Origin of the sequence: Streptomyces sp. NRRL F-5755 (assembly GCF_001279365.1) — a bacterium.
Lineage (GTDB): Bacteria > Actinomycetota > Actinomycetes > Streptomycetales > Streptomycetaceae > Streptomyces > Streptomyces rimosus.
The window spans coordinates 57672-111483 of sequence record NZ_LGCW01000265.1; the positions used below are offsets into that span (position 1 = coordinate 57672).

Sequence of the window (53812 nt, forward strand, 5' to 3'; positions counted from 1 at the left end):
CGCCGTCTGCTCGGCGGGCAGGACCAGCCGCAGGCGGCGGGCGGTCGCGTAGGTGTCCCGCGCGGCGTCCAGGCCGCGCATGCCGGGCAGCGGGTCCGGGGCGCTCGCGTGCCCGGTCCACAGCGGCAGCTCCGCGGTACGGGCGGCGGTGCGCGCCTCGTCGGCCAGCAGGCGCGACCAGCTCCGGTACGAGGTGCCGACCGGCGCCAGCTCCGGCGTACGGTCCGCCTCGACGGCCGACCAGGCGGCGGCCAGGTCGGGCAGCAGCACTCGCCAGGACACACCGTCCACGGCCAAGTGGTGCACCATCAGCAGCAGTCGGCGGGGCTGCTCAGGACCGGCGTTCAGCAGCACGGCCTGCACCAGGTGGCCGGCGGTCGGGTCGAGGCGCCGCTGCGCGACGGCGGCCTGCTCGACGACCACCGTGTCACCGTCCGCGTCGGCGGGTACGGCGACCTCGGACACCGCGCCCGTCAGGTCGGTGCTGCCCTGCGGCCGTACCTTCAGCGTCCACAGGCCCTCCACGGGCACGTCCAGCTGCATCCGCAGCGCGTCGTGCCGGTCGGTCACCGCGTGCAGCGCGCGGGCCAGCCGCTCGCTGTCCACATGGTCCGGGACCCGTACGACGACGTACTGCGCGAACGAGCCCACCGGACCGGCGACCGGGCCGCCGTCCTCCCGCAGCTGGTGCGCGATCGGCATGATCTCCAGCTCGCCGACACCGTCGTCCGTGCCGACCACCGCCGCCGCGTCCTGCGCGGCCTGGGCGGCGGTGGCCAGGGCGGCCGGGGTCTTGCGCAGGAACACATCACGTGGCGCGAACACCAGGCCCGCCTTACGGGCGCGGCTGACGACCTGGATGGAGCTGATGCTGTCCCCGCCGAGCGCGAAGAAGTCGGCGTCGGCGGCGACCGACGGCAGGTTCAGCACCTCGGCGAAGGCGGCGCAGAGGATCTCCTCCTGCGGGGTGCGCGGGGCGCGGCCGGCGCTCGTCGAGGCGGTCGTTTCGGGAGCGGTGAGGGCCTTGCGGTCGACCTTGCCGTTCGGGGTGAGCGGCAGGGCGTCGAGAGCGACGAACTCGCCCGGGATCATGTACTCGGGCAGCACCTTCGCCAGGTCGGTGCGTACTTCGTTGGCGCCGGCAGGGCCGACCAGGTAGCCGACCAGGCGCTTGCGGCCGGAGGCAGCGTCGGTGTGGACCTGGGCCGCAGCGTCCGTGACGCCTTCGACCGCCCGCAGGGCCGCCTCGATCTCGCCCAGCTCGATCCGGCGACCGCGGATCTTGACCTGGTGGTCGCGGCGCTCCAGGAACTCCAGCTGACCGTCGGGACGGTAGACCACGCGGTCGCCCGTCCGGTACATCCGCTCGCCCGCAGGTCCGAACGGGTCGGCCATGAAGGTCGAAGCCGTACGCGCCGGGTCGGCGAGGTAGCCGCGCCCCACGCCCGTACCCGCCACATACAGCTCTCCCGCGACACCGACCGGCACCGGCCGCAGCGCGTCGTCCAGCACATACAGCCGGGTGTTGCGCACCACGCGGCCGATCGGCGTCCGCGTGCCCAGTTCGCTCGACGCGTCGAGCACCGCGTGCGTCACGTCGTCCGAGCACTCGGTCGGGCCGTACGCGTTGACCAGCGGAATCCCCGGGTAGCGCGCGAACCAGCGGCGGCACACGTCGACCGGCAGGGCCTCACCCGTCACCACGAGGTAGCGCAGCTTCGGCAGCGACGGGAAGCCGCCCGCCGTCTCCCACGCGTCCAGCGCCGCCCGCAGCAGCGACGGCACCACCTCCAGGACGGAGACGCCCTCGGACACCGTCACCTCGAACAGCGCATCCGGGTCGGCGGCGGTCACGCGATCCACGACCCGCGTCGTCCCGCCCGCCACCAACGCCGCGAGCATCTGCCACACCGAAATGTCGAACGTCACCGGCGCGTTGTGCACCAGGACATCGCCCTCGGCCATCGCCAGGTCCTCGACCTTGGCGAGCAGATGGTTGACCATGCCGCGCCGGTGCACCATCGCACCCTTCGGACGGCCCGTCGACCCGGACGTGTAGATCACGTACGCGAGATCGTCCTCACCACCGGCGAGCGGCCGCAACCCCTCCGCCCGCGCTCCCGCACCCGGGAACGGATCGTCGAGCACCAGCACCCGTACGCCGGAACCGTCCGCCGCCACGATCTCCTCGGCCCGAGCCACCTGTCCGGGACCGGCCAGCACGAACCGCGCCCCGCTGTCCGCGAGCAGCCCCGTCTGCCGGGCGATCGGCGCCTCCACGTCCAGTGGCAGCCACGCGGCTCCCGCCCCCAAAACGCCCAGCACACCGCCCACATACCGGGCCCCGGGCTCACCGAGAACCGCCACCAGCGAGCCGAGCCCGGCCCCGGCCTCCGTCAGCCGACCGGCCACCCCATCGGCCCAGACCGCCAGCGCCCCGTACGAAACCCGCACCTCACCATCAGCAACAGCCACCGCATCCGGACGGGCAGCCGCATGCTGCCGCACCCGCTCCACCACACCCGCGAAGCCCCCGCCCCGCTCCGTCGCGTTCCACTCCACCAGCAGCCGCCGCGACTCCGCCTCCGTGAGCACGCCGACGCCCGCCAGCGGGCGGTCGGGCGCCGCCTCGGACAGGGCGTCCAGGAAGGCGGTGAAGCGGTCGCGGTGGGCGTCGAGGTCGGCGGCGGAGTACAGCTCGGGGTTGGCGTTGAGGTGGATCTCGACGTCGTCGCCCGAGGAGTCGGAGACCGAGAACATGAAGTCGTTGACGATGCCGGTGGACAGGTTGGTGAGGGTCGCCGGGCAGGGGCCGAAGGCGAGTTCCGGCTCGGGCGGCAGGACGTTGACGAACGGGCCGAACGGGCGCCGGTCGTCGGCCCGCAGGCCCATGTCGCGGCGCACCCGGTCGCCCCGGTAGCGCTGGTGCCGCAGCGTGCGCAGCAGCGCGTCGGCGACCGTGCGCAGCAGGTCCCCGGGCGTGGTGCCGGGTGCGACGGCCACGCGGAGCGGCAGGTAGTTGGCGACCATGCCGGGTACGGAGCGTCCTGCGGCGCTGGTGCGCGCGTTGACCGGAAGGGTCAGCAGGATCTCGTCGGCGCCGGTCAGCCGCTGGGTGTAGGCAGCAGCGGCGGCGATGACCAGCGTCGGCCAGGTGACCTCGGCCCGGCCGGCCAGGGCACGCAGCCGCTGCACCACCGGGCGCGGCAGGGTCGTGCTGCGGCGCAGGAAGCCGCGCGCGTGCACCGGCTCGCGGCCGGCGAAGCTGACCGGGTCGGGCGCGTCGGCGTAGGTACGGGCCCAGTAGGCGCGGTCCCGCTCGGCGCGCCGCGACGACGCGTACGCGATCTCGTCGTCCACCAGCGTCTTCAGCGGCGGCAGCTGCCCCTCGCCGGTGGGGCGGCCCTCGTGCAGGGCGGTGTAGAGGTCGGCGAGGCGCCGGTAGAACAGCGGGCGGACGAAGCTGTCGCTGACGATGTGGTGCGCGCACAGGTAGAGGTACGCGTGGTCGGGGCCGAGGGTGAGCAGCGCCGCCCGCATCAGCGGGAAGGACGTGACGTCGATCGGGCGGTCCAGGTCGCGGGCCATCCAGGCGCGCGCCGCTGCCTGCGGGTCGTCGGCGCCGCTCAGGTCGACCGTGGTGTACGGCAGGGTCTCCAGGGGTTCGACGGTCTGGCGGGGCTCGCCGTCCGCCTCGGTGAGGCGGACGCGGAAGCACTGGGCCTCGTCGAGGGCCAGGCGCAGCGCCTCCTGGAGGCGGGCGTGGTCGAGCGGGCCGCGGAGGTCGAAGTGGTCGGCCATGTTGTAGGCCAGGTCGCCGTCGGCGAACTGCTCGTCGAACCAGATCTCGGTCTGGGCCGCGGTGAGCGGCAGACCCGGCTCGATACGTGCGGTCATGACAGCAACCTCCTGGAGGACCTGCGGGTGGGAAGGGTTCGGTGCGGCGGGCCTGCGGCCCCGTGCGCGCGGGTGGGCGGGCCGTGCCGCCCGGGGCGTTACGCGGTGGCCCGGGACGCCCCGGACAGCTCGTCCGGGCTCAGGCCGTAGATGTCCTGGAGCCACTTCTCCTGGTAGACGGTGTCCAGGTAGTGGTCGCCCAGGTCGGGCGAGACGGCCACGCCGACGATGTCCCGCTCCGGCCGGTTCTCCGCGATCCAGCGCCGGGCGCCGCTGAGCACGGTGCCGGTGGAGCCGCCGAGGACATAGCCGTGCCGGACCAGGTGGTGGCACATGCGGACGGTGTCGGTCTCGGGGACGTGCACCACGGCGTCCACGTACGACTCGTCGAGCATCTGCGGCCGGACGCCGGCCCCCAGGCCGGGGATCATGCGCGGCGCGGCCGGGGTGCCGAAGGTGACCGAGCCGACGCTGTCGACGGCGACGACGGTCACCGAGGGCTGGTTCTCGCGGAAGTAGCGGGCGCAGCCCATCAGGGTGCCGGTGGTGCCGGCGCCGATGAACAGCACGTCCAGGTCGGGGAACTGGGCGGCGATCTCGGGCCCGGTGGTGCGGTAGTGGCTCATCCAGTTGCCGAGGTTGGCGTACTGATTCAGCCATGCGTAGCCGTCGTCGCTCGCGCACAGTTCCTGTACGAGGCGGATACGGGCGCCGAGCAGGCCGCTTTCCGGGTCGGGCTCGGTGATGATGCGTACCTGGGCGCCGAGGTTTTCCATGCGCTGCCGGTTGGCGAGGGTGCACCGGCTGTCGGTGACGCACACGAAGCCGTAGCCCTTGCTGCGGGCCACCAGGCTCAGTGCGACACCGAGATTTCCCGAGGACGATTCGACCAGGGTCATGCCGGGCCGCAGGGTGCCGTCCCGCTCACCGCGGTCGATCATTTCCACGGCGGCCTTGAGTTTGATGGAGCCGGCGAAGTTGAAGCCTTCGCACTTGAGATAGAGGTTCTCTCCGAGGACGTTGTTCAGGTCGACGAAGAGATCCGGCACGTTGAATTCGTGCGGGGCGGATATCACGGGCACGTCAGGTCCTCCCAACCGCGGGCGTGTGGTCCGGTGGCGGGGCCGCGGCTATTTCTTCCCGTGCCGGGACAGCTCGTGGAAGAACCCGTCGACCGTGTGCAGCCCGTCGCTCCCGGCGAGTTCGTCGTAGACGTGCTTGGCGACGGTCAGATCCAGGACGCCGAGGCCGAAGGGCGAGAAGACGACGGGGCGGTCCCGCGGAATCTTCACCATGCCCGTCATCACGTTGTGCAGGGTCCCGTTGATGAAATAGCGGTTGCCGACCTCCTGCTCCACGAGGTGCACGGAGGTGTCGGCCTTCAGTACGTGCTCGACGTCGTCCACGAAGTTCGACGACGCCTTGATGACCTCCGGGCCCAGGTCGCGCAGCGACACGTGGAGCACCACCGGGTTGTGCGCGAACCACGCCGGGCTGGTGACGTGCGGGGTGCCCGCGACGGTGGCGAAGACGACCAGGTCGCTGTTGCGGATCAGGCTCTCCGCCGAGTCGTGGAGGACGGTGCGCCCCGTGCTGCCGGCGTCCTTCAGGTGGTTCTCGAAGCCCGCGGCGTATGCGTTGCTGAGGTCGTGGATGCCGATCTCGTCGAATTCCCAGCCGGTGCCCGCGAGATAGGTGTGGATATAGCGGGCGATCAGGCCGGTGCCGATGAATCCGACGCGCTTCGGGCGGCCCCGCTCGCGGGTCAGCCAGTCGGCGGCCAGCGCCGCTGAGGCCGCCGTGCGCACCGCGCTGATGATGGAGCTCTCCATGCAGGCGAACGGATAACCGGTGTCCCGGTCGTTGAGGATGAGCACGGCCGAGGCGCGCGGCAGCCCGGACTCGATGTTCTCGGGGAAACTGGAAATCCACTTGATGCCGTCGACGCCGACCTCGCCGCCCACCGAGGCGGGCAGCGCGATGATGCGCGCCGACGGCCGGTCCTCGAACTTCAGGAAGTACGACGGCGGATTGACGGTGTCGCCGACACCGTGCACGCGGTAGGCGTAGTCGACCAGCTCGACGATCTGCTTTTCCTGCCCGTGCAGAACTCGGGAGACCTGCTCGCCCGAGATGACGGAGAAGGACGGTACCTCAGTGCCAGAGGGGGGCATGGAAACTCCACCAGTGATCCGGGACTGACGTCCGCACCGCGGTGCGCGGGCGCGTCAGGGGGCATCGGTGCCGGGAAACCACACTTGCCGACGCCACTGACGTTTCGATGACCAGTTGATTACCGCTCGGGCCGGCCGCCGGGTGGCCGAATCCGTCATTCATCCGTCACCGGCCTGTCAGGGGTGAGGGGTACAGTCCGGTTCGTAGAGGCGCTGTGTGCGGTGGGCCGGCGTCACCGACCGGCTGCCGCGGGGAGGCCATGATGCGTGTCGTCCTCGGAGAAGACCTCTTCCTCCTGAGGGAAGGCATGGAACGCCTTCTGGAAGCCCATGGCTGCACCATCGTGGCGTCCGTCGACAACGCGCCGGAACTGCTGCGCGCGCTCATCGAGGAACGCCCCGACGTGGCCATCGTGGACGTACGGCTACCGCCCACCTTCACCGACGAGGGCATCCAGGTCGCGCTGGAGGCGCGCCGCCAGGTCCCCGGACTGCCCGTCCTCGTCCTCTCCCAGTACGTGGAACAGCTCTACGCCCGCGAACTGCTCGCCGACGGCACCGGATCGGTCGGCTATCTCCTCAAGGACCGGGTGCTCAACAGCGGCCAGTTCATCGAGGCGGTGCGCCGCGTCGCGGACGGCGGCACGGCCATGGACCCCAAGGTCATCGAGAAGCTGCTGCACAACGGCTCGCGCCAGGAGCCCCTGGACAGCCTGACCCAGCGCGAGCTGGAGGTGCTGGGGCTGATGGCGGAGGGCAAGTCGAACGCCGGCATCGCCGAGTCGCTGTTCGTCACCGACAAGGCCATCGGCAAGCACATCAACAACATCTTCAGCAAGCTCCAGCTGCTGCCGTCCCGGGACGACAACCGGCGCGTGCAGGCCGTTCTCACGTACCTGAACGTCGCCACCGCCTGACCTCCAGGCGTACGGGCCGCTCCCCCGGCTCCGCCGCCACGGCCAGCGCCGCCGCGTACCCGTCCCCTACCGGCACACCGGTCAGCGACCACCGCCCGGGGACCCGCCCTTCCGGGTCCCGTACGGCGTCGCCGTCCCGCGGTCCCGGACCCACCGGCAGCCGCAACCCCTGCACCATGCGCCCACCCGCAGCCTTGACCCACGCTTCCTTACGGGTCCACAGCGCTGTGAAGCGCGCTGCGGCGTCATCGGAGTCACGCGCCGCGCGCACGTACGCCGCCTCCTCAGCCGGGAACCAGCGCTCGGCCTTACGGACGGCCCGGTCGGCCGGGTGCGGCAGCCGCTCCACATCGATCCCCAGCGCGCGCTGCGACGCGACCGCCAGCAGCGCCAGGCCGCCGGAGTGGGAGAGGTTGAAGCACAGTTCGGGGTGGCCGTGCAGTGCGGGCTTGCCCCAGCGGCCGTAGGTGTAGCGCAGGCGCTCTGGCGGTGCGCCCAAGTACGCGCCCAGGATCAGCCGGGCCGCGCCGTGCGCGATGCGGGAGCGCGCGCGGCCCTCGGGCAGGGCCCGTTCGCCGCGCTCCCGCTCCATGGGATCGAGCACGGCGGTCAGCTCGCTGAGGACGTGAGGCGGCGCGGACAGCGGTATCCGCCAGACATGCACCGTGCCGTCCGGCGGACACCCCGCACCGGTCACGCCGTCGCGGCGCTGAAGTCGACCACGCAGAAGGACAGTTCGCCGGCCTTCTCCTCACCCGTACCCTGCGGTACGTAGTCGGCGAGGAACACCGGGAGCCGCTGCTCCACGAAGTGCGGCAGCCGGTCCGCCAGCAGGCCCCACACACCGCTGCACGGGAACTCGGCGGACGCGCGCTCCACCGTCACACCGGCCGGCACCGCGACCCGCTCCGGATCGAGGCCGCCGCCCAGAAGGAGCGTCGCCGCCCCGCCGGGCAGCGCCTCGCGCAGCAGGACGTGGGCGTCCTCGGGTGTCAGCCCGCCGTACTGCCGGACGCCCGTCGGCGCGCCGGGGCCCTCCGCGGACAGCAGCAGCGCCGCCGCGCCGTCCCGTGCGTCCGTGCCCTGCCGGGGCGGGCCCGGGTTGGCGGGCACCGTCGTCTGGTCGAACACCATGACCAGGACGCGGTCGGCCTGCCCGTCGGCGGCGTACTGCCCGGCGAGCCGCAGGGCCGTGTACGGGGCCGCGTCACCCTGGTCGCTGAGCGCGAAGGACTGCGGTGTGCCGGGCAGCGCGTCGGTCAGGTACGAGACCGCCGACACCCGGGGGTCGAAGTCCGGCACCGCCGACGCGGCCACGATCAGGCCGACCGGGTCCGGCACCGGCGGCAGCGCGTCGAGCAGCCCGCGCGCCATGTCGGTGAACGTGTTGCGGTGGGCGCGCTCGAAGCGCTCCTGGTCGAAGGCGGTGCCGTACAGCTGCGCCATATCGGAGTAGATCTTCACCAGGAACGGGTCGGCGGGGGCGGGCGGCCGGCCGGTGAAGGCCCGGTGCGCCGCCCCCGTGAGGCGGAGCGTCACCGCGCGGCGGCCACGTAGTCGGCCAGCGTCCGCACGGTGGCGAAGTGGCTCATCTCCAGCTCCTCGGTGTCGAACTCGACGTCGAAGACCTCCTCCAGACGCATCAGCAGGTCCAGGACGCCGGTGGAGTCCAGGCCGTAGTCGTCGAAGAGCTTGGCGTCGGGGCCGAGGTCGGGCAGCTCGCGCTGGAGCACGTCACCGAGCGCCTCGCGGACGGCGGTGATCGTCTGGTCCTGCGCGGTGCTCTCGGCGGTCTGCGGCATGTCGGGTCTCCTTGGGTGTCGGTACGGTCAGTGGGCGGCGTCGGCGGCGGGCGCGTCGTCCGTGTACAGGCGCTGGCGGCGCAGCAGGTCCTCGGGCTGCTCGGGTGCGCCGACCAGGTGGTCCCGGCCGCCGGTCACCAGCACCTCGGCCGGGTAGCCGTGGCTGAGGAAGTGCACCGGCGAGGCGGTCGGGCCGTACGCGCCGGAGCGCTCCACGCCGATCAGGTCGCCCGGACGCAGCGGCGGCAGCTGCACCTTCTTGCCGAGGGTGTCGTTGGGGGTGCACAGCGGCCCGGTGACGTGCCAGCTCTCGGTCTCGCCCGCGTCCGTGCGGTTGAGCAGCCGGATCGGGAAGTTGCGCTTGACGAAGGAGCCGATGCCGACGGCCGCCATGTGGTGGTTGGTGCCGCCGTCGACCACCGCGAAGTTCTCGTCCATCGAGGTCTTCACGTAGCGCACCCGCGAGACATAGGTGCCGTACGGGGCGGTCAGATAGCGGCCCAGCTCGTTGATCAGCCGGGTGCCGGGGTGCCGCGCGGCGAACTCCTCGATGACCGGGTTGAGCAGCGTGGTCAGCCGCTCCTGGTCGAGGTCGCGCTCCCCGTCGAAGTACGCGACGCCGAAGCCGCCGCCGAAGTCGACCAGGTCGAGGTCGAATCCCAGCTTCTCCGACAGCCGCTCGGCGAGGTCGAAGATCCGGCCGGTGTTCTCGGCCACCACCTCCTCGCTGAGGATGCGGGTGCCCATGTAGACCTGCACGCCCATCAGGCGGACGTGGGCGTGGCGCCCTGCGAGGTCGGACTGGTCGAACAGGACGGTCTCGTCGATGCCGAACTGGCGCGGCTTGCCGCCCATGGTCAGGCCCGAGCCCTTGACGGAGAAGCTGGGGTTGACGCGCAGCGCGACGGGCGCGGTCACGCCGCGTTCCCGGGCCAGTTCGTCAATGAGTTCCAGCTCGCCCAGCGACTCGCAGACGATCGCGTAGATCCCCTCGTCCAGGCAGGCGGCCAGCTCGGCGCGGCTCTTGCCGGGGCCGAGGAAGATGATGTCGCGCGGCGCGATGCCCGCCCGGCGGGCGGTGACCAGCTCCGTCATCGAGGAGATCTCGGCGCGGGCGCCCTGCGCGCCGAGCAGCGCGCAGATCGAGACGTTCGGGTTCGCCTTGAGGGAGAAGAAGATCTCCGCGCGCGGGTGAAGGCGTTCGCGCAGGCTGCGGAAGTTCGCGGCGAGCGCGTCGCCGTCGTACACGTACAGCGGTGTGCCGTGGCGTTCGGCCAGCTCGGTGATGCCGATGCCCTGGATCTCGAACTCAGCCGACATGGACGGCTCCTTCCGTCACCGCGGCCAGCCGGGCGGTGATCTCGGTGTCGATCGCGGTGACCTGCTCCGCGGTGTCGCCCACGACCAGCCCGTACAGGCGGCCGTCGGCGGTAGCGCCGGGCTCGGCGAGGGTGCTGACGGCGGCGTTGACGGTGGCGTAGTTGTTCACCAGCAGCCCGGCGCCGTCGGGCCGCTCCAGCAGCAGGCCGTCGAGCGTGTGGCGCAGCTCCTCGAAGGGCAGCGGAGCCGAGAGCTTGAGCGGGTAGTGCCGGGCGAGCGCGATGCGGCCCTCGCCGACGAAGGCTTCCTGGAGCCGCACCTGGTACGTGGACATGTTGTTGCGGGCGTTGATCTCGATGACCGGGAAGACCGAGCCGTCCGGCAGCAGCAGGGCGTCCATGCCCGCGACGCCGAAGTAGCCGTCGGCGGCGAGCCGCGCGCCGATCCGCAGACCGGCGTCGGTGATCTGCTCCAGCTGCCCGGGGGTGAGGCGGGCAGGCATCCGGTGGCCCTTGTGCGTGCCGTTCTCGGTGATCGCTTCCTTGACGAAGTCGAACCGCACCGCGCCGTCCCGGCCCACGGTGACCTGGTAGTTCAGGTCGGTCTGCTTGGTCACCCACTCTTCGAGGACCAGCCCGGCCCGGTCGCTGCCGGCCGCCTCGGCGCGGGCGAGCACCATCCGGTGCACCCGGTCGAGCCGCCGCTCGCTCTCGATGACCATGATGCCCTTGCCGGACACCCCGTAGGCGTCCTTGAGGACCAGCTTGCGGCCCTGCGCCAGCAGCTCCCGGGCCTCCTCGACGGCCCGCGACAGCTCCACGACGGTGTCGCACGCCCAGCCGCGCGCCTGGGGGATGCCCAGTTCGTCGGCGACCCGGCGGCTGTAGATCTTGCTGTTCACGGCCTTGCACACCGCGGCCGTCGGATGGGCGAGCGGCAGCCCGGTCCGCTCGGCCAGCTCCTCCTCGACGGTGGAGACACCGTGCGCGTACAGCATCAGGCCGTCACCGGCCTGCGCCAGCGCGCTCTGGAGCGCCGGGTCGGCCAGCGCGTCCTGGGAGACCGTGCGCACCGGGTCGGATTCGGCGACGACGTGCACGGTGGGCAGCGCGAGGCCCAGGCCGCGCAGGTACGCCAGGTAGCCGGCGTCCGGACGCGCCTTGAGCACGACGTGGTCGCCCTCGCCCGCCAGCAGCATGGCGAATTCGTCCATCGAGTTCACCACGGCGCCGCCGCCGGTGAATCCCATGCGCGGCAGGCCGGGTTCGCCGACCGCCCACTGTTCCTCGACCTCGAAATTGCCGAGGAAGACGAACGGCACCTGCCCGCTCCCGGCCACGGCGGCCTTCAGTCGGGCGTTGAAGCCCGGCAGCAACGATTCCATGATGTCCCCTCGCCCGGTGTGGCGGTCAGTGCTCGACGACCATCGCCGAGTACGTCGCGCCCAGTCCGACGGCGGTCAGCAGATACCGCGCGCCGGGGCGCAACCGGCCGAGCTGTCCGGCCGTCCCGTAGTTGATGAAAGGGTCCGCGGCGAAGCAGTGGCCGGTCACCGGGATGTTGTCCAGAAAAATGCGTTCCACAGGAAATCCGAAGCGGTCCGCGACCGCTTTCCAGGAAATGGTGTTGACGCTGTGCGGAATGATCAGGTCGATGTCGTCGAGCGTGACACCGGAATCCGCGCAGGCGGCCAGCAGCACCTCCCCGAGCGCTTCCGGGTAGAGCTTGTTGAACTCCGCGGACGAGGCTTCACCGGTAATGGCCTCGGCGTGGTATTCCCCGTAGGTCCGCACCGCCCGGCCGAGCACCCGGTCCCCGTCCGCCGTGCCGCCCCGGCGCACCAGTACGGCCGCCGCGGCCTCGCCGCCGACATTGCTGCGCGGGACGCACCGGGCGACGGGCGTGAAGGTCTTCTCGCCGGTCAGCACCAGCGCCAGCGCGTCCGGGTCGGCGTCCGCCGCCAGCAGCCGGCCGCAGATGTCGACCGCCTGCAGACCGCTCGCGCACGCCTGGCCCGCCACCGAGAAAGCGGTGGCGTTCGACAGCCCCAATTCCCTGCCGATGTCCCGCAGTGCGCTGGTAGGATCCGGCCTGCTGCTGACGAAGGTGCGGGCCTGCACGAGGTAGCGGACCCGCTCCTCCCGGCCCCTGAGCCCGTCGAGTTTGGCCGCCGCGGCGAGCAACAGCTCCGCCTCGGTGCGCTCCGGGTCCCGGCACACCGACGCCAGCCCGTAAAAGCGCTGGAAACGGCGGGCCATCCCCGCGTCGAGCGGGGATTCCTCCCGGAGTTCGGAAATCGGCACGCTCGGGGGGAGGTACGTTGAAACGGCGGCGAATGATGTCATCCGACCGCTCCGCAAAGTCTCGGCACGCGCGCTCCCCGTCTTATGGTCATTTCCAGCGATGCGCTTTCCGGGCCAGTCTGGCCAATTCTGCTGACAGTCCAGTGACCGGTTGATGACGGACCGGGAGTACGCGGGCGCGTACCGCCGGAATCGGGGAAGTCGGGTAGTGCTAGCACTACTTCCAAAGACGTCCTAGTACCTGTGTGCGCAGCGAGCCGCACCCCTGAGCATGGACAACGCTCCACCCGGCCCCACCTGCGGCTTCGGGAGGGGACCCGATTCCGGGTGAGGACTACAGAGAGGTGGACCGGTGGGTGTGACGGGCCTGAAGACGGCCGTGGGCAGGCCGGCGGGCTGGAGCGCGGGGCACCCGTGGCCCGCGCTCGCCCTGTGGCTGGCCGTCGTCGCGGTGTCCGCGACCGGCGGGGCCCTGGCCCTGCGCACCCCGGTCGGTGACCTCTTCGACGACGACTCGACGGGCCGCCGCGTGCTCGCGTACGCCCTCGCCGGCTGTGCCGTCGTCCTGGTGCTGCTCGTCGCGCTGCTCGCGGCGGTCCTCCCGGCCGTGGTGTCGCTGCTGGTCAGCGTGAGCGCCGTGACCGTGGCCAGCGGCTGGTGGGGCGTGGTGGCCCGGCTGTTCCCCGGCCGGGGCCCGTCGGCGTCCGTCTTCGCCCTGGTCGCCGTGCTCGGTACGGCGCTCGGCCTGACGTCCTGCGTGCTGTATCTGTGGTTCGAGCAGCGGGCCCGGCGGCACGGGGCGCTGCGCCCGCACGTGTCCCGTACGGCGGCCGACGCCACCCGGACCGTGCTGCTCTCCGGCCTGGTGACGGCCGCGGTGGTCTGCGGGCTGTTCGTCTCGGGGGACGCGATGCTCTCGGCGGTGGCCATCGGGGTGCTCCTGACGGTCGCGGCGGTGATGCTGGCCGCGCTCACCGTGCTGCCCGCGGTGACCGCCCGCTTCGGGCGGCGGCTGGGCTGGCCGCGGCTGCCGGTGCTGTGGCGGCTGACCTACCGGCTCGGCCCGCCGCGCCTGTGGCCGCTGCTGCTGCGGCCCAGCACCCGCCGCCCCGGCTGGACGCTCGCCGCCTCGGTGGTACTGCTCGCCGCACTGGCCCTGCCGCTGGCGTGGTGGCGCCCGGAACTCCCCGGCCACCCGCCCGCCTTGCTGCACACCGCGGAGGCCGCACGGGCGCACGGCATCACCGCCACGACGATCGTCGCGGTGATCGCGGCCACCGTCCTGCTGGGCTTCGCCGCGCTGACCGCCGTGTTCCGCTCCGCGCCCGCGGCCGTCGTGGTGACCGTCCCGGCCGCGCTGGGCGCCGCGGCGGCGTGCGGGACGGCCACGGTCGTCCTGCGGATGTGGAAGCCCGGCCAGGCCCCCGGCTCCTGGGGCCACAGCACGCCCGCCGCCTGGGCGCCGCTGCTCAGCTTCTCCCTGGCGCTGGCCGTCTCGGTCCTGCTGCTGCGCATGGTCGTCCTGCGCCTCATGGAACTGCGGGGCGCGGGACTGCCGCCCCGTGAGGCCACGGCCCGCGCGCTGACCTCCACCTCGGACGGCACCACCGTCACCGCCGTCATCATGGGCGCCGTCTTCCTGCTCGCCGAGCGCAGCGCCTCGGCCGAAGTGGGGCGGCTGAGCGTCGTCCTGGCCCTGTCGGTCGTGCTGACGGCCACCGTCGTACGGGCGTTGACGCTGCCCGCGCTGTCCGTCCTGCTCAGCGGGACCCGCTGGTGGGCGCGCTGCGCCGCGCGGCAGGCGGGGCATTCCCTTCCCCAGAAGTAGGTCTAGCACCACTGATTACCGCGGCCGGGCGCCCGAAGATGGATACGCACGCCGCCGGGAACGCCCTGCACCGAGCACAGACACGGAGACGAATGAGATGACCGAAGGTTCGCACAGCGACGTCCAGCCAGCGCGCCAGGGACGCAACTGGTTCACCGCCGGATGGATAGCCATGGGCCGCGGGCTGACCATGTTCTTCCTCGGGCTGCTGGCCGTCTTCCTCGCGTGGTTCGCGATCGTCGGGATGTCCCTGACGCTCCTGGGCTTCGGCCTCTTCCTCGTACCGGGGCTGGTCGCGGCGCTGCGCTGGTCCGCCAACGCCCAGCGGCGGCTGACCGGCAACACCGGGGTACGGATCGCCGAGCCGTACGCTCCCGCGCCGCGCGCCGAGGGCGGCTGGAAGGGCGCCTGGCGCAAGTGCGAGGCGATCTTCACCGACAGCGCGACGTGGCGCGACATGCTGTGGGCCCAGTGCGCCGTCACGGTCACCGGCCTGTTCGCGATCATTCCGTTCGCGTCCCTGGTCCACGGCCTGTTCGGCATCCTGCTCCCGTTCATCTGGGAGCCGGTCATCCAGGCGTGGGACGGCACCTGGTACATGTTCGTGCCGGTACGCAGCCAGGACTCCGCCTGGATCGCCGGCGGCCTGGGCCTGCTGGAGATCCCGGTCGGCCTGCTGATCGCCCCGTACGTGCTGCGCCTGCACGCCCGGATCACCCACTCCCTGCTGGCGCCCACCGCCAAGGCCCGGATGGGGCGGCGCGTCGAGCACCTGGCCCGCACCCGTACCGACGTCGTCGACTCCTCCGCCGCCGAGATCCGCCGTATCGAGCGCGATCTGCACGACGGCGCGCAGGCCCGGCTGCTCGCGATGGGCATGAAGCTGGGCGCCGCCGAATCGCTGCTGGACGAGAACCCGGAAGCCGTCCGCACCCTGCTCGCCGAGACCCGCGACGCCTCCGTACGCGCCCTGGAGGAGCTGCGCGACCTGGTGCGCGGCATCCACCCGCCGGTGCTCGCCGACCGCGGCCTGGTGGACGCCGTCCGCTCGCTCGCGCTGGAGAGCCGCCTCCAGGTCCAGGTGACCGCCAACCTTCCGGCCCGCCCGGAGCCGGCCGTGGAGTCGGCCGCCTACTTCGCCGTGTGCGAGCTGCTGGCCAACGCGACCAAGCACTCCGGGGCGCGCCGGGTGCTCGTCGACATCCAGTACCGGGCCAACGCGCTGGCGGTGAGCGTGACCGACGACGGCCACGGCGGCGCGGGCCTGGAGTCCGGCACCGGCCTCCAGGGGGTCCAGCGGCGGCTGGCCGCCTTCGACGGGACCCTCGGCATCAGCAGCCCGGTCGGCGGCCCCACCACCGTCAGCCTCCAGATCCCCTGCGCGCTGACGGTCATGCCCTGAACCATCCCCTTCCCCCCATGCCGGGCCCAGGTCGCACGACGACCTGGGCCCGGCGCATGTGGCGGGGGCTGCCGTCCGCCGTTTCCAGTGGCCTGAACGCATGGCCCGCCCCGTACGGAACCCGGCGTTCCCTCACCAGGAACTTGCCAAGCCCCAGGGCGTGTTATTACCTGAGACACGACCGCCGGGGGGTGTCGCTCCTGACACGTCCCGCACTTCCTCCGCACCGCCTCGCCAGGCCCGTACGCGGCGGCCGCACCACAGCCGTACGAGCACCCCGCTACCTGTTCCGAAGGCGTGTCCGTCCGACCGAACCGGTGTCACCCATGACCATGAGCACCCCCGCAGTCCGCCCCGCCACCCACGACGACCTCCCCCGGGCCCTGCGCACGCTCCAGCGGGCCTTCTCGGACTACCCCTTCACCCGCCACACCATCGCGGCCGACGACCACCTCGACCGGCTGCACCGCTTCAACGAGCTGTTCGTCACCCGTATCGGCCTGGAGCACGGCCGGGTGTGGGTGGCCGACGGCGGTGCCGCGGTGGCCGTGTGGACCACGCCGGAGACCGCCGAAGCGGGCAGCGTGTTCGCCGAGCTGGGACCGCTGTTCGCGGAGATCGCCGGGGACCGGGCCGAGATCTCCGCGCAGACCGAGGCCGCGCTGGGCCCGCACCGGCCCACCGGGCCTGTGTGGTTCCTCGGCTCGGTCGGCGTGGACCCGGACCGGCAGGGCCGGGGGCTGGGCGGCGCGGTGATCCGCCCCGGACTGGAGGCCGCCGACGCGGCGGGCGTGCCCGCCTTCCTGGAGACCTCCGACGAGCGCAACGTGCGCTTCTACGAACACCTCGGCTTCGAGGTGACGGCCGAGTGCGTCCTGCCCGGCGGCGGCCCGCGCACCTGGTCCATGTCCCGCAAGCCCGGTCCCTGACAAGGCGGTTCGGCGACGGCGACCGACTGACGGCGTGCGCCCGGCCTCCGTACGCGGGGACGGTCCGTGCTCCCTGGCAGAACCGAGTACCGCCTTTACGGGACACGTTGGAATGTCCACGCCGCCAAAAGCGTTCAAGGGGCATCCACTTGCACCGACCGGAGGCCGCACGTATGCCGCAGACGACGGACCAGCTCGCCGGGGAACCGGCGTCCACCGCCGCGCACCCGCTGCCCGCACCCACCGAGCCACCCCACGACGCGTCACAAGGGGACCGGCGGAGCGCGGGCGGCGCCGTCGTCCCCGTCCTCGCCTTCGCCGGCATCGTCGTCGCCGTCATGCAGACGATGCTGGTTCCCGTCATCAAGGACCTGCCGGTCCTCCTGGCCACCGCGCCGAGCAACGCCACCTGGGTGATGACCACCACCCTGCTCACCGGCGCCGTGGCCACTCCGATCATGGGCCGTCTCGGCGACCTCTACGGCAAGCGGCGGATGCTGCTGGCCAGCCTGGCCTTCATGGTCGTCGGCTCGCTGATCTGCGGCTTCACGGTTGACATGGCCACGATGCTGATAGGTCGGGCGCTCCAGGGCTTCGCCATGGGGGCCATCCCCCTCGGCATCGGCATCATGCGCGACCAGCTGCCGCGCGAACGCCTCGGCTCCGCCATGGCGCTGATGAGCTCCTCCATCGGCGTCGGCGGCGGCCTCGCGCTGCCCGCCGCCTCCCTGGTCGCCCAGCAGACCGACTGGCACGCGCTGTTCTTCGGCGCCGCGGGCCTGGGCGTCCTGGCCATGCTGCTCAGCGTCGTCTGCGTCCCCGAGTCGTCCGTACGGGCCACCGGCCGCTTCGACGTGCTCGGCGCCATCGGGCTGACCGGCGGACTCGTCTGCCTGCTGCTGCCGATCACCAAGGGCAGCGACTGGGGCTGGGGTTCGCCCACCACCCTCGGGCTGTTCGGCGGCGCGGTCGCCCTGCTGCTCCTGTGGGGCGTCTACGAACTGCGCGTCACCGCCCCGCTGGTGGACCTGCGCACCACCGCGCGCCGCGAGGTGCTGCTCACCAACCTCGCGTCCATCATGGTCGGCGTCGCCTTCTACGCGATCTCCCTCGTCCTGCCGCAGCTCCTCCAGCTCCCGAAGTCCACCGGCTACGGCCTGGGCCAGACGATGGTCGTCGCGGGCCTGTGCGTGGCACCGCTCGGCCTGACGATGATGCTCACCGCGCCCGTGTACGCGCGCATCTCGGCCCGGCGCGGCCCCAAGGCCACCCTCATGCTAGGCATGCTCGTCATCGCCATCGGCTACGGCGCGGGCCTGGGCCTGATGAGCGCCCCCTGGCAGACCGTGATCATCTCGGTCGTGGTCGGCGCGGGCATCGGTCTGGCCTACTCCTCGCTGCCCGCCCTGATCGTCGGCGCCGTCGACCCGTCCGAGACCAGCGCCGCCAACGGCCTGAACACCCTGATGCGCTCCATCGGCACCTCGGTGTCGAGCGCGGTCATCGGCATGGTCCTGGCCCATCTGTCCGCCCCGGCGGGCGCCGTGACGGTAGCGACCATGGCCGGCTTCCGCGTCTCGTTCGCCATCGCCACCGGCGCCGTGGCCATCGGCCTCGTCCTGGCGGCGTTCCTTCCGTCCCAGCCGAAGCCGGGTACGCCGCGGCTGCTGGCCCGCAGCGAGGCGGAAACCGGAGCGTTCGAACGGGTCACCCGGGACGCGGACCCCGCGGGCACCACCGACGCCACCACGCCGATGCTCCCGCCGGCCGCTCTCCGCGGCACCGTACGGGACCCGCACGGACGCCCGCTGCCGGACGCCGTCGTCACTCTCCAGGGACCGGACGGCGCACCCGCCGCCCACACCGTCACCGGACCGGACGGCTCCTTCGCCGTCACCGGTCTCGCGCCCGGCGCCTACACCCTGACCGCCGCCGGCTACCCGCCGCACGCCGACCGGGTCACGCTCGCCCCCGGTGACCGGGAACGCCGCCTCGACTTCGACCTCACCCAGGAGGCCGCCGCCACAAGGCCGCGGACGTAAGCCCGTCGAGCCGGCCTCAGGCAGGGCAGAGCTGCCGCTCGCGCTCGGGCCGGCGGGCCTGCGGCACGCTCACCGCACGGGCGGGCGGCGCGCTGACCGGACGGGCCGGCGGCGCGCCCACCGGCCCCGTGTACGGGGCGTCGGACAACTCGACCGGCACACTGCGCGAACTGGGCGCCGCACCGTGTGCCTCCGCCCGGATGCGCTGTTTCATCGTCGGCGGCAGAATCCGCCCGTACCGCATACGGGGCAGCGCGAAGGCCGGTACGTCCTCGGCCCCACGGCCCCGTGCACCCACCGGCTCCCCGGTATCGGTCTCGACCGGCAGGGCGGCCCGGCCGTCCCCGGTCTCGGCGGGAACCGGCGCCGGGGCGGCGACCGGAGCGGTGGTGGCGGCAGTGGCGGTGCCAGTGCCGGTGGCGGGCGTACGGAAGCCCAGCGCGGCAAGCACCTTGACGATGACGACGACGAAAGCGGCCCAGAGTCTCGTGACCTTGGTGGCGGCCATGATCCCTCTCTTCTCTGCTCGGTCCTGCGGTCATTCCCCGGCCCTCGGGCGGCACCGCGGGGAGGCGGTGTTCCAGCGCCGTACAGACGCTTGTCCCGATGACCGATTTGCGTACTTTCCTCATGATGTGTAGGCGGCCCGAGAACACGAGGACCCTCGCCCGCGATTCGCCGTTCTTCGGATGAACACCACTCGGTCGGCGGAGTGGGGCCGGACTTCCCGAGGCCGCGTCCGCACCGCTTCCGCTCCCGTACCGCCCCACCGCGCACCCCCCGTTGCCCCCGCGGCGGCCAAGACGCCGCACAGCCGTCACCCCCGGTTCACCGGGGGCTGGTGGGCTTCAGCGCGTCGGCACACGGCCGGCGAGCGAAGAGGAGTACTCATGCGAAGACTGCGCCTGTCCCGTCGCAGCGTCATCACCGGTGCCGCCGTGGCGCTCGCCGCCGCCGCGGCCGTGCCCGCGGGGGCCGCCGCCTTCGGGTCCGAGCACCAGGCGGAGCGGGCGATCCGGGGCGGGTCGGCGAAGAACGTCATTCTGCTGATCGGTGACGGGATGGGGGACAGCGAGATCACCCTGGCCCGGGACTACACCGTGGGGGCCGCCGGACGGCTGAACATGGACAAGTTCCCGCTGACCGGCGCCTACACGACGTACGCCGTGGACAAGAACAAGAAGCCGGACTACGTCACGGACTCCGCGGCCAGCGGCAGCGGCTGGGCCACCGGCCACAAGACCGTCAACGGGCGGATATCCAAGACGCCGGACACCGACAAGGCGCTGCCGACGATCCTTGAGCTGGCGCAGAAGAACGGTTACGCCACCGGGTCCGTCACCACCGCCGAGCTGACCGACGCCACCCCGGCCGTGCTCGCCTCGCACGCCACCGACCGCAGCTGCCAGGGCCCCGCCGACATGGCCAAGTGCCCCACCGACAAGATCAGCAAGGGCGGCCCCGGCTCGATCGCCGAGCAGAGCGTGAACCACAAGGTGGACGTGCTCCTCGGCGGCGGCAGGCAGCGCTTCGACCAGAAGATCACCGAGGGCCCGTACAAGGGTCTGACGGTGGCCGAGCAGGCGCGCAAGCTGGGCTACCAGGTCGTCACGGACCGGGACGGCCTCCAGCGCGTCAAGAGCGTCGCGGGCGGCAAGCCGGTGCTCGGGCTGTTCGCTCCGGGCAACGTGCCCGTGGAGTGGACCGGCAAGCCCGCCGCCGTCGGCGGCACCGACCCGCAGCGCTGCACCACCAGCAACCCGAACCGGCCCAAGGGCACACCCGCGCTGGACGAGCAGGCCGCCAAGGCCATCCAGCTGCTGGAGAAGAAGCAGCAGTCGCAGCGCGGCCACGGCCGGGACAAGGGCTTCTTCCTCCAGGTCGAGGGTGCCTCGATCGACAAGCAGGACCACGCGGCCGACCCCTGCGGGCAGATCGGCGAGACCGCCGCATTCGACCGCGCGGTGAAGGTGGCGCGGGACTACGCCGCCAAGCACCCGGACACGCTCGTCGTCACCACCGCGGACCACGGCCACTCCAGCCAGATCGTGCCGCTGGAGGCCAACCCGCCCGGCCTCTCCTCGACGCTCGTCACGGACGAGGGCGGCAAGCTGAAGGTCAACTACTCGACCAACACGCCGGGCCAGTCGCAGGAGCACACCGGTACGCAGGTACGGATCGCCGCGCAGGGCCCGCAGGCGTACCGCGTGCTCGGTGTCACCGACCAGACGCAGCTGTTCACCACGATCCGCACCGCGCTGCGGCTGCGGTGAGGGGGCGGGCGGCGAGCCTGACCACCACCTGAACCCGAGGGGGGCTTTCGGGGGAACGGGGGACGGGGGGTGCGGAGGGCCGGGGCCGATGCCCCGGCCCTCCGCATGTGTGCGTCCGCGCGGTGGGCCGTGTCCCGCGAGAATCTACAAGGCTGTAGATTTTGCTTGCGCATTACTCGATGGCGAGCGGTGCGCGGCACCCCGCGGGAACGACAAGGAGATCCACATGGCTCTGTGGGACCGGATCAAGGATTCCGCCCAGACGATGCAGAACCAGCTCGTCGCCAAGAAGAACGAACTGAAGAGCGGCGCCTTCCGGGACGCGAGCATGGCGATGTGCGCGCTCGTCGCCGCCGCCGACGGACACGTCGACCCCTCCGAGCGGCAGCGGGTGGCCCAGCTCATCGCCACCAACGAGGTGCTGCAGAACTTCTCCGCCGATGACCTGCGCCGCCGCTTCGACGACTACCTGGACAAGCTGACCGCCGACTTCGACTTCGGCAAGGTCGGCCTCATGCAGGAGATCGGCAAGGTGAAGAAGAAGCCGGTCGAGGCGCGTGCCGTCATCCAGATCGGCATCGTCATCGGCGGCGCCGACGGTGACTTCGACAAGACCGAGCAGGCCGTGGTGCGCGAGGTCTGCTACGCGCTGGACATTCCGCCGGCCGAGTTCGACCTCTGAGCCGAGCCCGGTCCGGGCACCAGACCCGGGTACGAGGCCCGGGTACGAGGCTCCGGCATACGGCGGCGGGCCCCCGGCCCACACCCCCCGGGGCCCCCCTTGTACCCGGTCCCGCCCGTAGGGGCGGCTCCGGCCCGGCGGGGGGCGCTGCCGCGCCGTGCCGGTACAGCTCGCCGAAGACCATGGCGGTCTCGGTCGAGGCGTCCTCGGTGAGGTCGTAGCGGGCCAGCTCGGTGCCGTCGGCCTGGTTGACGACGCGGATGAACGCGTTGCGGACCTGGCCGAAGCTCTGGCCGCGGTTCTGCGCGTCGTGGATGGAGACCGGGAAGACGATCTTGGCGACCTCGGCGGGCACGCCCGCCAGGTTCACGTTGATCGACTCGTCGTCGCCCTCGCCCTCACCGGTGAGGTTGTCGCCGGTGTGCTGCACCGAGCCGTCCGGGCTGGTGAGGTTGTTGTAGAAGACGAAGTGCCGGTCCGAGACGACCTTGCCCGACTCGTTGCACAGCAGGGCGCTGGCGTCGAGGTCGTAGTCGGTGCCGGTGGTGGTCCGCACGTCCCAGCCGAGGCCCACCGTCACGGCGGTCAGGCCGGGCGCCTCCTTCGACAGCGAGACGTTGCCGCCCTTGGCCAGCGAGACTCCCATGGATGTTCCTCCCGGGTCGGGGTGTGTGGCCTCCTTGTGCGGCGGGCCACAATCTCTACAGTGCTGTAGAGGATGACGAACGAAGGGCGGGACACGTTCCCGGCCTGCTCAGTAGGATTCGGCGACGCCCCGCCGCCGCGGGGCGTCCGGCACGGAACGGGAGGCTACGGCATGAACGGGGACCCCTTCGGCGGCCATCCGGGCGGGCGCGACCGCGCGCGCCGCCGGGGCCAGGGCGAGCTGGAGGCACAGGTACTGGCCGCCCTGCACCACTCCCCCGGGCCCGCCACCGCCGCCTGGGTACAGGACCACCTCGGCGGCGACCTCGCGTACACGACGGTGATGACGATCCTCTCCCGCCTGCACGCCAAGAAGGCTGTCACCCGCGAACGCGTCGGCCGGTCCTATGTGTGGACCCCGGCCGCCGACGAGGCGGGGCTCGCCGCGCTGCGGATGCGCCGCGTACTGGACAGCGAGACCGACCGGGACGCCGTACTGGCCAGCTTCGTGTCCGCCCTGTCCGCCCAGGACGAGCAGCTGCTGCGCACTCTGCTGGAGCGCGCCACCGGTGGCCCCGGAGCGGCCGAGAGCTCCGGAGACTGACTGACCCATGGGCGTCTTCGTCTTCCTCCCGCTCGTGCTGCCGCTGACCGCCCTGCCGATCGCCCGCCTCGCCGGCCAGCACCTGCACCCGCGCAGCACCACCCGCCTGCTGACCGCGCTGGCCGTGGTCCTCGGTGTGTGCAGCACGCTGTGCCTGGCGCTGCTGATGGTGGTGGGCACCGCCCAGCTGCCGGGCAACCCGCTGCCGGACGGCTGGTCCGATCCGGAGGTGCGCGCCGCGGTGCCGCTCGCGGAGGTCGCGGGCAGCGCCGCGATCGCGGCGCTCGCCGCCGTCCTCGCCGCCTGCGGCACCGAGCTGCGCCGCCACTACCGCGTCCGCTCCCGTACGCACCAGGCGCTGGACGGGCTGCCGTCCGGTACGGAACTGGCGGTGCTGCCCGACGACAGCCCGTACGCCTACGCCGTACCCGGCCTGCCCGCCCGCCCCGGCAGGCCCGCGCGCCCCGGCCGGATCGCGGTCTCCCGCGGCATGCTGCACAGCCTGGACAGCGACGAGCGCCGGGCGCTGCTCGCCCATGAACGCGCCCACCTGGCGGAACGCCACCACCGCTACCAGCTCGCCGTACGGCTGGCCGGCTGCGCCAACCCGCTCCTGCTGCCGCTGCGTACGGCGGTCGCCTTCAGCGCCGAGCGCTGGGCCGACGAGGAGGCGGCGCGGACCGTCGGCGACCGGCGGCTGACCGCCCGGGCCGTGGGCAAGGCCGCACTGGTCTCCCGGCCCGCGCCCAGCCCCCTGCTGGCAGGCTTCGCCGCCCCGGAGCCGGGCCCCGTACCGCGCCGGGTGGCGGCCCTCCTCGGCCCGGCCCCCACGGCCCGCAGCTGGCCCCCCGCCCTCACCCCCGCCGGCCTGGCCGCCCTGGTGGCCGCCGCAGGCACCGCCGCCTCGGCCCTCTCCTCCCTCAACGCGGCGGTGGCCCTCTTCCTCGTCCTCAAGGCGGCCACCCCGCTCTGAGTACGCACACGTCGGGACACGGGGCGATCCCGAGGTGCGAGCAGCGCACCTGCGTACGGCCCCGGCCGGAAGGAAGATGACGGCCCGCCAGGCGGCCCGGCGGCGGCCCCGGCCGTCTTCCCCGCTCCGCACCCCCGCGCGTGCCGCCCCGGACACCTCCCCTACGATGTGATCCGCCCCACACCATCATACTTCTACAGTGCTGTAGAAGTTGGCTGTAGAGTGCGCCAGAACGTGCGCAACCGGCCCGGCGGGAGGGGGAGATGACGACGAGGTGCGGGCCCCCGCGGCAGGGCGGGCCTCCCCCCGAGGCGGAGGTGCGATGGGTTTACCAGCCGGTGGAGCTGCAACATCCCGGCGGCGGATGGGAATTGGGCCGCATCAGCGCCTGGTGGCGGGACGGGGCAGGCGAACTGTGGTGCAGGTTGCGTACGATGCGCGGCAGCAGCGGCAGTTGCCCGCAGTGGTTTCCGTACGACCCCGACCGCATGCTCGTCCTGCCGAGCGCGGGCATCTGACGCACCAGAAGGACCAATAGGCGTGCAAGACAGGAACCGGCCCCGGCGGGGCGCGACCTCCGGCCAGAACGGCACCTCCGGCCCCACCGGCCGCACCGGCCCCGCCGCGGACACCCGCGGCCCCGAGGTGCCGGGTCCCCGCTCCCGCCGTGCCGACCGCTCCGGCCCGGGCCCCGGCCGCTCGCGCCGCGCCGCGGGCTCCGGCTCCGGCCGCGGCCGCCGCCCCGGCAAGGCCCGGATGACCCGGCGCGGCCGCATCCTCGCCTGGACCGGCGGCATCCTCGGCCTGCTGCTGCTGATCACGGCCGGCGTCGGCGGCTGGATCTACTTCAAGCTGGACGGCAACATCCACGGCGCGGACGTCGGCAGCCGCCTCGGCGGCGACCGCCCCGCCAACCTCAGCCCCGGCTCCAAGAACATCCTCGTCGTCGGCTCGGACAGCCGCGCGGGCGCCAACGCCAAGTACGGCAAGAACCTGGACACCATGCAGTCGGACACGCTGATGGTGCTGCACATCGCCGCCAACCGCGAGTGGGCCACCGCGGTCTCCTTCCCGCGCGACTCCTGGGTGTCCATCCCGTCCTGCGACAGCGGCAACGGCCGCAAGTCCAAGCCCCACCACTTCAAGATCAACGAAGCGTTCACCATCGGCGGCGAGAGCGGCGACGTGGGCAACGCGGCGGCCTGCACGATCAAGACGGTCGAGAAGAACACCGGGCTGCGCATCGACCACTTCGTCTCGGTCGACTTCCAGGGCTTCAAGGGCATGGTCAACGCCCTGGGCGGCATAAAGGTGTGCCCGAAGACCGCGATCCACGACAAGAAGGCGCACCTCGACATGGAGGCGGGCTGCCAGGAGGTCAGCGACGAGAAGGCGCTCGGCTACGTCCGTACCCGCTACAGCGTCGGCGACGGCTCCGACCTCGGCCGCATCGGCCGCCAGCAGGAGTTCATGAAGGCGCTCGGCGAGAAGGCGCAGTCCAAGCTGACCAGCCCCGGCGCGCTGTACGACTTCCTCGACTCGGCCACCAAGTCGATCACCACGGACAATGAGCTGGCGGGCGTCAAGCCGCTGTCCGAGCTGGCCTCCACGGTCAAGGACATCCCCAGCAACCGGCTCACGTTCCTGACCGTGCCGAACTACTCGCGCGAGGCGGACGTGCCCACCGACAAGGCCAATGTGGTGTGGCAGTACCCGCAGGCCGGTGACCTCTTCAGCGACCTGGCGCACGACCGGGAAGTCGACAAGGACAAGCTGGCCGCCGAGGCCAAGAAGCTGGTCACGGCGCGCTCGGTGAAGGTACGGGTCCTCAACGGCACCGGCACGCCCGGCTACGCGGCCGGCGCGGCGGCGGACCTGCGCAAGATGGGCTTCTCGGTGGTCTCCACCGGCAACGCGGCCCCCGGCGCCAAGGAGACCGCCATCACCTACCCCGCGTCGATGGAGGCGCAGGCGAAGGTGCTCTCCGCCCGGCTGGCGGGAGTGAAGACGGAGAAGGCGTCGGACGCTTCGGCCGCGGGGACGGATGTGGTGACGCTGACGGTCGGCGAGGGGTTCACCACGACGGGCTGAGGTCCGGGCACGTGGCGATGGGCTGAGCCCCCGCACACGCGATACGGCGGAGCGCCGGGCAGGCTGATCGCTCAGCTTGCCCGGCGCTCCGCCGTCGGCGTCACACAGGGCGTCAGCCCTGCTCCTCCAGATCGCCCTCGGTCTCCAGGAACGCCTCCCGGAGCGCGGCCAGGGTCTCCTTGTCCGGCTCGGCCCACATGCCGCGCGACTCCGCCTCCAGGAGGCGTTCGGCGATGCCGTGCAGGGCCCAGGGGTTGGCCTCCTGGAGGAAGGCGCGGTTCTCCGGGTCGAGGACGTACGTCTGCGCCAGCTTGTCGTACATCCAGTCGGCGACGACGCCGGTCGTGGCGTCGTACCCGAAGAGGTAGTCGACCGTCGCGGCGAGTTCGAAGGCGCCCTTGTAGCCGTGGCGGCGCATCGCCTCGATCCAGCGCGGGTTGACCACGCGGGCGCGGAAGACGCGGGAGGTCTCCTCGACCAGCGTGCGGGTACGGACCGTCTCGGGCCGCGTCGAGTCGCCGATGTACGCCTCGGGCGCGGTGCCCTTGAGGGCGCGGACGGTCGCGACCATGCCGCCGTGGTACTGGAAGTAGTCGTCCGAGTCGGCGATGTCGTGCTCGCGGGTGTCGGTGTTCTTCGCCGCCACCGCGATGCGCTTGTACGCGGTCTCCATCTCCTCGCGCGCCGGGCAGCCCTCCAGGCCGCGCCCGTACGCGTAACCTCCCCACACCGTGTAGACCTCGGCGAGGTCCGCGTCGGTGCGCCAGTCGCGGGAGTCGATGAGCTGGAGCAGGCCCGCGCCGTACGTGCCGGGCCGGGAGCCGAAGATCCGGGTGGTGGCCCGGCGCTCGTCGCCGTGCGCAGCCAGGTCGGCCTGGGCGTGGGCGCGGACGTAGTTGGCGTCGGCGGGCTCCTCCAGGGAGGCGGCGAGCCGTACGGCGTCGTCCAGCAGGCCGATGACGTGCGGGAACGCGTCGCGGAAGAAGCCGGAGATACGCAGCGTCACATCGATGCGCGGGCGCCCGAGTTCGTCCGCCGGGATCGGCTCCAGGCCGGTCACGCGGCGCGAGGCGTCGTCCCAGACGGGCCGGATGCCGAGCAGGGCGAGGGCTTCGGCGACGTCGTCACCGGACGTCCGCATGGCGCTCGTGCCCCACAGGGACAGGCCCACCGAGGTCGGCCAGTCGCCGTGGTCGGTGCGGTAGCGCTCCAGGAGGCTGTCGGCGAGGGCCTGGCCGGTCTCCCAGGCGAGCTTGCTGGGCACCGCCTTGGGGTCCACGGAGTAGAAGTTGCGGCCGGTCGGCAGCACGTTGACCAGGCCGCGCAGCGGCGATCCGGACGGGCCGGCCGGGACGAAGCCGCCGGCCAGCGCGTGTACCGCGTGGTCGATCTCGTCGGTGGTGGCGGCCAGGCGCGGCACGACCTCGCGCGCGGCGAAGGCGAGGATCGCCGCCACCGGCTCGCGCTGCGCCTCGGGCAGCTCGGCGGTGACCCGCTCGACGGCCGCGAGGTCCCAGCCCGCGTCGTCCATGGCCTGCACCAGGCCGCGGGCGCGCTCCTCGACCTCGTCGGCGGTCGTACGGGTCGCGGCCGACTCGTCCAGGCCCAGCGCCTCGCGGAGGCCCGGCAGCGAGGACGTACCGCCCCAGATCTGCCGGGCGCGCAGGATGGCGAGGACGAGGTTGACGCGCGCCTCACCCGCGGGCGCGCTGCCGAGGACATGCAGGCCGTCGCGGATCTGCGCGTCCTTGACCTCGCACAGCCAGCCGTCGACGTGCAGCAGGAAGTCGTCGAAGCCCTCGTCGTCCGGGCGCTCCTCCAGACCGAGGTCGTGGTGCAGCTTCGCGGCCTGGATCAGCGTCCAGATCTGGGCGCGGATCGCGGGCAGCTTCGCCGGGTCCATGGCGGAGATCGCCGCGTACTCGTCGAGCAGCTGCTCCAGGCGCGCGATGTCGCCGTACGACTCGGCGCGGGCCATCGGCGGTACGAGGTGGTCGACCAGCGTGGCGTGCACCCGGCGCTTGGCCTGGGTGCCCTCGCCCGGGTCGTTGACCAGGAACGGGTAGATCAGCGGCAGGTCGCCGAGGGCCGCGTCCGGGCCGCAGGCGGCGGACAGGCCGGCGTTCTTGCCGGGCAGCCACTCCAGGTTGCCGTGCTTGCCCAGGTGGACCATGGCGTCCGCGCCGAAACCGCCGTCCTCCCGGGAGGCGGCGATCCAGCGGTAGGCGGCCAGGTAGTGGTGCGACGGCGGCAGATCCGGGTCGTGGTAGATCGCGATCGGGTTCTCGCCGAAACCGCGCGGCGGCTGGATGAGGATGAGCAGATTGCCGCGGCGCAGGGCGGCCAGCACGATGTCGCCGTCCGGATTCCGGCTGCGGTCCACGAACATCTCGCCGGGCGGCGGGCCCCAGTGCTCCTCGACCTGCTCGCGCAGCTCCTGCGGCAGCGTGCCGTACCAGCGCTTGTAGTCGGCGGCCGGGATACGGACCGGGTTGCGGGCGAGCTGCTCCTCGGTCAGCCACTCCTGGTCGTGGCCGCCCGCCTCGATCAGCGCGTAGATCAGCTCGTCGCCGTCGCCGGACTCCAGGCCGGGCACGGGCTCGTCCCCGTAGTCGTAGCCCTCCTCGCGGAGGCGGCGCAGCAGCGCCACCGCGCTCGCCGGGGTGTCCAGACCGACCGCGTTGCCGATGCGGGAGTGCTTGGTCGGGTACGCGGACAGCACCAGCGCCAGGCGCTTGTCGGCGGGGGCGATGTGGCGCAGCCGGGCGTGGCGGACGGCGATGCCGGCGACCCGGGCGGCGCGCTCGGGGTCGGCGACGTACACCGGCAGGCCGTCCTCGTCGGTCTCCTTGAAGGAGAACGGAACGGTAATCAGTCGGCCGTCGAACTCCGGCACCGCGATCTGGCTGGCGGCGTCCAGCGGGGACAGGCCCTCGTCGTTCTCCTCCCAGGCGCTGCGCGGCCCGGTCAGGCACAGGGCCTGGAGGATCGGCACGTCCAGCGCGGCCAGCGCGCCCGCGTCCCACGCCTCGTCGTCGCCGCCGGCCGACGCCTCGGCGGGCTTGGTGCCGCCCGCCGCCAGCACGGTCGTCACGATCGCGTCGGCGGCCCGCAGCTCCTCGATCAGCTCCGGCTCGGGCGCCCGCAGCGAGGCCACGAACAGCGGCATCGGCCGCCCGCCGGCCTCCTCGATCCGCTCGCACAGCGATTCCACGAAGGCGGTGTTGCCGCTCATGTGGTGGGCGCGGTAGTAGAGCACGGCGACCAGCGGGCCGGTCGCGGCGCCCGTGTCGTCCGTACGGGCCACGACCTCGCCGCCGGTACGCGCCTCGGCCGCCAGGTGCTTGGAGCGCTCCAGGTGGCCCCAGGAGGGCGCGGCGGCCGGCGGCTCGAAGCCGTGGCCGGTCAGCAGCACGGTGTCGGACAGGAAGCGGGCGAGCTGGTCCAGGTTGGCGGGGCCGCCGTGCGCCAGGTAGGCGTGGGCCTCGGCCGCGATGCCGATGGGGACGGTGGACGCCTCCATGAGCTGCGCGTCCGGGGCCTGTTCGCCGGTGAGCACCACGACGGGGCGGGTCTGGTCGGCGGCGAGGAGCTGGTCCAGGCCCTCCTGCCAGGCCCGCAGGCCGCCCAGGAGCCGGACGACGACCAGGTCGGCGCCCTCCAGCAGGCCGGGCAGCTCCGCCAGGTCGAGGCGGGCGGGGTTGGCGAGCCGGTACGGCACGGGGCCGGCGGCCGCGCGTGCGCTGAGCAGGTCGGTGTCGGACGTCGACAGCAGCAGGATCATGGCGGCGTCTGGCCTTCCTCGGGGTCCGCGCCCCGGGCGGTGTTCACGGACGGCGGGAGTTCCTGGCTCGCCCGGCGGTGGCCGGGCTCACAGTGGCGGGACCGCGCCGGATTTCCACCGGGCTTCCTCCCTTGGCGCCGTCGCTGGCGTCCGGTGAGCCAGCTGACCCACCGACCTGCATAGTAAGGGCTGCCGCCGGCGGCCGGGCGGGGGACCGCCCGAGCCATCGTCGGTATGCTCGCCGCCATGCCGCCCACCCCCGCGATCCCCCCGCATCGGGACGAATCCCTCGTACGGGATGGCGGTGACGCCTGCGCCGGCGGTGTCCGCGAGGCCCGCGTACAGGGCCGTGGCGACGCCGTCGTACGGGACCGTGGCGACGCCTGCCCCGGGGCGCTGCGGCTGCACCAGGCCGCCGACGGACACCTGGCCCGACTCCGCCTGCCCGCAGGGCGTCTGACGTCCCATCAGGCGATTGCCCTGGCCGACGCGGCGGACCGCCTCGGCGACGGCCACCTCTCCCTCACCTCCCGCGGCAACGCGGAGCTGCGCGGCCTCGGCGACGACAGCGCCGCGCCCCTCGCCGGCCTCCTGCGCACCGCCGGCCTCCTCCCCTCCGACCAGCACGAACGCGTCCGCAACATCGTCGCCTCCCCGCTCGCCGGACTGGACGGACAGGGCGCCGACAGCGGCGCCGCCGTCCAGGACTGGGCCCGCGAACTGGACCGCCTCCTGTGCGCGAGCCCGACGGCCCCCGCCCTCTCCGGACGCTTCCTCTTCGCGCTGGACGACGGCCGCGGGGACGTGGCCGCGCTCGGTGCCGATGTGACGTTGATCGCAGAAGCGGGCGGTACGGCGCTGCTGCGCGTCGGGGACGACACGGAGGCGCTGCGGCTGCCCGGCCACGACGCGCCGCGCACGGCCCTGGCCGCCGCGGAAGCGTTCCTCACCGTCGCCCGGGAAGCCGGCAACGGCTCCTGGCGCGTACGCGAACTCCCGCCGGGCTACGAGGCGGCGACGGTCCGCGTACACCTGCGTACGCACCTTGCGGAGCCCTACGCGACCGCCACGCCCCCGGCCCCCGCCCAGCCGTCCCCGCCCCGGCCGGGCCAGGTCACCGCCCCCGACGGCACCCGGGCCCTCTCCCTCCTCGCCCCCCTCGGCCGCCTCACCAGCGCCCACCTGCGGGTACTGGCCGCCATCGCCGCCCAGGACGGGGCCGGGGAACTCCGTATGACACCCTGGCGCGGCGTGGTGCTGCCCGGCCTGTCCCCGGAGACGGCCGGTCCCAGACTGCGCGAACTGGCGGCGACCGGCCTGGTCACCGATCCCGCCTCCCCCTGGTACGGACTCGGCGCCTGCACCGGCCGCCCCGGCTGCGCCAAGTCCCTCGCCGACGTACGGGTGGACGCGGTGGCCACCCTGCGGGCGGGGGGCGGCACCGAGCCGCTGCCCGTCCACTGGTCGGGCTGCGCGCGCCGCTGCGGCCACCCGCACGGCGCGTGGGTCGATGTCGTGGCCACCGGCGATGCCTACGAGGTGTCCGTACGGGGCACCCGCGACGGGGCGGCCGCCGCGACCACCGTCCCCACGACCGAACCCGGCCGCCTCGCCGACGCCGTCGCGTCGGCCCGCGCGGCCACCCGCACGACCCCCACCACGACATGACCGAGGGCAACGAAACACAGTGAGCGAGTTCGACTACGAGAAGGACGGGGCGGAGATCTACCGCCGGTCCTTCGCCACCATCCGCGCCGAGGCGGACCTCGCGCAGCTGCCCGAGGACGTCAGCCGGGTCGCCGTCCGGATGATCCACGCCTGCGGCATGACCGACCTCGTACGCGACCTGGCGTACTCCCCGCAGGTCGTGGCCCGCGCGAGCGAGGCCCTGCGGGGCGGCGCGCCGATCCTCTGCGACGCCAACATGGTCGCCAGCGGCGTCACCCGCAAGCGGCTGCCCGCGGACAACGAGGTGATCTGCACCCTCGCCGACCCGTCCGTACCGGACCTGGCGAAGCGCATGGGCACCACCCGCAGCGCCGCCGCCCTCGAACTGTGGCGGGACCGCCTGGACGGCGCGGTCGTCGCCGTCGGCAACGCGCCCACCGCCCTGTTCCGCCTCCTGGAGATGATCGAGGAGGGCGCACCCCGCCCGGCCGCCGTCCTCGGCATACCGGTCGGCTTCATCGGCGCCGCCGAGTCCAAGGACGCGCTGGTCGAGCACCCGTCCGGCCTGGAACACCTGGTGGTACGCGGGCGGCGCGGCGGCAGCGCGATGGCCGCGGCGGCGATCAACGCGATAGCGAGCGTGGAAGAGTGACCGAGCAGCACACCACCCCCGGCCGCACGGCCGAGCAGTCCGGGGCCGCCCCGGGACGTCTGTACGGAGTCGGCCTCGGCCCCGGCGACCCGAACCTGATGACCCTGCGCGCCGTCGAGGTCATCGCCGCCGCCGACGTGATCGCGTACCACAGCGCCCGGCACGGCCGCTCGATCGCGCGCTCCATCGCCGAGCGCCACATCCGCCCGGACCACCTCGAAGAGCCCCTGATCTACCCGGTCACCACAGAGTCCACGGACCACCCCGACGGCTACCGAGGCGCCCTCAACGACTTCTACACCGAGGCCGCCGCCCGCCTGGCGGCCCACCTCGACGCTGGCCGCACCGTCGCCGTACTCGCCGAGGGCGACCCGCTCTTCTACGGCTCGTACCAGCACATGCACCAGCGCCTGGCCGACCGCTACGAGACCGAGGTCATCCCCGGCGTCACGTCCGTCAGCGCGGCAGCAGCCCGCCTGGGCAAGCCCCTGTGCGAGGCGGACGAGGTGCTGACGATCCTCCCCGGCACCCTCCCGACCGAGGAACTGACCGCCCGCCTCGCCGCCACGGATGCCGCCGTGGTCATGAAGCTCGGCCGCACGTTCCCGTCCGTACACCAGGCCCTCACCGACTCGGGCCGCCTCCCGGAGGCGGACTACGTCGAACGCGCGACGATGCCCGGCGAACGCACCGCGCCTCTGGCTTCCGTCGACCCGTCCTCCGTCCCCTACTTCTCCGTAGCCGTCGTCCCCAGCCGCATCGCCACCCCGCCGCCCCCTCCGGCCGCCGGCTCGGTCGTGGTCGTCGGCACCGGCCCGGCCGGCCCCCTGTGGCTCACCCCCGAGTCCCGCGGCGCCCTCGCCTCCGCCACCGACCTCGTCGGCTACACCACCTACCTCGACCGCGTCCCCGTACGCCCCGGCCAGGCCCGCCACGCCTCCGACAACAAGGTCGAGTCCGAACGCGCCGAACTCGCCCTCGACCTGGCCCGCCGGGGCCGCCGGGTCGCGGTCGTCTCAGGCGGCGACCCCGGCATCTTCGCCATGGCGACAGCCGTCCTGGAAGTGGCCGCCCAAGAGCCCTACCGCTCCGTGCCCGTACGCGTCCTCCCCGGCGTCACCGCCGCGAACGCCGCAGCCGCCCGCGCGGGCGCGCCCCTCGGCCACGACTACGCGGTGATCTCCCTCTCCGACCGCCTCAAGCCGTGGGAAGTCATCGCCGACCGCCTGCGCGCTGCCGCCACCGCCGACCTGGCGATGGCCCTCTACAACCCCGGCTCCCGCACCCGCACCTGGCAGGTCGCCAAGGCCCGCGAACTCCTCCTGGAACACCGCTCCCCCGACACCCCGGTCGTCATGGCCCGCGACGTGGGCGGCCCGACCGAATCCGTACGCGTAGTCCCGCTGTCCGCCCTGGCCCCCGAGGAAGTCGACATGCGCACCATCCTGCTGATCGGCTCGTCGCAGACGGAGTCGGTACGGCGGTCCCCGGAGGACGACCGGGAGACGGTGTGGACGCCGAGGCGGTATCCGGAGAAGTGAGGACGTGAGCGGGCGGGCCCGGGTGGGTGTCCGGGCCCGCCCGCCGGTTCACCCCGTATCCGTGCCCTCGCTTTCCGAGACGGTCACCGGCACGACGAACGCCCTCAGCAGCCGAGGCTCCAGTCCTTCCGCCACCTCGGCCCGCTCCCGGGCCCGCAGGTCCTCGACGACCTGCTCATAGCGCGGATCGATCCACTCCACGCGCCACCTCCTGGCTGTCGGCACCGCACAGCAACTGTCCCGGGTTCCTGGGCATGGGACCGGGCTGCGGTGTCGGCCCGATCGGTCCGCAGCCCCCGGGGGGCGTATGTCCGCAATCAGCGGCCACCGGTACGGAGCCTTCGGCAGGCCTGAGCCACAGTTCCCCGTCGACGACGAAACCGGCCTCCGTGATGAGTGCAGTCGTGTGGTCGATGACTGCTTGCGACTGACGCTGCGGATCCGGCGGCTGCGGGTAATGGTGGACGAAACCGCCGAGCCGCCGACACAGCGCGGAGTACGGAGCCGTGTGCAGAATCAGCGCGTGCCAGCCCTCGTCGACGACACGCGACGGCGCAATGGCCGCGCCCCGATACCGAGCGGCGGTGGCGACGAATGCCAATGCCTGTACGAGGACCTGCTCAGCCGTGGCCTTGGGCATTCCCTTATTCCCGGCCGCGATGGTCTCGCTCACGGCCAGGAATTCCGATGCGGGCAGCAGTGCGCGTGCTGGGTCTTTCATGCGTGTTCCCTCCACGTGACGTCCGGCCTACCAACAGCCCACGCCGGACAGCACGGCCCGGCGCCGTTCGTCCGACTCGTCGAAGGTCGTCGCGGTGCACCCGCCCGCTTCCGCCACGCGCCGCTGCAGTCGCGAGCGCACCTCACCGTCCTGGGCCAGCCGTCCCCAGTTGTGCACCAGGCAGATCACTTTCCGCCTGTCCGCCTGAGTCCGCATGGCATGGATCAGCTCGCCGAATTGCGGTCGCCGGGCTTCGAGGGCGTGGTCACCGAGGTCGACCCACGTGCCGACCACTTCCCAGCCCCACCGGGCGGCGTAGTTCTGGCAACCGGTGAGGCGCAGGTCCAGGAGGTTGTGCGACCTCGTCGTGCTGCGGTCATAGATGAAGGCGAGCGGCGGGACCGGCCGTGCCGGACCGATCCGGATGTTCTCGTTACAAGCGCCCGCACCTTGTGACGACGATGCTTTTGTGTCCATGCACCGATTCCAGCGCGGCTGCCGCGGATGCGGCAGACGACAATCTGTGACACGGAGGTGATCATGCCCAGGTCCATCACCATCACCGGAACACGTACCACCGGCCACCACTCGGACCAGTGGTACGACACGACTTTCGCCGCCTACCTCGCCCCTTTCGCCACCCTCCGTACGCACTTCTTCGTCGGTGGTGCGAAGGGCATCGATTCCCTGGCTTTGCTGTGGCTGGCAGCCCACACTCGTTCCGCCATCACCGTGGTGATGCCGGCGACCCTCGAAGACCAACCGGAAGAGGCCCAGCAGGCTGTTGCCCGGTGCCGTAGCCGTATCACCGAAATCGTGGAGCTGAAAGCGCCCTCGCTGCATTCCGCCGCATATCACGCACGTAACCGCTGGATGGTGGACCGAAGTGAACTGACCATCGGATTCCCACAGACAATCCAGGGTGAGTCGACCCCGTCTGCAAAAACCGGGACCTGGCAAACCCTCAACTATACTGCCGTTCTAGGCAAACCCCGTCTCATCGTGCCGATCTGATGCCCCGCAGGGGCATCATGTGGCCATGAACGCGCGTGATACCGCCGTCGGCGCCCGCACACTGAAGCGTTTGCGCAAATCCCGCGGCTGGTCCCTGGCCGGCCTGTCCCGATGCCTCTGCGACATCGCCGCGCAGTTGGGCATCCCTCTCACCGCCTCGTCGGCGAACGTACAACGCTGCATCGCCCGTTGGGAGAGCGATGCCTCTCCCGTCCACCCCAGCCACCACTACCAACTCCTCCTGGCTCACCTCTACGCACGCCGCGCCGACGGCTCCCCTCAGATCGGTACCGGCAGCGACTTCTCCGAACTCCTCACCGCACTGGCCCATTACGGCGAGGGCCGAACGTCAACTCGCGGAGCTGCGCGTCCTGGTGGCACGCACCGTGACCGTCGGAGCCGGCAGCCTGCACGCTCTCGTCGGCCCGCACGCCCGAGCAACGATCGCCGCGGCTCTCGAAGATCCCGCTCGAACCGACACATCCCTCATCAACGACCTTCAGGCAGCAGTCGACGATACGAACCACCACGTAGGCTCTCTCCCTTTCGTCCGGCTCCAACTACTCCTGTCCCCCGTCCTGGAGACCTGCCGACGCCTCCTTGCGAGCGAACTTCCGCCCCCAGCACTTCGCGGCCTCCACACCGTCGCGGCTCAGGCCTTCACTCTCGCCGGCCGCATCGCCTTCGAGACGTACGACGACGCCGCGTCGTGTGCCCTGTACACCGAGGCCACCGAGGTTGCCGGCCACCTCCCCACCTGGTGCCGCGCGGTCGTGCACATGAGCCACGCCCTCGTCACGCTTTACGCCACGCCCGGCACCGACACCGCCCGCGTGCTCGTCGAGGCCGCGATCCGAGACGCGCGAACGGGAGACAACCCGGCCGTACGGAGCCGAGCCCATGCCCTGCACTCCGAGATCGCAGCCCGTTCCGGTGACCGGAGCCAAGCACTGACGGCCCTTTCCCTGGCTCGGTACGACATCGGCGACACCACCAGGGACGACCCGTTGCGTGCGCGCTTCTCCCCCGGCCACCTCCGGGGCTTCGAGGGCCTGTGCGCTCTCCACACCGGAGACGCCGCAACAGCCGAGCCGCACTTCGCCGATGCGACAGCAGCCCTGACGAACCCCCGCGACCGCCTGCAACGCTGGATCATCACCGCGGACCAGGCCCTGGCCCGCATCCGCTCGGGTAACCCGGTCGAGGGCACCGCGCTCTTGCACACCTGCGCTGATGAAGTGTCCGCCACCGGCGGCCGAGTCCCCACCCTGCGTCTCCGCAGAACTCGTCACGCGCTACGCCCTTGGCATGGCGAACGCTTCGTGACGGAACTGGACGACCACTTCCTCACCATGCGCTAGATCGGCTCGTTCACCGGCCATCTCCTGTCCCGCACACGGGAAATCTGCACCCCACCACGACCACAACCTCCGCCGCCTAGCGCCAGGCCCTGACCGACCTCATCGCCACCGACCACGGCCCGGTCGTCCCCGCCTGCCCGCCCCACGGCAACGGCAGGGCTGTTCACCGAAACGGGCCGCTCTGCGTGCCGGGCGGCCAGACTCAGGGTGGCGGGTTTTCAATGGGACCAGTAGGTGTCCTCAAGATCGGGCATGATGTCCGGCTGTCCCTTGGCATCCTTGGGAAACGTGTCACCTTCCAGCCCAGGGAGCGTATCTTCTCCGCTGGTCCCGGGGTCCCTTGCGGGTGGACCGGCTGCGTCGAGGTAGACGTTCCCCGGCGCCCCGACGGAAAACCTGAGAGAGTAACCGTCCGAAGTGAGGGCCACGAAAGACGGCTCCTTCGGATTCACGCTGGTTATTTTGTAACCTTTGCCTTTGCAGTGATCTTGTACAGAGTTCGCCAGTGCATCAACCTTGCTCCGGGCCACTTTCGTTCTCATGTACCTGGTCTTCGAAACGACGACGGTTCCGTCCGGCTTATTGGTCACCTTGTGGTTCAGCGGCTGGGTTTCCGTTGCCCCGTCCCGCCACTTGAGCGAGGGCTTGACTGCTGATGTCGCACTGTTCAGCAGCACATCCAAATGCTTTCCAACTTTATACGGATCTTGAATGTCGCCCGCTTCCCCCTTGGCTCCCGCGTCGCCGACGAAACAACCAGCGAGCAGCGCGACACTCAACACCGCCCCCGCCGCACCGCACAGCGCCCGAGTTACTTGTTTCACCGTCGCCCCTCCCGCGTGACATCCGCCCCGTGCCCAGAAACGATCTTGCCGATATTCTCCAGGGAGTCACCACCCTTTTCCTTATCGAAATAGTTTGAGTGGGAGTCACCTATAGTACCGGGGGCCACGCGGAACCGTTGACCGCCGAATCCCTCACTGGCCGGGTCCTGACCGAACCACAGCTCATGCGGATCCAGCACCACACCGACTGGCTCATATTTACTGGGCAGGTGCGTTATCGGATCATTCTCAGCCGAACCGATCCAGACATGATCAGCTCCCACGCCGAGCTGGTCTGCTTTCTGCGCACCCGTGCCCGGGCTCCCCACCAGAACGACGTCGTCCGCAGCCGATTCGTCGCTCTGTGCCGCTTGACCAACCGTAAAGGAGCCGTAACTGTGCCCAATTGCCGTTATATGCGGACGTCCCCCTTCGTGACTGGCCCGGATTCCATTCAGGAATTTGTTGAAGTCTTCACCGCCCTTCTTCCCTCGATCTTCACCCGCCACTGAGAAATCCGGAACCAGCGATGGCTCGGCCTGCGGAGCGTCGTACCCCAGCCACACAATGGAGGCCGTACTCCGTCCCGGATCCGCCTTGTGAGAAGCTTTCCAAATATCTTTGGCCCGCGTCCCGTCTCCACCGCCGATGTTCGAAAGACGGCAATTCGTGCCGGGAACGTAAGCGGATACGTTGTCCGCCGTATCCGGGTTCCCGTACGAGAGGATGGCCCGCCCCTGCCCTTCTCGTCCCAGGCCCAGCAGAAGCGGTTCCGGCTCCTTGCCCGAATCCTTGTCGAGCCGGCTCCTTATGGCTAGGTAGCCTTCGTAGGCTTGCGCTTCGGTTTCCGGGAGCGGCTTGGTGCCCGCATAGCGTTGATCAATGGCTATCAATTGGTCCAGGTACGCGCGGTTCGCGGAATCTCTGGCCTTGGCCGGGATTCCGTCGAGATTTCCGATCACATCGGGACGCAACGCGAGGTACTCAGCACGCTCCTCCGGACTCAGCTTATTCCACCAGGTACGCACCTCGGAAGGGTCCGTACCCTTCGTCGGTATGTCGTCCATACCGATGGCTTTCCCAGCCGCCTTCGATACAGCTCCGGAATCTTCCCATGATTCCAGACTGTCCACATTGAGGTCACGCCGCGCAGACAACTTCGCGAAGGCATCGCGGTATCGGACATCGATCTTCACAGTTTCGGCCAGGATCGTTGCTATGGCCGCCTCGGTTGCCCTTCTCGCCTGTTCCTGCTCGGGAACTCCCGCGTCGGGATCACCAGTGGGGATGTCAGCCTCGTCGGCGAAGTTCACTTCACCTTTTTCGCTCACTCGGAATCCGGTTCGCGCCGCCTTGTCCAACACCTCCGCCAAGTTCTTCTGCTGCTGCTGGAGCTCGGTTACGACACCGTCTATCAGTGTCTCTATGAGCACACTTTCCTGACTGGCAAAGCGATAGTTGTCACCCAGGTTCACGAACTGCGGCGTAGCCATGTCTGCCGCCATCCCGCTCCAGTCACGGTCCAGAGGCTTGATCATGCGGCCTTCGACAAGATCGTGATATCCACCCCACCTGGTGGAACTTTGCTGCCATGCCCCCTTGGCGGAATTCAACGCCCCGAAACGCAGGTCTTCCAACTGCCTCATCGTCACCATAATGAATCACCCAAAAGGATTGTCGCGCAGAACGGGCTGCTTACCGCCGCCAACCGCGAAGGCTTCTGTCGTGTGCTCTTCGTTTTTCTCGTACCGGCCTGCGGTCTCTCTCAGCAGCTGACTCAGCGAACCACATTCGTCAGCCACGAGACCAAGTCGTTCACACCACGATCGCTCGATCTTCAGCAGTTCCTGCGCGAAGGCAAATCCCTCGGCCTCCGAAGGTATTTTCTGGTGAGCCGCGTCCAGCTCACTCACGCCTCGCACCGTGCCGGACCGCAATTCATCACCTTGGGCAGCAACCGCTTTCAGCGTTTTCGGATCTGCCTTACTGTCCCAGAACACTCTTTCCCCCAATTGTCACGACGCCCCCTGCGCCGAGCCGGTCATACTCGGGCTCAGGGCAACGGCCAAAGGTAGCTTCTGTCGCCCCGGTACGCCTGAGTACGTGTACTCAGGCGTGGCGTGTGAAGTGTTTTGGGGTAGAGCAGCAAAGGGTCAGTGGATGGTGGCGGACACCCACCCCACGGCATCCCCCACCGTCTCCACCACCGGCACCCCCTCCGGCGCGGCCGGGCGACGAACCACCACCACCGGCACCCCCGCCTCCCGCGCCGCCCTCAGCTTCGGGGCCGTGGCCGCGGCGCCGCTGTCCTTGGTCACCAGGACGTCGATGCGGTGCTCCTGGAGGAGGGCGCGTTCGCCTTCGAGGGTGAAGGGGCCCCGGTCGAGAAGGACCTCCGTGCGGGGCGGGAAAGGTGGCTCGGGGGCGTCCACGGAGCGGACCAGGAACCACTGGTCGGTGAGGTGGGCGAAGGTGGCGAGGCCCATGCGGCCGGTGGTGAGGAAGATGCGGTGGCCGAGGTCGGGGAGGGCCGCCGCGGCCTCGGTCAGGGACGTCACCGGGTGCCAGGTGTCGCCCGGCTCCGGGACCCAGCCGGGCCTGCGGAGGGCGAGCAGGGGAACATGGGCGGTGGCGGCGGCCTGCGCCGCGTTGAAACTGATCGTGCCGGCGAAGGGATGGGTGGCGTCGATGAGCGCGTCCACCGCGTGCTCGCGCAGCCAGTGTGCGAGGCCGTCCGGGCCTCCGAATCCGCCGATGCGGACCTCTCCGGCCGGCAGCCGGGGCGCGGCCACCCGACCCGCCAGGGATGTGGTGACGCGCAGGCCGGGGAGCCGGTCCGCCAGGTCGGCGGCCAGGGTGCGGGCCTCGGTCGTACCGCCGAGGATCAGGACGTGCGGGCGGCGTACGGAGCCGGCGGGGGCGCTCATGGCGGGCGGGTTTCTCCATGGGTGAGGCGCGTACGGGTACGGGTGCGGAGACGAACGGTACGGGAGGCCGCGCCGGTGAGCCCACGACCGGTACCGGCAGCGGCAGCGCCACCGGCGGCCGTACCGCCCAGCTTGCGCACACCGGGCTGCGGCACGGCTGGACGACCGGCGCCTGCGCGACCGCGGCGACCACGGCGGCGTACACGGCCCTGTTGACGGGGGACTTTCCCGATCCGGTGCGGATCACCCTGCCCAAGGGGCAGACACCCGCGTTCGCGCTGGCCGCCGAGGAGATGGCCGAGGATCGCGCCGTGGCCATGGCGGCCGTCGTGAAGGACGCGGGGGACGATCCGGACGTGACGCACGGGGCGCTGATCCGCGCCACCGTGCGCCGGCTTCCGGCGGGGAGCGGGGTGGTGTTCAAGGCCGGGCCGGGGGTGGGCACGGTGACCCGTCCCGGGCTGCCGCTCGATGTGGGCGAGCCGGCCGTGAACCCCGTGCCCCGGCAGATGATGCGTGATCATGTCGCCGAGGTCGCGGCGCGGTACGGGGGCAGCGGGGACGTCGAGATCGAGCTGTCGGTCGATCACGGTGAGGAGATCGCGCGCAGTACGTGGAACCCACGGCTGGGGATTCTGGGCGGGCTGTCGATCCTGGGGACGACCGGGATCGTCGTCCCGTACTCGTGCTCGGCGTGGATCGACTCGATCCGGCGCGGCGTGGACGTGGCGCGCGCGGCGGGGCGTACGCATGTGGCCGGGTGCACCGGCTCGACCTCGGAGAAGGTCGTGGTGGCCGAGCACGGCCTGCCCGAGGACGCGCTGCTGGACATGGGGGACTTCGCGGGCGCGGTGCTGAAGTACGTACGGCGGCATCCCGTACCGCGGCTGACGGTCTGCGGCGGCTTCGCGAAGCTGTCCAAGCTGGCGGCGGGGCACCTCGATTTGCATTCGGCACGTTCGCAGGTGGACAAGGGGTTCCTCGCGGAGCTGGCCCGGCAGGGCGGCGCAGACGAGGCGCTGGCGGGCGAGGTGGCGACGGCCAACACCGGACTGGCCGCCCTCCAGCTGTGCGCGGCGCGCGGCGTGCCGCTCGGCGACCTGGTGGCCGCGACCGCCCGCGACGAGGCCCTGGCGGTCCTGCGCGGGGCCCCGGTCGCGGTGGACGTGATCTGCATCGACCGGGCGGGGAACGTGGTGGGACGGGCCGCTCCGCGCGGGCCCCGGGACGCCTCCTAGGCCGAGCCCGAGACCCCCTCGAACGGCACGTCCTTCGCATACGCGACGATCTCCACCTCGTCGCCCAGCACCCATTCCGCCACCCGCGAGGCCATCGTGGCCGGGACGCCCTCCGTCTCGCCGGGCGCGGGCGGCACGTCGTACGTACCGTGCGCGTCGTGCGGCAGGACGACGCGGTACTCCCGCTCCAGGGCGCTGCGCGCGGTCGCCAGTACGCACATCTCGGACATCACGCCGCAGACGACGAGGGACCGTACGCCGGAGTCGGTGAGCAGGCCGCCGAGCGGGGTTCCGTGGAAGCCGTCGTCCTCCGTCTTGCGGACCACGACCTCGCGGGGGCCGGGAGTGACCGGCAGGTGCAGCTGCCAGCCCTTGGTGCCCGTCTCGTCGGACATGCCGGGCGCGCCGTCGTTCTGGAGATGGACGATCAGGGCACCGGCCGCCCGGGCCCGGTCGAGCAGATCCTCGACACGTTCCTGGACGGCCGCCGCGTGCGGTACCGCCTCCTCGCCCTCGAAGAAGGCCGACTGGACGTCGACGACGATCAGGGCCTCGACGGGCCGTACGCCGTTCCCGCTCTCGCTCTTCACAGGCCGTATGCCGCTCTCGCCCACGCTCACCCCAGGCCGCACGCTGTCGCTCATTCGGCCGATCCTGCGGCCCCGGCCGCTCCCGATCAACCCGTTATCCGGCCTGTTCGGCCCCACCGGTTTCCGCCGCGCATCCCCGCTCCCGCTCCGTCGAGTACAGGTGGCTGTCGCGGAACTGCGAGGCGCCCAGCGTGCGGCCGACCATGATGACCGCGGTACGGACCACGCCCACCGCCTTCACCTGGTCCGCGATGTCGGACAGTGTGCCGCGCAGCACCAGTTCGTCGGGGCGTGAGGCCATCGCGACGACCGCGGCGGGGCAGTCGGCGCCGTAGTGCGGGAGGAGTTCGGCGACGACCCGGTCCACGTAGCGGGCGGCGAGGTGCAGGACGAGGAGGGCGCGGCTGCGGCCGAGCGTGGCCAGGTCCTCGCCCTCGGGCATCGGGGTGGCCTGCTGGGCGATGCGGGTCAGGACGACGGTCTGGCCGACGGTGGGGACGGTCAGTTCGCGCTTGAGGGCGGCCGCCGCGGCGGCGAACGCCGGGACGCCGGGCACGACCTCGTACGGCACGCCCGCCGCGTCCAGGCGGCGCATCTGCTCGGCGACGGCACTGAAGACGGACGGGTCGCCGGAGTGCAGCCGGGCCACGTCCTTGCCCTCCTCGTGGGCACGCACCAGCTCCGCGGTGATCTGGTCGAGGTCCAGGTTCGCGGTGTCGATCAGGCGCGCGCCGGGCGGGCACTCGGCGAGCAGTTCGCGCGGCACCAGGCTGCCCGCGTACAGGCACACCTCGCAGCGGGCCAGCGTACGGGCGCCGCGCAGCGTGATCAGGTCGGCGGCGCCCGGTCCGGCGCCGATGAAGTGGACGGTCACTGTGCGTCTCCTGGGGCTGAGGGGGTGGGGGGAGGGCCAGAGGGGGCGTCGGTCTTCGTCACCGACCACTGCGTCACCGGCATCGCCTGCCGCCACCCGGTGAAGCCGCCCACCGGTACGGCGTGCGCCACCGCGAGCCGTACGAGGTCGCCGCCGTGCCGCCGGTACCAGTCGGCGAGCAGCGCCTCGGACTCCAGCGTCACCGTGTTGGCGACCAGCCGGCCGCCCGCCGGCAGCGCCGCCCAGCACGCCTCCAGGAGGCCGGGCGCGGTCAGGCCGCCGCCGATGAACACCGCGTCGGGCGCCGGGAGTCCGGCGAGCGCCTGGGGCGCGGGGCCGGTGACCACGCGCAGGGCCGGTACGCCGAGCGCGTCCGCGTTGCGGGCGATGCGTTCGGCCCGTACGGCGTCCCGCTCGACGGCGACGGCGCGGCAGGTGCGGTGCGTCCGCATCCACTCGATGCCGATGGAGCCGGAGCCGCCGCCGACGTCCCACAGCAGTTCGCCGGGCGCGGGGGCCAGCGCGGCGAGCGTGGCGGCGCGGATGTGGCGCTTGGTCAGCTGGCCGTCGTGCTCGTACGCGTCGTCCGGCAGACCGGGGGCGGCGGCGAGCCGGAGGGCGCCGGGGGCGCGGACGCAGTCCAGGGCGATGACGTTGAGCGGGTCGGTGCGGTCGGAGGCGGCCGGCGGCCAGTCCTCCGCCGTGCCCTCGTACTGCCGCTCGCGCGGCCCGCCGAGCTGTTCCAGTACGCGCATCCGGGTCGGCCCGAAACCGCGCTCGCGCAGCAGGCCGGCGACCTGTGCGGGCGTCCCGGCACCGGCGGAGAGGACGAGCAGGCGGCGGCCGTCGTGCAGGGCGGCCGTCAGGCCCGCGAGGGGGCGGCCCACGAGGGTGACGACCTCCGTGTCCTCGACGGGCCAGCCGAGGCGGGCGCACGCGTACGAGACGGAGGACGGGTGCGGCAGCACGCGCGGCGGCGCGGCGCCCGTCTCGCCGAGCACCTCGGCCAGCGTCCGCCCGATGCCGTGGAACATCGGGTCGCCGCTGGCCAGGACACACACCTCACGCCCGGCGTGCGCGGCCAGCAGCCCCGGTACGGCGGGCCGCAGCGGCGACGGCCACGGGACGCGCTCGCCCGTGCACTCGGCGGGCAGCAGAGCCAGCTGCCGCGCGCCGCCGATGAGCGTCCCGGCGCCGCGCAGCGCTTCCCGGGAGGCCGCGGGCAGCCCCTCCCACCCGTCGGCGCCGATGCCGACGACGGTGACGCGGGCGGCGGCGGGGGCCGGATCCGGGGTGTGCGGCGCGGGCGCTGCGGGCGGGACGGGGCTCACTGCCGGTTACCTCGGGGCTTCGTTCGTACGGGAGTCGGAAGGGGGTCGGACGGGGCGCGGGGCGGTGGCACCGCGGGGTGGTACGGGATGGCGCGGCCGGTTCGCGGGACGCGGTTGTCAACCCGGCGCGGACCATCCGGACGGGGCGTTTCAAGGGTAAGAGGCGGTCCCCGACGGCTTCGCGGGCGGTCCCGTACACCCGGTTGCGCGGGTATCGCCACAAGCTCTCCCGAATTCGTTTCGTGGCCGCATAATTGGCTACTCCTAGTAATCGTGGTTTCACCGAGCGATGCTCTTCGGTGGAAGCGCGACACGGGCACCGAGGGAAGGCGCTGGGATCATGGACACAGTGGAACGCGCGACGGCGGACGAGACGGTCACGGACGCGGAAGCCGCACGGGACGAACTACGGGACGCACTGGCCGAAGTGGGCATCACCCTGCCGTCCCTGGGGCTGGACGGCCCCTCGCTGGCCTCCGACGCCCCCCGGCCCCTGGTCGAGCTGGGCCGCTGCGCACCCGAGGTGGCCCGCCGGCTGGCGGCCGCGCTGCGGTGTACGGGCCGGGATCGGTGACGTCCGGGCGGGCGGTCCGGGGGACTGGTCGGGCCGCCGCACGATACCCCGAGGGAACCGCTCTGACCTGCGCACATACGCCGTCCGACGGTAATGACAACGGTCACCGGTGCAGCCTTTGGATCTAGCGGCGAAGTGCGGTTTGCTTCCTTGCGCACGTCCTTTCGGACGCCCCAGGGAAGGAGCGCGCCCATGACCGAGCACGCCCACGCCGACGCCACCACCTCCGGACACCCGCCGCCCACCGCGCACGGGCCCGCCCCCGCCCACTCGGACGGCCGGGACGACTCACACGGACACTCGCACGCACACGGCCACTCCCATGGGCACGGGCACTCCCATGGGCCGGGGGGCCACTCCCACACCCTGTCCCCCGACGCCGACCGCCGCTGGCTGCGAGCCGCGCTGGCGCTGATCACCGCGTTCATGGCCGTGGAGGTGGTGATCGGCTTTCTGGCGCGCTCCCTGGCGCTGATCTCCGACGCGGCCCACATGCTCACCGACGCGGCCTCGATCGTGCTGGCCCTGGTCGCGATGCGGCTGGCCGCCCGGCCCGCGCGCGGCGGCTACACCTACGGACTCAAGCGTGCGGAGATCCTGTCCGCGCAGGCCAACGGCATCACGCTGCTCGTGCTGTCCCTCTGGCTCGGGTACGAGGCCGTCACCCGCCTCGTGGAGCCGCCCGAGGTCACCGGCGGCCTGGTCGTGATCACCGCGCTCGCCGGCATCGTCGTCAACGTGGTGGCCGCCTGGTGCATCTCCAAGGCCAACCGCAGCAGCCTGAACGTCGAGGGCGCCTACCAGCACATCCTGACCGACCTGTTCGGCTTCATCGCCACCGCCGTGGCCGGCGCGGTGGTGCTGTTCACCGGCTTCGCGCGGGCCGACGCCATCGCCTCGCTCGTCGTGGTGGTGCTGATGCTGCGGGCGGGCACCGGTCTCGTACGCGAGTCCGGCCGGATCTTCATGGAGGCCGCGCCGAACGGTGTGGACCCGGACGCGCTGGGCGATCACCTCGTCGAGGCGGACCAGGTGGTGGAGGTCCACGATCTGCACATCTGGGAGATCACGTCCGGCGAGCCGGCCCTGTCCGCGCACATCCTGGTGGCCCCGGGCGGCGACTGCCACGCCGTACGCCGGAATCTGCACGACCTGCTGAGCCGGAAGTACGGCATCACCCACGCCACCCTCCAGGTCGACCACGTGGGCGAGCAGCCGCTGCCCGGCGAGGTGCTGCACATAGCGGCCGGGCCGGACGACGCGGCACTCGCCGCCCCGCACTGCGAGGACACGCACGGGCCGGTGCACCGGCCGGGGCCGCACGATCACTGAGGGGCACCGGACCGCCGCGGCCCAGCGCCCCTCAGAAGCCGATGACGGTCGTCAGAAGCCGATGACCGTCTTCCCCTGGGTGTGTCCCGTACGGCTGCCCTCCAGCGCCTCCGGCGCCTCCTCCAACGGGACCTCGTCGCTGATGATCACCGTCAGCCGTCCCGCGTCCAGCTGACCGGCCAGGATCTCCAGCAGCTGCGGCGAGGGCCGGTTGTGGAAGTTGAAGCCGCGCAGGTTGTGCTCGGTCAGTACGTCGGCGTCGGCGGCCCCGACGGTGGAGACGGCCGTACCGCCGTCCCGTACGGTCCGGGTCATCTCGCCGAACGCGACCGGGCCGCCGACCAGGTCGAGCAGCACGTCCACACCGTCCGGATGGGCCGCCAGCACTTGGTCGGCCACCGGGCCCACCGTGTGGTCCACCGTCTCCGCCGCGCCCAGGCCGGTCAGCAGGTCGGCCAGGCCGTCCCGGGCGGTGGCGATCACCTCGGCGCCCCGGCCGGCTGCGAGCTGGGTGGCGAAGATGCCGACGCCGCCGGTCCCGCCGACGATCAGGACGCGCTTGCCCTCGCCGATCCGGGTCTCCTCCACCAGGTTGTAGGCGGTCGTACCGGCGGTGGGTACGGCGGCGGAGGTCGCGTAGGTGACGGCGCGCGCCGCGCCCGCCACCGACCGCTCGTCGGCCACCGCGAACTCCGCGTACGAGCCGCCGCCCCGTTCCGGCCGCTGGAACTGCCCGAACACCGCGTCCCCCACCGACAGGCGGCGCACACCGGTGCCGACGGCGACCACCTCACCCGCGCCGTCCGAGCCCAGGACGAGCGGGAAGGAGTGCTGCGCGGTGTCCTTGAGGAGACCGTCGGCGATCTTCCAGTCGATGGGGTTGATCCCGGCGGCGGACATCCGCACCAGGACCTCGCCCGGGCCGGGCTGCGGCTCCGGCAGCTCCATGAGCTGAGGCTGTTCGCCGAATGCGGTGACTGCTACGGCCCTCATCGTCGCGTTCCCTTCCGCCCGTGTGCGCCCGTGTCCGTCCGTGCGATCCACCCTCCCGACCGATGGCAGGGCACGGGCCGCCGTCAACGTGGCGCCTGTCGTGACCCGCCTTCGGGTGAAACGACGCCAAGAGACGACAGCCCTGAGGATCGTAAGCACGCGAAGCGGGCGTATCGGGCAGGACAAGGCCGGTGCGCCGGAAGCAACTCGTACGGCCCCTGCCGGAACGGCGCCGGCCGGCCCCCACCCCTCCGCGTTTGCCGCGCGCCCCCGCCGGTTACCCGTCCCCGATATGAGCGGCAAGAGCGGCGGCGCGGACGACACACGCACCATCAAAGCGGGGCGGCGCACGGTCACGGTCAGCCGGCCCGGCAAGGTCCTCTTCCCGGACGACGGGATCACCAAGGGCGACCTGGCCGACCACTACAAGGCGGTCGCCCGGCGCGCGGTCCCCCATCTGCGCGACCGGCCGCTGATGATGGAACGGCACCCCGACGGCATCGGCGGCAAGCCCCTGATGCAGAAGAACGCGCCCGACTACTTCCCCGCATGGGTACGGCGTTCCGAGCAGTCCAAGGAGGGCGGCACGGTCACCCACGTCGTGTGCGACGACCCGGCGACCCTCGTCTACCTCGCCGACCAGGCCAGCGTCACCGTCCACCGCTGGCTCTCCCGCGAACACCGGCCCGACCACCCCGACCTGCTGATCTTCGACCTCGACCCGGCCGAGGGCGCGGACTTCGAGGACGTACGGTGGGCCGCCCACCGCGTCTGCGAGCTGTGGGACGAACTGAAACTGCCCGCCCGCCTGATGACGACCGGCTCGCGCGGCCTGCATGTCATCGCGCCGCTGGACGCCGGCTCCGACTTCGACTCCGTACGCGACTTCGCCCATCTCGCCGCCGGGCTCCTCGCCCGGCGCCACCCGGACCGGCTCACCACCGAACAGCGCAAGGCCGAGCGCAAGGGCCGCGTCTACCTGGACGTACAGCGCAACGCATACGCGCAGACGGCGGTGGCGCCCTATTCCGTACGGGCGAAGCCGGGCGCGCCGGTGGCCACCCCGATCACCCGCGACGAACTGGACGACCCGGACCTGACGGCCCAGCGGTGGACCGTGGCCACCATCCCCGACCGCCTTTCCGAGTCCGACCCCTGGTCGGGGCTGTCGTGGCGCGGACGGTCGGTACGGGCGGCGCGGGAGCGGCTGGAGGACCTGGAGGAGTAGCGGAGCGGCTGGTGACCGGACCCGTATGTGGGCCGTTTGCGCGCATAAGGCGACCGGTCCGGGACCGCGGGCTTCAATGGCCCCATGATCCGGTTCGAGTCCGTCACCAAGCGCTACCCGGACGGCACCACCGCCGTGGACGACCTCTCCTTCGAGGTGGCCGAGGGCGAGCTGGTGACGCTGGTCGGGCCGTCCGGCTGCGGCAAGACGACCACCATGAAGATGGTCAACCGGCTCATCGATCCGACCAGCGGCCGGATCTTCGTCGAGGGCCGGGACATCGCGACGACCGACCCCGTACGCCTGCGCCGCCGCATCGGCTACGTCATCCAGCAGACCGGCCTCTTCCCGCACCGCACCGTCCTGGACAACACCGCCACCGTCCCCCACCTGCTCGGCCGGCCGCGCAAGCAGTCCAGGGACCGCGCCGCCGAACTCCTGGAACGGGTCGGTCTGGACCCCGCCGTCCACGGGCCGCGCTATCCGGAGCAGCTGTCCGGCGGCGAGCGGCAGCGCGTCGGCGTGGCCCGCGCGCTGGCCGCCGATCCGCCCGTCCTGCTGATGGACGAGCCGTTCGGCGCGGTGGACCCGGTCGTCCGCGACCGGCTCCAGAAGGAGTTCCTGCGGCTCCAGGCGGCCCTGCACAAGACGGTGCTGCTGGTCACCCACGACATCGAGGAGGCGATCCGGCTGGGCGACCGGATCGCGGTCTACGGGCAGGGCCGGATCGAGCAGTACGACACGCCGGCGAGCGTGCTGGGCGCGCCCGCCTCCCCGTATGTGGCCGAGTTCGTCGGCAGCGACCGGGCGCTGAAGCAGCTCGTGGTCACCGGCATCGACCCCGGCGACCTGGAACGCCCGCCCTTCGCCCGCCTCGGCGAACCGGCCGGCCGGGCCGCGGACCGGCTGCGCGCGGAAGGCGCGCGCTGGGCCGTCGTCCTGGACGAGGAGGGCGGTCTGCACGGGTGGGTGGGTACGGAGGAGATGTCCGGCGCGCCGGGGAACGTTTCGGCGCACGCACGCCGGATGGAGGCGTGGGTACCGGTGAGCGGCTCCCTGAAGGACGCGTTCAGCGAAATGCTCAAGTACGACGCGGGCTGGATCGCCGTGGTGGACGGCACCCGCTTCCTGGGCGTCCTGACCCCCGCCAAACTGCACGAGGCACTGCGGCGCACGATCGGGGCGGACGAGCAGGGGGTGCCGCGGGAGGAGACGCAGGTGGATTCGGTGCCTACGGATTGAGGGGGAGGGCGGGGCGGGGGCCCGGCTTGGGGGCCTGTCGGTCCGGCTCGGTGGGCTGACTTGAGGGCCCGTCGGGCCGGGGCTACAGCAGTCGTTTCTTCCGGAGGTAGTCGCGCGCCACGTCCTCCGGGAGCCGTCGCCAGCTGTCCACCCGCTGGTTGAGGCCGGCCAGGTCCTCCGTCGTCAGTACGGAGTTGAGCTTGCCCAGCGCGGCGGCGACCCGCTCGCTGCCCGCGCGGGCCCGGTTGACCACCGGAACGACGTAGTCCGCGTTCTGGAGCTTCTTGTCGTCCTCCAAGAAAACCAGCCCGAACTGCTCGACCGTCGCGTCCGTGCTGGTCGTCAGCACCATCTGGTCCTGCCCGTTCTGTACGGCCTGCTTGGCGGGCGTGGTGCCCACCCCTTTCGGGTCGACGGCCGTGATGTCGATCCCGTACGTACGCTTCAGCCCGGGCGCGCAGAACGGCCGCTGTACGCACTCGTCACCCGCCGCCAGCCGTACCGGCAGCTTGGCGCGCCCCAGGTCGCTGAGCGTCTTCAGACGGTGCTGCTTCGCGTACGAGGCGGCCACGGCGAACGCGTTCTGGTCGACGGCCCGGCCCGGCGGCAGCACCGTCAGACCGCGGGGCGTGGCCAGGCTCCGCAGCACCTTCATGGTCGTGCCGAGGTCCGGCGACGCGACCGGGTCGGCGTCCGCCCCTTTGGTCTTGGCGTTCAGCCAGTCCGCGAAGGTCGCCGCGTACTCCGGTACGACGTCGATCTGACCGCTTTCCAGGGACGGTTCGTACAGCTCCCGGTTCCCGACGGTCAGGATGTCGGCCTCGTACCCGGCGTTGCGGAGCAGCACCGCGTACATCTGGGCCAGCAGCTCGCTCTCGGTGAAGCCGGCCGAGCCGATGGACAGGTGACGGCTGTCGCCGGGCGCGGCGGTGACCTGGCCGCGGTTCTCCAGGGAGGGGCCGGTGGCGCAGCCGGTGAGGAGGAGGGCGGTGAGTGCGGCGCGGGTCGCGAGGCGGGCGCGGGTCGTGGAGCGCTCGCGGGATGTGGGGCGGACGATCCGGCGCGTACGCCGGCGCGCGGTGTCCCGCCGCCCCCTCACCGCGCTCTCCCCCGCCCCCGCGCCCACGCCGGCCCCAGCCGCTGGGCGGCCTCGAACACCGCCTCCATCAGCAGCGCGAACACCGCCACGATCACCGCCCCCGCGACCACCTGCGGTGTGCTCGCCAGATTGAACCCCGCGGTGATGATCCGGCCGAGCCCGCCCCCGCCGACCAGCGCGGCCAGCGTCGCCGTCGCGACCAGCTGCACCGCCGCGATCCGTACGCCCGTCAGCACCAGCGGCAGCGCCAGCGGCACCTCGACCCGCCAGACCAGCTGCCCTCCGGACATCCCCATCCCGCGCGCCGCCTCCACCACGCTCCGGTCCACCCCGCGCATCCCGACATACGCGTTGGTCAGCAGCGGCGGCAGCGCGAACAGCACCAGCGCGATGAACGTCGGCCAGTCCCCGTGCCGCCCGAGCGGCGTGAGCAGGAGCAGCACCAGCACCGCGAAGGTGGGCACGGCGCGGCCGACGTTGGCGAGGTTGACGGCCAGCGCGCCGCCGCGGCCGAGGTGCCCGAGGGTGACGGCGACGGGCAGTGCGATCAGACAGGAGGCGAGCAGGCAGCCGACGGTCAGCAGCAGGTGCTCCGTGAGCCGGTGCCACACGCCGTTCTCACCGGACCAGTGCGCGCCCGTGGTGAGCCAGGCCCAGACGTCCCCGAGCGTGCTCATACGCGCCGCCACGGCGTCAGCAGCCGCTCCAGGCCGAGCAGCAGCAGGTCGAAGGCGACGGCGATGACGACACACAGGACGGACGCCGTCAGCACCTGCGCCTTGAAGTACGAGTTCATCCCCGCGTAGATCAGATTGCCCAGCCCGCCGTGGCCGACGATCGCGCCGATCGTGGTCAGCGCGACGGCCGAGACGGTGGCGATGCGCAGCCCGGCCATCGCGGCGGGCACCGCCAGCGGCAGTTCGACGGCGAGCAGCTGCCGCAGCGGCCCGTACCCCATGCCACGGGCGGCCTCCTTCGCCTCCTCCGGTACGCCCGCCAGTCCCGCGAGGATGTTCCGTACGAGGAGGGTGAGCGAGTACAGCGCCAGCCCCACGATGACGAGCGTGGCGGACAGCCCGTACAGCGGCAGCAGCAGCGAGAACATCGCCAGCGACGGGATGGTGTAGAGCACGGTCGTCAGGCCCAGCACGGGCCCCACGGCCCACCGCCACCGGCGCGCGAGCAGCGCCAGCGGCAGCGCGATCGCCAGGCCGAGCAGCACGGAGACCACGGTGAGGTGCAGGTGCTGGAGGACGGCGTCGAGGAGGATGTGGCGGCGGGTGGCGAGGTAGTCGCCGCAGATCCAGTCGTTGCGGGCCAGGCAGTCGTCCGGAGGGGCGGTCACGGTAGAAGTTCACCGCGGTGGGGTGTGGGTGTCGCGCGGGGTGGGCCGGATGGGGGAGGGAGCCGGGCCGCCGTTCTCGGCCGGCGCGCCTATCGGGCGGTAGGAGGCTCTCCGGCGGGTGGGCGTGCCGTACCCGACGGCGAGGGCCGCGACGGTGACGGCGACGGCACGGCCCCCGCCCCCGGCCGCTTCGGCCGCGCGTGCGCCGACTCGACATCCTGCGGGAACGTCAGCTGCCGCCCCTGCCACTCCAGCGCCGGCGCCACCTCCCGCCGCCACGTCGAGAACTGGTGGCTGCCGCGCGGCAGGATGATCGAGTCGATCGTCATCGGGGGCTTCGCGGCCTGGATGAACCGCAGGGTGTCACGGTAGTTCGGCTCCCCCAGGCGACTGCTGGCCACCAGCGCGGAGACCTGCGGCACGGGCCGGTTCCGCAGCCGCCACAGCAGGTCGTGCTCGCGCTCGCGCCGCGCGGCCGCGGCGCCGCTGCCGAACAGGCTGCCGGTCGTCAGGTCGTCCTTCACCGCGTAATCACCGGACAGCGATACGGCGGACGTGTAGACGCCGGGGTTGCGCAGGGCCAGCAGCAGCGAACACGTACCGCCCGAGGAGTAGCCGAACGCGCCCCACGCGCTGGGATCGTGCCCGACCCGGTACGCCGCCTTGACGGCCTCCGGCAGATCGCGCGTGAAGAACGACTCGGCCTGCGGCCCGCCCGGCACGTCCACGCACTCGGTGTCGCGCGGCGGCGCGATCGTCGGCCGGACCATCACCAGGACGGTCGGCTGCATCCGGCCCTCCCCGATCAGCTCGCCCGCGGTCTGCGGGACGCGGAGGTGCTGGGCGAGGTTCATGATGCCGCCCGGGTAGCCGCTGATGACGACGGAGACGGGGAAGCGCTGGCGGCGGTACTGGGGCTGGAAATACTGCGGCGGCAGGTAGACGAAGGCCGGGTTGACGACGCGGGTACGGCGCCCGACGATCCGTACGGACTCGACCTTGCCGACCTTGTCCGGCGCCCCCTTCGGCAGCCCGTTCACCCGGTCCAGACCCTGCGGCCCCGCGGGCTGGACCAACCCGCCTTGAAGGCTGCCGGCATCGGCGTACTGCGGACCGCTGCCGCCCTTGCCGACCGCCACCGGAGCGTCGTCCGTGTTGCCCAGCAGCTCGTCCCAGCTGCTGTAGAACTCGAAGCTGGAGTTCACGGCGAGCGCGAGCGAACACAGCACCGCCGTCTGCGTGACGAGGATGGACCCGAGCCTGCCCAGTACGGCCGGTACCCCGCGCCGGGACAGCCGCGGCCACTGCCACACCGTCAGCACCACACAGGCCACGGCCAGCATGACCACCATGATTTCGAGCGACTGGCTGGTCAGCCCCATGTGCCCACATCTCCCGTCACCCGTACGAGGGTTGTTTGGTTCTCCCGGACCGCCGCCAGGGTCAACGGACGGCCGGGGTTATGGTCACCGGGCGAGGAGCGAACGGGGCGCTGCGGGGCCCCGGGGCCCGCCAATTCCCCGTCTTCGCTTCGCACATCCGACCGCCGCACATACGCTCTCCCCCACACGCCCCCACCACCACGCACCCAC

The 53812-nt window shown here is 72.0% G+C and carries 47 protein-coding genes, 1 pseudogene and 1 riboswitch (1 of these 49 running past the window's edge); of the genes and pseudogenes, 21 read left to right on the top strand and 27 right to left on the bottom strand.

Translation table 11 applies throughout. The features are described 5' to 3' along the window. The 3 genes from ADK86_RS23395 to sbnB form a co-directional block, all read right to left on the bottom strand. Nucleotides 1–3897, bottom strand: partial view of a non-ribosomal peptide synthetase gene (locus ADK86_RS23395; RefSeq protein ID WP_053698348.1) — the start only. Its footprint begins 4026 nt before the window's first position; only the first 3897 of its 7923 coding nucleotides appear in the window; its start codon is at nt 3895–3897; its stop codon lies off the left edge, out of view. A gap of 98 nt (nt 3898–3995) precedes the next feature. Continuing rightward, on the bottom strand, nt 3996–4979 hold the full coding sequence (gene sbnA, locus ADK86_RS23400) for a 2,3-diaminopropionate biosynthesis protein SbnA (protein WP_030590078.1): 984 nt from the start codon (nt 4977–4979) through the stop codon (nt 3996–3998). Nucleotides 4980–5027: 48 nt separating this feature from the next. Beyond that, on the bottom strand, nt 5028–6071 hold the full coding sequence (gene sbnB, locus ADK86_RS23405) for a 2,3-diaminopropionate biosynthesis protein SbnB (RefSeq protein WP_053698349.1): 1044 nt from the start codon (nt 6069–6071) through the stop codon (nt 5028–5030). Nucleotides 6072–6334: 263 nt separating this feature from the next. Here sbnB and ADK86_RS23410 point away from each other — a divergent pair, with 263 nt between their 5' ends. Further along, the gene (locus ADK86_RS23410) at nt 6335–6988 is read left to right on the top strand and encodes a response regulator transcription factor (protein ID WP_053698382.1); all 654 of its coding nucleotides are present in this window, start codon (nt 6335–6337) and stop codon (nt 6986–6988) included. Here the strand turns inward: ADK86_RS23410 and ADK86_RS23415 are convergent. From ADK86_RS23415 to ADK86_RS23440, 6 genes are read right to left on the bottom strand one after another with little or no spacing between them, the layout of a single operon-like run. Further along, on the bottom strand, nt 6960–7685 hold the full coding sequence (locus ADK86_RS23415; RefSeq protein WP_159393921.1) for a 4'-phosphopantetheinyl transferase family protein: 726 nt from the start codon (nt 7683–7685) through the stop codon (nt 6960–6962). The genes ADK86_RS23410 and ADK86_RS23415 overlap by 29 nt on opposite strands. Beyond that, on the bottom strand, nt 7682–8527 hold the full coding sequence (locus ADK86_RS23420) for a hypothetical protein (protein WP_053698351.1): 846 nt from the start codon (nt 8525–8527) through the stop codon (nt 7682–7684). Before ADK86_RS23420 ends, ADK86_RS23415 begins: the two co-directional genes overlap by 4 nt. Beyond that, entirely contained in the window at nt 8524–8790 is a 267-nt protein-coding gene (locus tag ADK86_RS23425; RefSeq protein ID WP_030590066.1) for an acyl carrier protein, read from the bottom strand. Before ADK86_RS23425 ends, ADK86_RS23420 begins: the two co-directional genes overlap by 4 nt. 27 nt (nt 8791–8817) lie before the next feature. Continuing rightward, on the bottom strand, nt 8818–10110 hold the full coding sequence (locus ADK86_RS23430) for a type III PLP-dependent enzyme (RefSeq protein ID WP_053698352.1): 1293 nt from the start codon (nt 10108–10110) through the stop codon (nt 8818–8820). Next, entirely contained in the window at nt 10100–11494 is a 1395-nt protein-coding gene (locus tag ADK86_RS23435; protein WP_053698353.1) for an ATP-grasp domain-containing protein, read from the bottom strand. The genes ADK86_RS23430 and ADK86_RS23435 overlap by 11 nt, the downstream gene beginning before the upstream one ends. Nucleotides 11495–11519: 25 nt before the next feature. Beyond that, nucleotides 11520–12413 carry a 3-oxoacyl-[acyl-carrier-protein] synthase III C-terminal domain-containing protein gene (locus ADK86_RS23440; protein WP_234345978.1) on the bottom strand — a complete coding sequence of 298 codons (894 nt, stop codon included), beginning with the start codon at nt 12411–12413 and terminating at the stop codon, nt 11520–11522. Nucleotides 12414–12765: 352 nt separating this feature from the next. Between ADK86_RS23440 and ADK86_RS23445 the strand changes: the two genes are divergently transcribed. The 4 genes from ADK86_RS23445 (at nt 12766) to ADK86_RS23460 (ending at nt 18614) form a co-directional block, all read left to right on the top strand. Continuing rightward, nucleotides 12766–14241 carry an MMPL family transporter gene (locus tag ADK86_RS23445; protein ID WP_053698355.1) on the top strand — a complete coding sequence of 492 codons (1476 nt, stop codon included), beginning with the start codon at nt 12766–12768 and terminating at the stop codon, nt 14239–14241. Nucleotides 14242–14338: 97 nt separating this feature from the next. Then, nucleotides 14339–15643, top strand: a complete 1305-nt coding sequence (locus tag ADK86_RS23450; protein WP_063789064.1) for a sensor histidine kinase — start codon at nt 14339–14341, stop codon at nt 15641–15643. Between the two features lie 326 nt (nt 15644–15969). Next, the gene (locus tag ADK86_RS23455) at nt 15970–16572 is read left to right on the top strand and encodes a GNAT family N-acetyltransferase (protein ID WP_053698356.1); all 603 of its coding nucleotides are present in this window, start codon (nt 15970–15972) and stop codon (nt 16570–16572) included. 173 nt (nt 16573–16745) lie between these two features. Continuing rightward, the gene (locus ADK86_RS23460) at nt 16746–18614 is read left to right on the top strand and encodes an MFS transporter (protein WP_053698357.1); all 1869 of its coding nucleotides are present in this window, start codon (nt 16746–16748) and stop codon (nt 18612–18614) included. Between the two features lie 16 nt (nt 18615–18630). Here ADK86_RS23460 and ADK86_RS23465 read toward each other — a convergent pair whose 3' ends face one another. Further along, complete coding sequence (locus tag ADK86_RS23465; protein WP_053698358.1) at nt 18631–19122, bottom strand: DUF6344 domain-containing protein; 492 nt, start codon at nt 19120–19122, stop codon at nt 18631–18633. A 382-nt stretch (nt 19123–19504) separates the two neighbouring features. Here ADK86_RS23465 and ADK86_RS23470 point away from each other — a divergent pair, with 382 nt between their 5' ends. Together ADK86_RS23470 and ADK86_RS23475 are read left to right on the top strand one after the other, a co-directional pair. After that, nucleotides 19505–20887: an alkaline phosphatase gene (locus ADK86_RS23470; protein ID WP_053698359.1), complete on the top strand. Its 1383-nt coding sequence runs from the start codon at nt 19505–19507 to the stop codon at nt 20885–20887. 226 nt (nt 20888–21113) lie between these two features. Next, nucleotides 21114–21569: a tellurite resistance TerB family protein gene (locus ADK86_RS23475; protein ID WP_053698360.1), complete on the top strand. Its 456-nt coding sequence runs from the start codon at nt 21114–21116 to the stop codon at nt 21567–21569. A gap of 151 nt (nt 21570–21720) precedes the next feature. Here ADK86_RS23475 and ADK86_RS41245 read toward each other — a convergent pair. Continuing rightward, nucleotides 21721–22215: pseudogene (locus ADK86_RS41245) on the bottom strand (TerD family protein); the annotation flags it as partial. Nucleotides 22216–22386: 171 nt separating this feature from the next. Between ADK86_RS41245 and ADK86_RS23485 the strand changes: the two are divergent. From ADK86_RS23485 to ADK86_RS23500, 4 genes are all read left to right on the top strand, one after another. Next, nucleotides 22387–22818, top strand: a complete 432-nt coding sequence (locus ADK86_RS23485; protein ID WP_053698362.1) for a BlaI/MecI/CopY family transcriptional regulator — start codon at nt 22387–22389, stop codon at nt 22816–22818. 7 nt (nt 22819–22825) lie between these two features. After that, nucleotides 22826–23791, top strand: a complete 966-nt coding sequence (locus ADK86_RS23490) for a M56 family metallopeptidase (RefSeq protein ID WP_053698363.1) — start codon at nt 22826–22828, stop codon at nt 23789–23791. A 371-nt stretch (nt 23792–24162) separates the two neighbouring features. Beyond that, a complete protein-coding gene (locus ADK86_RS23495; protein ID WP_234345979.1) occupies nt 24163–24309 on the top strand; it encodes a hypothetical protein in 147 nt (48 codons plus the stop codon). Nucleotides 24310–24547: 238 nt separating this feature from the next. Beyond that, nucleotides 24548–25882 (top strand): LCP family protein, encoded by a 1335-nt coding sequence (locus ADK86_RS23500; RefSeq protein ID WP_053698385.1) that lies wholly within the window; start codon nt 24548–24550, stop codon nt 25880–25882. A gap of 112 nt (nt 25883–25994) precedes the next feature. On the opposite strand, the gene cobN is transcribed toward ADK86_RS23500, so the two are convergent. Then, nucleotides 25995–29666 carry a cobaltochelatase subunit CobN gene (cobN, locus tag ADK86_RS23505; RefSeq protein WP_053698364.1) on the bottom strand — a complete coding sequence of 1224 codons (3672 nt, stop codon included), beginning with the start codon at nt 29664–29666 and terminating at the stop codon, nt 25995–25997. 56 nt (nt 29667–29722) lie between these two features. Beyond that, nucleotides 29723–29795: riboswitch (cobalamin riboswitch) on the bottom strand. Between the two features lie 105 nt (nt 29796–29900). Here cobN and cobG point away from each other — a divergent pair. The 3 genes from cobG to ADK86_RS23520 are packed head-to-tail and all read left to right on the top strand — an operon-like array spanning nt 29901 to nt 33527. Then, nucleotides 29901–31334: a precorrin-3B synthase gene (gene cobG, locus ADK86_RS23510; RefSeq protein ID WP_053698365.1), complete on the top strand. Its 1434-nt coding sequence runs from the start codon at nt 29901–29903 to the stop codon at nt 31332–31334. Nucleotides 31335–31353: 19 nt separating this feature from the next. Beyond that, nucleotides 31354–31986: a precorrin-8X methylmutase gene (locus ADK86_RS23515; protein ID WP_053698366.1), complete on the top strand. Its 633-nt coding sequence runs from the start codon at nt 31354–31356 to the stop codon at nt 31984–31986. Continuing rightward, nucleotides 31983–33527 carry a precorrin-2 C(20)-methyltransferase gene (locus ADK86_RS23520; protein ID WP_053698367.1) on the top strand — a complete coding sequence of 515 codons (1545 nt, stop codon included), beginning with the start codon at nt 31983–31985 and terminating at the stop codon, nt 33525–33527. Before ADK86_RS23515 ends, ADK86_RS23520 begins: the two co-directional genes overlap by 4 nt. Before the next feature lie 48 nt (nt 33528–33575). On the opposite strand, the gene ADK86_RS43885 is transcribed toward ADK86_RS23520, so the two are convergent. The 3 genes from ADK86_RS43885 to ADK86_RS23525 are packed head-to-tail and all read right to left on the bottom strand — an operon-like array spanning nt 33576 to nt 34725. Then, nucleotides 33576–33728, bottom strand: coding sequence for a hypothetical protein (locus ADK86_RS43885; protein WP_199834457.1), 153 nt, complete (start codon nt 33726–33728; stop codon nt 33576–33578). Then, nucleotides 33703–34248 (bottom strand): glycine-rich domain-containing protein, encoded by a 546-nt coding sequence (locus ADK86_RS41250; protein WP_199834458.1) that lies wholly within the window; start codon nt 34246–34248, stop codon nt 33703–33705. Before ADK86_RS41250 ends, ADK86_RS43885 begins: the two co-directional genes overlap by 26 nt. Before the next feature lie 27 nt (nt 34249–34275). Further along, a complete protein-coding gene (locus ADK86_RS23525) occupies nt 34276–34725 on the bottom strand; it encodes a recombinase family protein (protein ID WP_234345981.1) in 450 nt (149 codons plus the stop codon). A gap of 63 nt (nt 34726–34788) precedes the next feature. Here ADK86_RS23525 and ADK86_RS23530 point away from each other — a divergent pair, with 63 nt between their 5' ends. After that, complete coding sequence (locus ADK86_RS23530; protein WP_053698387.1) at nt 34789–35262, top strand: hypothetical protein; 474 nt, start codon at nt 34789–34791, stop codon at nt 35260–35262. 374 nt (nt 35263–35636) lie between these two features. Beyond that, nucleotides 35637–36623, top strand: coding sequence for a hypothetical protein (locus ADK86_RS23535; RefSeq protein ID WP_324611409.1), 987 nt, complete (start codon nt 35637–35639; stop codon nt 36621–36623). Nucleotides 36624–36841: 218 nt separating this feature from the next. Here the strand turns inward: ADK86_RS23535 and ADK86_RS43235 are convergent, their stop codons facing one another. The 4 genes from ADK86_RS43235 to ADK86_RS23545 form a co-directional block, all read right to left on the bottom strand. Further along, complete coding sequence (locus tag ADK86_RS43235) at nt 36842–37447, bottom strand: hypothetical protein (RefSeq protein ID WP_159393922.1); 606 nt, start codon at nt 37445–37447, stop codon at nt 36842–36844. Then, entirely contained in the window at nt 37444–39093 is a 1650-nt protein-coding gene (locus tag ADK86_RS41255; protein WP_159393923.1) for an alpha/beta hydrolase, read from the bottom strand. The genes ADK86_RS43235 and ADK86_RS41255 overlap by 4 nt, the downstream gene beginning before the upstream one ends. Before the next feature lie 15 nt (nt 39094–39108). Further along, the gene (locus ADK86_RS43240) at nt 39109–39360 is read right to left on the bottom strand and encodes a hypothetical protein (RefSeq protein ID WP_159393924.1); all 252 of its coding nucleotides are present in this window, start codon (nt 39358–39360) and stop codon (nt 39109–39111) included. A gap of 240 nt (nt 39361–39600) precedes the next feature. After that, nucleotides 39601–40374: a cobalt-precorrin-6A reductase gene (locus ADK86_RS23545; RefSeq protein ID WP_053698369.1), complete on the bottom strand. Its 774-nt coding sequence runs from the start codon at nt 40372–40374 to the stop codon at nt 39601–39603. Nucleotides 40375–40391: 17 nt separating this feature from the next. Between ADK86_RS23545 and ADK86_RS23550 the strand changes: the two genes are divergently transcribed. Continuing rightward, on the top strand, nt 40392–41612 hold the full coding sequence (locus ADK86_RS23550; RefSeq protein WP_053698370.1) for a cobalt-precorrin-5B (C(1))-methyltransferase: 1221 nt from the start codon (nt 40392–40394) through the stop codon (nt 41610–41612). Here ADK86_RS23550 and ADK86_RS23555 read toward each other — a convergent pair. From ADK86_RS23555 to ADK86_RS23565, 3 genes are read right to left on the bottom strand one after another with little or no spacing between them, the layout of a single operon-like run. Further along, nucleotides 41609–42256 carry a cysteine hydrolase family protein gene (locus tag ADK86_RS23555; RefSeq protein ID WP_078952211.1) on the bottom strand — a complete coding sequence of 216 codons (648 nt, stop codon included), beginning with the start codon at nt 42254–42256 and terminating at the stop codon, nt 41609–41611. The two genes, ADK86_RS23550 and ADK86_RS23555, sit on opposite strands and share 4 nt — an antisense overlap. Nucleotides 42257–42296: 40 nt before the next feature. Next, nucleotides 42297–43076: a precorrin-4 C(11)-methyltransferase gene (gene cobM, locus ADK86_RS23560; RefSeq protein WP_053698371.1), complete on the bottom strand. Its 780-nt coding sequence runs from the start codon at nt 43074–43076 to the stop codon at nt 42297–42299. Continuing rightward, nucleotides 43073–44407, bottom strand: a complete 1335-nt coding sequence (locus ADK86_RS23565; protein WP_053698372.1) for a bifunctional cobalt-precorrin-7 (C(5))-methyltransferase/cobalt-precorrin-6B (C(15))-methyltransferase — start codon at nt 44405–44407, stop codon at nt 43073–43075. The genes cobM and ADK86_RS23565 overlap by 4 nt, the downstream gene beginning before the upstream one ends. Before the next feature lie 340 nt (nt 44408–44747). Between ADK86_RS23565 and ADK86_RS23570 the strand changes: the two genes are divergently transcribed. Continuing rightward, nucleotides 44748–44981, top strand: coding sequence for a hypothetical protein (locus ADK86_RS23570; protein ID WP_030589984.1), 234 nt, complete (start codon nt 44748–44750; stop codon nt 44979–44981). 192 nt (nt 44982–45173) lie between these two features. After that, nucleotides 45174–46313: a cation diffusion facilitator family transporter gene (locus ADK86_RS23575; protein WP_053698373.1), complete on the top strand. Its 1140-nt coding sequence runs from the start codon at nt 45174–45176 to the stop codon at nt 46311–46313. Between the two features lie 51 nt (nt 46314–46364). Here the strand turns inward: ADK86_RS23575 and ADK86_RS23580 are convergent, their stop codons facing one another. Then, nucleotides 46365–47306, bottom strand: coding sequence for an NADP-dependent oxidoreductase (locus ADK86_RS23580; protein ID WP_063789065.1), 942 nt, complete (start codon nt 47304–47306; stop codon nt 46365–46367). A gap of 292 nt (nt 47307–47598) precedes the next feature. Between ADK86_RS23580 and ligD the strand changes: the two genes are divergently transcribed. Both ligD and ADK86_RS23590 read left to right on the top strand, forming a co-directional pair. Beyond that, nucleotides 47599–48534, top strand: coding sequence for a non-homologous end-joining DNA ligase (gene ligD, locus ADK86_RS23585; protein WP_053698374.1), 936 nt, complete (start codon nt 47599–47601; stop codon nt 48532–48534). Nucleotides 48535–48618: 84 nt separating this feature from the next. Beyond that, nucleotides 48619–49776: an ABC transporter ATP-binding protein gene (locus tag ADK86_RS23590; RefSeq protein ID WP_053698375.1), complete on the top strand. Its 1158-nt coding sequence runs from the start codon at nt 48619–48621 to the stop codon at nt 49774–49776. 82 nt (nt 49777–49858) lie between these two features. Here ADK86_RS23590 and ADK86_RS23595 read toward each other — a convergent pair whose 3' ends face one another. From ADK86_RS23595 to ADK86_RS23610, 4 genes are all read right to left on the bottom strand, one after another. Next, a complete protein-coding gene (locus tag ADK86_RS23595) occupies nt 49859–50833 on the bottom strand; it encodes an ABC transporter substrate-binding protein (RefSeq protein ID WP_053698390.1) in 975 nt (324 codons plus the stop codon). A 38-nt stretch (nt 50834–50871) separates the two neighbouring features. Then, on the bottom strand, nt 50872–51552 hold the full coding sequence (locus ADK86_RS23600) for an ABC transporter permease (RefSeq protein ID WP_030589966.1): 681 nt from the start codon (nt 51550–51552) through the stop codon (nt 50872–50874). Further along, entirely contained in the window at nt 51549–52220 is a 672-nt protein-coding gene (locus ADK86_RS23605; RefSeq protein WP_030373793.1) for an ABC transporter permease, read from the bottom strand. The genes ADK86_RS23600 and ADK86_RS23605 overlap by 4 nt, the downstream gene beginning before the upstream one ends. An 89-nt stretch (nt 52221–52309) precedes the next feature. Continuing rightward, nucleotides 52310–53602, bottom strand: a complete 1293-nt coding sequence (locus ADK86_RS23610) for an alpha/beta hydrolase (protein WP_053698376.1) — start codon at nt 53600–53602, stop codon at nt 52310–52312. Nucleotides 53603–53812: the final 210 nt, after the last annotated feature.

Excerpts from the sequence above, each read along its gene's own strand:
- ADK86_RS23430 (WP_053698352.1), bottom strand. The coding sequence starts at position 10,110 with ATGTCGGCTGAGTTCGAGATCCAGGGCATCGGCATCACCGAGCTGGCC.
- ADK86_RS23580 (WP_063789065.1), bottom strand. The coding sequence starts at position 47,306 with ATGAGGGCCGTAGCAGTCACCGCATTCGGCGAACAGCCTCAGCTCATG.
- ADK86_RS23610 (WP_053698376.1), bottom strand. The coding sequence starts at position 53,602 with ATGGGGCTGACCAGCCAGTCGCTCGAAATCATGGTGGTCATGCTGGCC.
- ADK86_RS23600 (WP_030589966.1), bottom strand. The coding sequence starts at position 51,552 with ATGAGCACGCTCGGGGACGTCTGGGCCTGGCTCACCACGGGCGCGCAC.
- ADK86_RS23410 (WP_053698382.1), top strand. The coding sequence starts at position 6,335 with ATGCGTGTCGTCCTCGGAGAAGACCTCTTCCTCCTGAGGGAAGGCATG.
- ADK86_RS41255 (WP_159393923.1), bottom strand. The coding sequence starts at position 39,093 with ATGAGGCAGTTGGAAGACCTGCGTTTCGGGGCGTTGAATTCCGCCAAG.
- ADK86_RS23425 (WP_030590066.1), bottom strand. The coding sequence starts at position 8,790 with ATGCCGCAGACCGCCGAGAGCACCGCGCAGGACCAGACGATCACCGCC.
- cobN (WP_053698364.1), bottom strand. The coding sequence starts at position 29,666 with ATGATCCTGCTGCTGTCGACGTCCGACACCGACCTGCTCAGCGCACGC.
- ligD (WP_053698374.1), top strand. The coding sequence starts at position 47,599 with ATGAGCGGCAAGAGCGGCGGCGCGGACGACACACGCACCATCAAAGCG.
- ADK86_RS23460 (WP_053698357.1), top strand. The coding sequence starts at position 16,746 with ATGCCGCAGACGACGGACCAGCTCGCCGGGGAACCGGCGTCCACCGCC.
- ADK86_RS23525 (WP_234345981.1), bottom strand. The coding sequence starts at position 34,725 with ATGGACACAAAAGCATCGTCGTCACAAGGTGCGGGCGCTTGTAACGAG.
- cobG (WP_053698365.1), top strand. The coding sequence starts at position 29,901 with ATGCTCGCCGCCATGCCGCCCACCCCCGCGATCCCCCCGCATCGGGAC.
- ADK86_RS23545 (WP_053698369.1), bottom strand. The coding sequence starts at position 40,374 with ATGAGCGCCCCCGCCGGCTCCGTACGCCGCCCGCACGTCCTGATCCTC.
- ADK86_RS23530 (WP_053698387.1), top strand. The coding sequence starts at position 34,789 with ATGCCCAGGTCCATCACCATCACCGGAACACGTACCACCGGCCACCAC.
- ADK86_RS23455 (WP_053698356.1), top strand. The coding sequence starts at position 15,970 with ATGACCATGAGCACCCCCGCAGTCCGCCCCGCCACCCACGACGACCTC.
- ADK86_RS23435 (WP_053698353.1), bottom strand. The coding sequence starts at position 11,494 with ATGGAATCGTTGCTGCCGGGCTTCAACGCCCGACTGAAGGCCGCCGTG.
- ADK86_RS23570 (WP_030589984.1), top strand. The coding sequence starts at position 44,748 with ATGGACACAGTGGAACGCGCGACGGCGGACGAGACGGTCACGGACGCG.
- ADK86_RS23465 (WP_053698358.1), bottom strand. The coding sequence starts at position 19,122 with ATGGCCGCCACCAAGGTCACGAGACTCTGGGCCGCTTTCGTCGTCGTC.
- ADK86_RS23470 (WP_053698359.1), top strand. The coding sequence starts at position 19,505 with ATGCGAAGACTGCGCCTGTCCCGTCGCAGCGTCATCACCGGTGCCGCC.
- ADK86_RS23475 (WP_053698360.1), top strand. The coding sequence starts at position 21,114 with ATGGCTCTGTGGGACCGGATCAAGGATTCCGCCCAGACGATGCAGAAC.
- sbnB (WP_053698349.1), bottom strand. The coding sequence starts at position 6,071 with ATGCCCCCCTCTGGCACTGAGGTACCGTCCTTCTCCGTCATCTCGGGC.
- ADK86_RS23575 (WP_053698373.1), top strand. The coding sequence starts at position 45,174 with ATGACCGAGCACGCCCACGCCGACGCCACCACCTCCGGACACCCGCCG.
- ADK86_RS41250 (WP_199834458.1), bottom strand. The coding sequence starts at position 34,248 with ATGAAAGACCCAGCACGCGCACTGCTGCCCGCATCGGAATTCCTGGCC.
- ADK86_RS23555 (WP_078952211.1), bottom strand. The coding sequence starts at position 42,256 with ATGAGCGACAGCGTGCGGCCTGGGGTGAGCGTGGGCGAGAGCGGCATA.
- ADK86_RS23500 (WP_053698385.1), top strand. The coding sequence starts at position 24,548 with ATGACCCGGCGCGGCCGCATCCTCGCCTGGACCGGCGGCATCCTCGGC.
- ADK86_RS23450 (WP_063789064.1), top strand. The coding sequence starts at position 14,339 with ATGACCGAAGGTTCGCACAGCGACGTCCAGCCAGCGCGCCAGGGACGC.
- ADK86_RS23550 (WP_053698370.1), top strand. The coding sequence starts at position 40,392 with ATGGGTGAGGCGCGTACGGGTACGGGTGCGGAGACGAACGGTACGGGA.
- ADK86_RS23590 (WP_053698375.1), top strand. The coding sequence starts at position 48,619 with ATGATCCGGTTCGAGTCCGTCACCAAGCGCTACCCGGACGGCACCACC.
- ADK86_RS23490 (WP_053698363.1), top strand. The coding sequence starts at position 22,826 with ATGGGCGTCTTCGTCTTCCTCCCGCTCGTGCTGCCGCTGACCGCCCTG.
- ADK86_RS23485 (WP_053698362.1), top strand. The coding sequence starts at position 22,387 with ATGAACGGGGACCCCTTCGGCGGCCATCCGGGCGGGCGCGACCGCGCG.